The organism is Streptomyces sp. NPDC096079 (genome assembly GCF_040303145.1).
Taxonomy (GTDB): domain Bacteria; phylum Actinomycetota; class Actinomycetes; order Streptomycetales; family Streptomycetaceae; genus Streptomyces.
On sequence record NZ_JBEOST010000020.1, the window covers coordinates 1 to 56,546 of the forward strand.

Annotated in this window: 50 protein-coding genes and 1 pseudogene (1 of these 51 running past the window's edge); 22 read left to right on the plus strand and 29 right to left on the minus strand. The window is 72.8% G+C overall.

Translation table 11 applies throughout. From position 1 onward, the window contains the following. Positions 1-442 precede the first annotated feature (442 nt). Positions 443-1,252, plus strand: coding sequence for an IclR family transcriptional regulator (locus tag ABTY59_RS29910; protein ID WP_352022189.1), 810 nt, complete (start codon positions 443-445; stop codon positions 1,250-1,252). Positions 1,253-1,396: 144 nt separating this feature from the next. Here the strand turns inward: ABTY59_RS29910 and ABTY59_RS29915 are convergent, their stop codons facing one another. Both ABTY59_RS29915 and ABTY59_RS29920 read right to left on the minus strand, forming a co-directional pair. After that, on the minus strand, positions 1,397-2,077 hold the full coding sequence (locus ABTY59_RS29915) for an ABC transporter ATP-binding protein (protein WP_352022190.1): 681 nt from the start codon (positions 2,075-2,077) through the stop codon (positions 1,397-1,399). Further along, the gene (locus ABTY59_RS29920; RefSeq protein WP_352022191.1) at positions 2,074-3,150 is read right to left on the minus strand and encodes an ABC transporter permease; all 1,077 of its coding nucleotides are present in this window, start codon (positions 3,148-3,150) and stop codon (positions 2,074-2,076) included. The genes ABTY59_RS29915 and ABTY59_RS29920 overlap by 4 nt, the downstream gene beginning before the upstream one ends. Before the next feature lie 112 nt (positions 3,151-3,262). Here ABTY59_RS29920 and ABTY59_RS29925 point away from each other — a divergent pair, with 112 nt between their 5' ends. After that, entirely contained in the window at positions 3,263-4,435 is a 1,173-nt protein-coding gene (locus ABTY59_RS29925) for a sensor histidine kinase (RefSeq protein ID WP_352022192.1), read from the plus strand. Between the two features lie 3 nt (positions 4,436-4,438). Next, positions 4,439-5,065, plus strand: coding sequence for a response regulator (locus tag ABTY59_RS29930; protein ID WP_352022193.1), 627 nt, complete (start codon positions 4,439-4,441; stop codon positions 5,063-5,065). On the opposite strand, the gene ABTY59_RS29935 is transcribed toward ABTY59_RS29930, so the two are convergent. From ABTY59_RS29935 to ABTY59_RS29970, 8 genes are all read right to left on the minus strand, one after another. Next, positions 5,055-5,279 carry a hypothetical protein gene (locus ABTY59_RS29935; protein ID WP_352022194.1) on the minus strand — a complete coding sequence of 75 codons (225 nt, stop codon included), beginning with the start codon at positions 5,277-5,279 and terminating at the stop codon, positions 5,055-5,057. The two genes, ABTY59_RS29930 and ABTY59_RS29935, sit on opposite strands and share 11 nt — an antisense overlap. Before the next feature lie 123 nt (positions 5,280-5,402). After that, positions 5,403-5,846 carry an amphi-Trp domain-containing protein gene (locus ABTY59_RS29940; RefSeq protein ID WP_352022195.1) on the minus strand — a complete coding sequence of 148 codons (444 nt, stop codon included), beginning with the start codon at positions 5,844-5,846 and terminating at the stop codon, positions 5,403-5,405. Beyond that, positions 5,843-6,283 (minus strand): DUF7144 family membrane protein, encoded by a 441-nt coding sequence (locus ABTY59_RS29945; RefSeq protein WP_352022196.1) that lies wholly within the window; start codon positions 6,281-6,283, stop codon positions 5,843-5,845. The genes ABTY59_RS29940 and ABTY59_RS29945 overlap by 4 nt, the downstream gene beginning before the upstream one ends. Before the next feature lie 33 nt (positions 6,284-6,316). Next, positions 6,317-6,784 carry an SHOCT domain-containing protein gene (locus ABTY59_RS29950; RefSeq protein WP_352022197.1) on the minus strand — a complete coding sequence of 156 codons (468 nt, stop codon included), beginning with the start codon at positions 6,782-6,784 and terminating at the stop codon, positions 6,317-6,319. Positions 6,785-6,830: 46 nt separating this feature from the next. Next, positions 6,831-7,028, minus strand: a complete 198-nt coding sequence (locus ABTY59_RS29955) for a DUF8691 family protein (RefSeq protein WP_352022198.1) — start codon at positions 7,026-7,028, stop codon at positions 6,831-6,833. A 98-nt stretch (positions 7,029-7,126) separates the two neighbouring features. After that, positions 7,127-8,767 carry an MFS transporter gene (locus ABTY59_RS29960; RefSeq protein WP_352022199.1) on the minus strand — a complete coding sequence of 547 codons (1,641 nt, stop codon included), beginning with the start codon at positions 8,765-8,767 and terminating at the stop codon, positions 7,127-7,129. Between the two features lie 144 nt (positions 8,768-8,911). After that, entirely contained in the window at positions 8,912-11,578 is a 2,667-nt protein-coding gene (locus ABTY59_RS29965; protein WP_352022200.1) for a winged helix-turn-helix domain-containing protein, read from the minus strand. 190 nt (positions 11,579-11,768) lie between these two features. Further along, a complete protein-coding gene (locus ABTY59_RS29970; RefSeq protein WP_352022201.1) occupies positions 11,769-12,086 on the minus strand; it encodes a DUF5955 family protein in 318 nt (105 codons plus the stop codon). A gap of 195 nt (positions 12,087-12,281) precedes the next feature. Between ABTY59_RS29970 and ABTY59_RS29975 the strand changes: the two genes are divergently transcribed. From ABTY59_RS29975 to ABTY59_RS29985, 3 genes are all read left to right on the plus strand, one after another. Continuing rightward, positions 12,282-12,896 carry a nucleotidyltransferase family protein gene (locus ABTY59_RS29975; protein ID WP_352022202.1) on the plus strand — a complete coding sequence of 205 codons (615 nt, stop codon included), beginning with the start codon at positions 12,282-12,284 and terminating at the stop codon, positions 12,894-12,896. Between the two features lie 226 nt (positions 12,897-13,122). Further along, positions 13,123-14,745: a malate synthase A gene (gene aceB, locus ABTY59_RS29980; RefSeq protein WP_352022203.1), complete on the plus strand. Its 1,623-nt coding sequence runs from the start codon at positions 13,123-13,125 to the stop codon at positions 14,743-14,745. A gap of 274 nt (positions 14,746-15,019) precedes the next feature. Then, complete coding sequence (locus ABTY59_RS29985; protein WP_352022204.1) at positions 15,020-16,165, plus strand: GDSL-type esterase/lipase family protein; 1,146 nt, start codon at positions 15,020-15,022, stop codon at positions 16,163-16,165. A gap of 9 nt (positions 16,166-16,174) precedes the next feature. On the opposite strand, the gene ABTY59_RS29990 is transcribed toward ABTY59_RS29985, so the two are convergent. Both ABTY59_RS29990 and ABTY59_RS29995 read right to left on the minus strand, forming a co-directional pair. Further along, entirely contained in the window at positions 16,175-17,962 is a 1,788-nt protein-coding gene (locus ABTY59_RS29990; protein WP_352022205.1) for a hypothetical protein, read from the minus strand. Between the two features lie 125 nt (positions 17,963-18,087). After that, positions 18,088-19,032 carry a fibronectin type III domain-containing protein gene (locus ABTY59_RS29995; protein WP_352022206.1) on the minus strand — a complete coding sequence of 315 codons (945 nt, stop codon included), beginning with the start codon at positions 19,030-19,032 and terminating at the stop codon, positions 18,088-18,090. Positions 19,033-19,192: 160 nt separating this feature from the next. Here ABTY59_RS29995 and ABTY59_RS30000 point away from each other — a divergent pair, with 160 nt between their 5' ends. Then, positions 19,193-19,771 (plus strand): hypothetical protein, encoded by a 579-nt coding sequence (locus ABTY59_RS30000; RefSeq protein ID WP_352022207.1) that lies wholly within the window; start codon positions 19,193-19,195, stop codon positions 19,769-19,771. A 22-nt stretch (positions 19,772-19,793) separates the two neighbouring features. On the opposite strand, the gene ABTY59_RS30005 is transcribed toward ABTY59_RS30000, so the two are convergent. The 9 genes from ABTY59_RS30005 to ABTY59_RS30045 form a co-directional block, all read right to left on the minus strand. Next, positions 19,794-20,453: an aspartate/glutamate racemase family protein gene (locus ABTY59_RS30005; RefSeq protein ID WP_352022208.1), complete on the minus strand. Its 660-nt coding sequence runs from the start codon at positions 20,451-20,453 to the stop codon at positions 19,794-19,796. 59 nt (positions 20,454-20,512) lie between these two features. Continuing rightward, complete coding sequence (locus tag ABTY59_RS30010) at positions 20,513-21,961, minus strand: nucleobase:cation symporter-2 family protein (RefSeq protein ID WP_403539146.1); 1,449 nt, start codon at positions 21,959-21,961, stop codon at positions 20,513-20,515. Between the two features lie 295 nt (positions 21,962-22,256). Then, entirely contained in the window at positions 22,257-23,645 is a 1,389-nt protein-coding gene (locus tag ABTY59_RS30015; protein WP_352022209.1) for an 8-oxoguanine deaminase, read from the minus strand. A gap of 48 nt (positions 23,646-23,693) precedes the next feature. Continuing rightward, positions 23,694-25,112: a nucleobase:cation symporter-2 family protein gene (locus ABTY59_RS30020; protein WP_352022210.1), complete on the minus strand. Its 1,419-nt coding sequence runs from the start codon at positions 25,110-25,112 to the stop codon at positions 23,694-23,696. A 73-nt stretch (positions 25,113-25,185) separates the two neighbouring features. After that, positions 25,186-26,109 carry a factor-independent urate hydroxylase gene (gene pucL / locus ABTY59_RS30025; RefSeq protein ID WP_352022211.1) on the minus strand — a complete coding sequence of 308 codons (924 nt, stop codon included), beginning with the start codon at positions 26,107-26,109 and terminating at the stop codon, positions 25,186-25,188. Positions 26,110-26,114: 5 nt separating this feature from the next. Next, positions 26,115-26,504: a hydroxyisourate hydrolase gene (gene uraH / locus ABTY59_RS30030; RefSeq protein ID WP_116158141.1), complete on the minus strand. Its 390-nt coding sequence runs from the start codon at positions 26,502-26,504 to the stop codon at positions 26,115-26,117. After that, complete coding sequence (gene uraD, locus ABTY59_RS30035) at positions 26,501-27,025, minus strand: 2-oxo-4-hydroxy-4-carboxy-5-ureidoimidazoline decarboxylase (RefSeq protein WP_352022212.1); 525 nt, start codon at positions 27,023-27,025, stop codon at positions 26,501-26,503. Before uraD ends, uraH begins: the two co-directional genes overlap by 4 nt. Positions 27,026-27,180: 155 nt before the next feature. Beyond that, entirely contained in the window at positions 27,181-27,519 is a 339-nt protein-coding gene (locus tag ABTY59_RS30040; RefSeq protein ID WP_352022298.1) for a helix-turn-helix domain-containing protein, read from the minus strand. Between the two features lie 44 nt (positions 27,520-27,563). Beyond that, positions 27,564-27,818: a YkoF family thiamine-binding protein gene (locus tag ABTY59_RS30045; RefSeq protein WP_352022213.1), complete on the minus strand. Its 255-nt coding sequence runs from the start codon at positions 27,816-27,818 to the stop codon at positions 27,564-27,566. A gap of 137 nt (positions 27,819-27,955) precedes the next feature. On the opposite strand from ABTY59_RS30045, the gene ABTY59_RS30050 reads away from it, so the two are divergent. The 3 genes from ABTY59_RS30050 to ABTY59_RS30060 all read left to right on the plus strand — a co-directional run bounded on the left by ABTY59_RS30050 (position 27,956) and on the right by ABTY59_RS30060 (position 31,372). Further along, a complete protein-coding gene (locus tag ABTY59_RS30050) occupies positions 27,956-28,789 on the plus strand; it encodes a TIM barrel protein (protein ID WP_352022214.1) in 834 nt (277 codons plus the stop codon). A gap of 47 nt (positions 28,790-28,836) precedes the next feature. Then, entirely contained in the window at positions 28,837-29,727 is an 891-nt protein-coding gene (locus ABTY59_RS30055) for a 2-hydroxy-3-oxopropionate reductase (protein WP_352022215.1), read from the plus strand. Between the two features lie 187 nt (positions 29,728-29,914). After that, complete coding sequence (locus ABTY59_RS30060) at positions 29,915-31,372, plus strand: catalase (protein WP_352022216.1); 1,458 nt, start codon at positions 29,915-29,917, stop codon at positions 31,370-31,372. A gap of 342 nt (positions 31,373-31,714) precedes the next feature. On the opposite strand, the gene ABTY59_RS30065 is transcribed toward ABTY59_RS30060, so the two are convergent. Then, a complete protein-coding gene (locus tag ABTY59_RS30065) occupies positions 31,715-32,920 on the minus strand; it encodes an MFS transporter (RefSeq protein ID WP_352022217.1) in 1,206 nt (401 codons plus the stop codon). A 58-nt stretch (positions 32,921-32,978) separates the two neighbouring features. Here ABTY59_RS30065 and ABTY59_RS30070 point away from each other — a divergent pair, with 58 nt between their 5' ends. Next, positions 32,979-33,995 (plus strand): ArsR/SmtB family transcription factor, encoded by a 1,017-nt coding sequence (locus ABTY59_RS30070; RefSeq protein ID WP_352022218.1) that lies wholly within the window; start codon positions 32,979-32,981, stop codon positions 33,993-33,995. Between the two features lie 9 nt (positions 33,996-34,004). Here ABTY59_RS30070 and gcl read toward each other — a convergent pair whose 3' ends face one another. Beyond that, on the minus strand, positions 34,005-35,783 hold the full coding sequence (gene gcl, locus ABTY59_RS30075; protein WP_352022299.1) for a glyoxylate carboligase: 1,779 nt from the start codon (positions 35,781-35,783) through the stop codon (positions 34,005-34,007). 242 nt (positions 35,784-36,025) lie between these two features. On the opposite strand from gcl, the gene ABTY59_RS37695 reads away from it, so the two are divergent. The 3 genes from ABTY59_RS37695 to ABTY59_RS30090 all read left to right on the plus strand — a co-directional run bounded on the left by ABTY59_RS37695 (position 36,026) and on the right by ABTY59_RS30090 (position 38,830). Continuing rightward, positions 36,026-37,369, plus strand: a complete 1,344-nt coding sequence (locus ABTY59_RS37695) for a hypothetical protein (RefSeq protein WP_502995444.1) — start codon at positions 36,026-36,028, stop codon at positions 37,367-37,369. A 98-nt stretch (positions 37,370-37,467) separates the two neighbouring features. Beyond that, on the plus strand, positions 37,468-38,295 hold the full coding sequence (locus tag ABTY59_RS30085) for a TIGR04222 domain-containing membrane protein (RefSeq protein WP_352022219.1): 828 nt from the start codon (positions 37,468-37,470) through the stop codon (positions 38,293-38,295). A gap of 19 nt (positions 38,296-38,314) precedes the next feature. Then, positions 38,315-38,830, plus strand: coding sequence for a GNAT family N-acetyltransferase (locus ABTY59_RS30090; protein WP_352022220.1), 516 nt, complete (start codon positions 38,315-38,317; stop codon positions 38,828-38,830). Positions 38,831-38,991: 161 nt separating this feature from the next. Here the strand turns inward: ABTY59_RS30090 and ABTY59_RS30095 are convergent, their stop codons facing one another. Both ABTY59_RS30095 and ABTY59_RS30100 read right to left on the minus strand, forming a co-directional pair. Continuing rightward, positions 38,992-40,578, minus strand: a complete 1,587-nt coding sequence (locus ABTY59_RS30095) for an AMP-binding protein (protein WP_352022221.1) — start codon at positions 40,576-40,578, stop codon at positions 38,992-38,994. Continuing rightward, positions 40,575-42,260, minus strand: coding sequence for an AMP-binding protein (locus ABTY59_RS30100; RefSeq protein ID WP_352022222.1), 1,686 nt, complete (start codon positions 42,258-42,260; stop codon positions 40,575-40,577). Before ABTY59_RS30100 ends, ABTY59_RS30095 begins: the two co-directional genes overlap by 4 nt. A gap of 91 nt (positions 42,261-42,351) precedes the next feature. On the opposite strand from ABTY59_RS30100, the gene ABTY59_RS30105 reads away from it, so the two are divergent. Beyond that, positions 42,352-43,176 carry a helix-turn-helix transcriptional regulator gene (locus ABTY59_RS30105; RefSeq protein ID WP_352022223.1) on the plus strand — a complete coding sequence of 275 codons (825 nt, stop codon included), beginning with the start codon at positions 42,352-42,354 and terminating at the stop codon, positions 43,174-43,176. A 74-nt stretch (positions 43,177-43,250) separates the two neighbouring features. Here the strand turns inward: ABTY59_RS30105 and ABTY59_RS30110 are convergent, their stop codons facing one another. Further along, positions 43,251-44,363, minus strand: coding sequence for a winged helix DNA-binding domain-containing protein (locus tag ABTY59_RS30110; protein WP_352022224.1), 1,113 nt, complete (start codon positions 44,361-44,363; stop codon positions 43,251-43,253). Positions 44,364-44,485: 122 nt separating this feature from the next. Between ABTY59_RS30110 and ABTY59_RS30115 the strand changes: the two genes are divergently transcribed. After that, the gene (locus tag ABTY59_RS30115) at positions 44,486-45,592 is read left to right on the plus strand and encodes a magnesium and cobalt transport protein CorA (RefSeq protein ID WP_352022225.1); all 1,107 of its coding nucleotides are present in this window, start codon (positions 44,486-44,488) and stop codon (positions 45,590-45,592) included. Positions 45,593-45,604: 12 nt separating this feature from the next. Here the strand turns inward: ABTY59_RS30115 and ABTY59_RS30120 are convergent, their stop codons facing one another. Further along, positions 45,605-46,042, minus strand: a complete 438-nt coding sequence (locus tag ABTY59_RS30120) for an NUDIX hydrolase (protein WP_352022226.1) — start codon at positions 46,040-46,042, stop codon at positions 45,605-45,607. Beyond that, entirely contained in the window at positions 46,039-48,975 is a 2,937-nt protein-coding gene (locus ABTY59_RS30125; RefSeq protein WP_352022227.1) for an AfsR/SARP family transcriptional regulator, read from the minus strand. The genes ABTY59_RS30120 and ABTY59_RS30125 overlap by 4 nt, the downstream gene beginning before the upstream one ends. 193 nt (positions 48,976-49,168) lie before the next feature. Here ABTY59_RS30125 and ABTY59_RS30130 point away from each other — a divergent pair, with 193 nt between their 5' ends. The 5 genes and pseudogenes from ABTY59_RS30130 to ABTY59_RS30150 all read left to right on the plus strand — a co-directional run bounded on the left by ABTY59_RS30130 (position 49,169) and on the right by ABTY59_RS30150 (position 53,949). Beyond that, positions 49,169-50,152, plus strand: coding sequence for a GNAT family N-acetyltransferase (locus ABTY59_RS30130; protein ID WP_352022228.1), 984 nt, complete (start codon positions 49,169-49,171; stop codon positions 50,150-50,152). 154 nt (positions 50,153-50,306) lie between these two features. Further along, positions 50,307-51,080, plus strand: coding sequence for a VOC family protein (locus ABTY59_RS30135; protein ID WP_352022229.1), 774 nt, complete (start codon positions 50,307-50,309; stop codon positions 51,078-51,080). A gap of 123 nt (positions 51,081-51,203) precedes the next feature. Further along, positions 51,204-52,400, plus strand: a pseudogene (locus tag ABTY59_RS30140) (glycosyltransferase); the annotation flags it as partial. Between the two features lie 12 nt (positions 52,401-52,412). Continuing rightward, positions 52,413-53,159: an SAM-dependent methyltransferase gene (locus ABTY59_RS30145; protein WP_352022300.1), complete on the plus strand. Its 747-nt coding sequence runs from the start codon at positions 52,413-52,415 to the stop codon at positions 53,157-53,159. Between the two features lie 181 nt (positions 53,160-53,340). Next, positions 53,341-53,949: a response regulator transcription factor gene (locus ABTY59_RS30150; RefSeq protein ID WP_352022230.1), complete on the plus strand. Its 609-nt coding sequence runs from the start codon at positions 53,341-53,343 to the stop codon at positions 53,947-53,949. A gap of 7 nt (positions 53,950-53,956) precedes the next feature. Here ABTY59_RS30150 and ABTY59_RS30155 read toward each other — a convergent pair whose 3' ends face one another. Then, positions 53,957-55,789, minus strand: coding sequence for a sensor histidine kinase (locus ABTY59_RS30155; RefSeq protein ID WP_352022231.1), 1,833 nt, complete (start codon positions 55,787-55,789; stop codon positions 53,957-53,959). 114 nt (positions 55,790-55,903) lie between these two features. Between ABTY59_RS30155 and ABTY59_RS30160 the strand changes: the two genes are divergently transcribed. Then, positions 55,904-56,546 carry the 5' portion of a serine hydrolase domain-containing protein gene (locus ABTY59_RS30160; RefSeq protein ID WP_352022232.1) on the plus strand. Its footprint extends 1,331 nt past the window's final position, so only the first 643 of its 1,974 coding nucleotides appear in the window; its start codon is at positions 55,904-55,906; the stop codon falls past the right edge of the window.

The window sequence follows — 56,546 nt, forward strand, 5'->3', positions numbered from 1 at the left end:
CGGCAGCACCGCCACGATCGTCCCGCCCGCGACGGCGATCGACGCCGCACGCGTCCCCTCCGGGGTGATGACACGCGTCGAGCGCAGGACCAGGTTGACGTCCACCCGTACCCCAATCTTCTGGCGATCCGCAGAGGGAGCGAGAAATTCAACGAACTGTTGAAAAGGAGTGTTCACTTCCGGGCGACGGGTCGTCAAGGGCACACTTCCAGCATCGGGCGCTGGTGAACCCTCCTTAGAGGTTTCCACAAAGTGGAATGAAAATTCCGTACAGTAGAACGTATCTCTGCACATGCGGGCCAGACCCGGAGGACTCCGGGCCGCCGTCGACACCGGACAAACACCCCCTGACCGGCGCTGACGCCGGGACCGGGACCGTGTGCCCCGGCGGACGGCCCGGTAGGCTGCTGCCTTGCCCGCCTGCCCCGAAAGGACCGTTGACGTGCCGACGTCCAGCGCCAGCACCACCGACGCCGCCAAGCCCGCCGCCGCGAGCGGTGGCGTCCAGTCCCTCGAGCGCGCCTTCGACCTCCTGGAGCGGATGGCCGACGCCGGGGGCGAGGTCGGGCTGAGCGAGCTCTCCGCCAGCAGCGGACTCCCGCTCCCCACCATCCACCGCCTCATGCGCACCCTCGTGGCCTGCGGCTACGTGCGCCAGCAGCCCAACCGCCGGTACGCGCTCGGCCCCCGGCTCATCCGGCTCGGCGAGTCCGCCTCCCGGCTGCTCGGCACCTGGGCCCGCCCCTACCTGGCGCGGCTCGTCGAGGAGACCGGCGAGACCGCGAACATGGCACTGCTCGACGGCGACGAGATCGTGTACGTCGCGCAGGTGCCGTCCAAGCACTCGATGCGCATGTTCACCGAGGTCGGCCGCCGGGTCCTGCCGCACTCCACCGGCGTCGGCAAGGCGCTCCTCGCGCACACCCCGGCGGAGGAGGTGCGGGCCCTGCTCGCCCGCACCGGCATGCCCGCCGCCACCGAGAAGACGATCACCACCCCGGACGGCTTCCTCGACGCGCTCGTCGCGGTCCGCGAGACGGGGTACGCGGTCGACGACAACGAGCAGGAGATAGGAGTCCGCTGCCTCGCGGTCTCCGTCCCCGACTCCCCCACCGCGGCGGCCATCTCCATCTCGGGCCCGGCGGGCCGGGTCACCGAGGCGGCCACCGAGAAGATCGTCCCGATCCTCCAGGAGGTCGCCCGCGAGCTGTCGGCGGCCCTGGCGAACACCTCGGGCAACGGCCAGGGCTGAGGCCGGGCCCCGGGGCCTGTCGCGAGCCCTGCCCTTCGGGCGGACGACGGGACTTTCCGGACAGGCCCCAGCGGCGGGAACGGCCGGGCGCGCACCACCCGGAGTGGTGCGCGCCCGGCCGTTCCCGTACCCCGCCGTCGGCCCTCAGGCCCGTACCGCCTCCGTCAGGCGGCCGTCCTGGACCGTCACCGTGCGGTCCGTGCGGGCCAGATGCGTGCGGTCGTGGGTGACCAGGACCGTCGCCGTCCCCCGCGCCACCGTCAGGCCGGCCAGGAGGTCCATGACCGCCGCCCCCCGCTCGTGGTCCAGCGCGCTCGTCGGCTCGTCGACCAGGAGCACCGACGGCTCGTTCATCAGCGCCCGCGCGATGTTCACCCGCTGCCGCTGACCGCCCGACAGCTGGTGCGGCCGCCGGTGCGCCCGGTCCGCGAGGCCGACCGCGTCGAGCAGGTCCATGGCCCGGCCCCGGACGGCCTTGGGCGCGCGCCCGGACAGATGGGCCATCACCTGGAGCTGCTCCACGGCGCTCAGCGAGGGCAGCAGGTTCGGCTGCTGGAACACGATCCCGATGTGCTCCCGGCGCAGCTCCGCCTTGGCGGCGGCGGTGAGCGGGCCCGTCTCCGTACCGGCGACGACGACCCGCCCCTCGTCCGGTGTCACCAGGGTGGCGGCGACGGCGAGGAGGCTGGACTTCCCGGAGCCGGACGGGCCGACGACGGCGGTGAGCGTCCCGGCGGGGACGGTGAGGGAGACGGCGTCGAGGGCGGTGAGCCGGCCGTCGCCGTCGGGGTAGGTCAGGGTGACGGAGTCGAGGACGAGGCTCATCGGGCGCTCCCGAGGGCGGTGAGGGGGTCGACGGCGGTGATCCGCCGGATGGACAGGGCGGCGCCGAGGACACCGAGGACGACGATCACGGCGGCGGGCCCGAGGACGGTCAGCGGTTCCAGGACGAAGGGCACGTTCCCGCCGCTGACGAGGGCGCCGATGCCGACCGCGAGCGCCGTGCCGAGCAGGGTGCCGGCGGTGAGCATGAGGACGGCCTGCCCGAGCGCGTCCTTCAGGAGGTACGGGGTGGAGGCGCCGAGCGCCTTGAGGACGGCGACGTCACCGCTGCGCTGGATGGTCCAGACGGTGAAGAAGGCTCCTATGACGAGCGCGGAGATCGCGAAGAGGAAGCCGCGCATCAGCTGCAGCGAGCCGTTCTCGGCCTGGTAGGACCCTATGGCGGTGAGCGCGCCGTCGAGGGTGCGCGCCTCGGTGCCGGTCGCCCTGTCGCCGGCCGCCCAGTCGACGCCGTCGCCGCTCAGCGCGACGACGGTGGCCTGCTCCTGCGGGGTGGTGCCGCTGTGGCCGAGCTTCTGCCAGTCGTCGAGGGAGGTCCACACGACGGGGGTGTGGCTGTACGAGGCGTCGCCGGAGACGGCGGTGACGGTGACCTCCAGCGGGCCGAGGCGGACGCTGTCGCCGGGGCGCACGGCCAGTTCCTCCGCGGCCGACTCGGACAGGACGGCCCTGCCCGCGCCGACCGGCCCGGGGGCGAGGCCGACGTCCGGTTCCGAACCGAAGGCGGAGACGGCCGCGGTGCGCTCCCCGGCCGCCGCGTTGAGGGTGCGGATGCCGAGCGGATCGGCCTCCGTGACTCCGGGCCGCTCCGCCCAGCCGCGCCACTGCTCCTCCGTCACCGTCGAATTGGTGAAGGAGACCGACTGCCCGGACGGCGGCGCCGCGAAGGCCAGCCGGTCGGCGGGCAGACCGGTGATCGCGGAGATGTTCTCTCGCGCGAGTCCGGCGGTCAGCCCGGACAGCAGCCCCACGAGCAGGGTGATCAGCACGATCACCGTGCCCATGAGGGTGAAACGCCCCTTGGCGAATCTCAGGTCTCTCCATGCCACGAACATGCTGACCAGAGTGGTCGGCGAGGGGCCCCGCGGGCATCGCGCCACGGATGGCTCCGCAATCAAACTTTCGGTTGAGTCCGGATTGTCTCCCGCTGTCTACGCTGGTGGGACCATGGATCCCCGCTCCCTCACCCCCGCCCTGCGCGCCCTGCGCCTCTGTCTGCACCTCCTCATGGCGGGCCTGCTCGTCCTGGCGGCGGTAAGGGCGCACGCGGCCGCCGGGACGGTGATGGCGGTGGTGACGGGCGTGGTCTACGCGGCCGGCTCGTACCTGCCGTCCGTGCGGAACTCGCAGCGGGCCGCCGCCGTCTGGCTGGCGGTCCTCGGGGCCTCGTGGCTGGCGCTGCTCTGGCTGACGCCGGAGGCGCTCTGGCTGGCCTTCCCGCTGTACTTCCTCCAGCTGCACCTGCTGCCCACCCGCTGGTCGCTGCCGGCGGTGACGCTGACCGCCGGCGCGGCGATCCTGTCGTACGTGGGTCACGGCGCCGCGCTCAACCCGGGGGTGTTCATCGGGCCGCTGCTCGGCGCGGCGGTCGCGGTGGCCACGGTCCTCGGTTACCAGGCCCTGTACCGGGAGAGCGAGCGACGGCGCCGGCTCATCGAGGAGCTGATCGCGACACGGGCGGAGCTGGCGGCGGCCGAGCGGCACGCGGGGACGCTGGCCGAGCGGGAGCGGCTGGCCCGGGAGATCCACGACACGCTCGCGCAGGGCCTGTCCTCGATCCAGCTCCTGCTGCGGGCGGCCGAGCGGATCCTCCCCGCGGACTCCCCCGCCGCCGGTCACATCGGCCGGGCCCGCGAGGCGGCGCAGGACAACCTCGCGGAGGCACGGCGCTTCGTCCGGGAGCTGGCGCCGCCGGACCTGGAGCACGGCTCCCTCAGGGCGGCCCTGGAGCGGCTGTGCGAGCCCGGCGCCGGGGTGTCCCCGGGAGCGGGGCCGCGGGTGCGGTTCTCGGTGAGCGGCACGCCGGCCGAGCTGCCCACCCCGTACGAGGTGGCGCTGCTGCGGATCGCGCAGTCGGCGCTCGCGAACACGGTGCGGCACGCCTCGGCCTCGCGCGCGGAGATCACCTTGTCGTTCATGGACGCGTCGGTGACCCTGGACGTGGTCGACGACGGCCGCGGCTTCGACCCCGGCTCCGTGCGCCCTTCCTCGGACGGCGGTTTCGGCCTCCCGGCGATGCGCTCGCGGGCGGAGTCCCTGGGCGGCACGTTCACCGTCGAGTCGGCGCCCGGCCAGGGCACCGCCGTGGCCGTCTCCCTCCCCCTCCCCGCTGGAGCCTGAAGCATGACCATCCGACTCCTCCTCGCCGACGACCACCCGGTGGTCCGGGCGGGCCTGCGCGCGGTCCTCGACACCGAGCCGGACTTCGACGTGGTCGCCGAGGCCGCCACGGCCGAGCGGGCCGTGGAGCTCGCCGCCGCCGGGGACGTGGACGTGGTCCTGATGGACCTGCAATTCGGGCGCGGGATGCACGGCTCGGAGGCCACGGCCGCGATCACGGCCGCCCCGGGCGGCCCGAAGGTGCTGGTCCTGACGACGTACGACACGGACGCGGACATCCTGGCGGCGGTGGAGGCGGGCGCCTCGGGCTACCTCCTGAAGGACGCGCCGCCGGAGGAGCTGGCGGCGGCGGTCCGGACGGCGGCGGCCGGGCAGTCGGCGCTCGCGCCCGCGGTGGCGCACCGGCTGATGGACCGGATGCGCACGCCGGCCGAGGCCCTCACCAAGCGCGAGCTGGAGGTGCTCCAGCTGGTGGGCGAGGGCCTGTCGAACCAGCAGATCAGCAAGGCGCTGTTCCTGAGCCAGGCGACGGTGAAGTCCCACCTGGTGCACGTCTTCGCGAAGCTGGGCGTGGACTCGCGCACGGCGGCGGTGGCGGCGGCGACGGCCCGCCGGCTGATCAGGCGGTGAGGCCGTCGGGCCGCTCCTCGGCCGCCGAGGCGGCCCTGGCGCCCATCAGGTCCTGGAGGGTCCGCATGCACGGCAGGCAGTGCCGGTCCGTCGGCACGCCCTCCGTACCGCGGTCGACGGTCTGACCGCAGAGGCTGCTGACCGCCTCCTTGGCGATCACGTGCCAGACCAGAAGTCCGCTGGAGTGGTCGGGCGCGATGTGCATCTCGTACATGGCAGGTTCCCTTCTCCGGGGGTCCGGGTCCCACCCAACTCGTGCCCGGCGGCACCGGCACGGCGACCAGGTCAAGCGGGTGAAACGGAAGCATTCGGACCCCCGGGGGAACCCCCGCCCCCCTCACTTGGGCTTCGGGGCGGTCCGTCGGGACGCGGACGTCGCGGGCTTCCCGGCCCCGGGCCCCTTGACCTCCGCCTTCTTCGTCGCGGGCGTCTTGGCCGGGGGCTTCTTGGGCTCGGGCTTCTTGACGTCCGCCTTCTTTGGCTCGGGCTTCTTCGCCTCAGGCTTCTTGGCCTCCGGCTTCTTCGCCTCAGGGGCGGCGGGGGCCCGGGAGTCGCCGTCCATCCGCCACTTCAGCTCGATCTCCAGCTCGATCTCGCCGTCCTCGACCTCGAACTCCACCTCGGCGCGGAGCATGTCGGGGATCTTCAGGCTCAGCACACCGGGCCCGAACGCGAGCTCGGCGTCCTCGCCCGCCCTGAGCGCGGCGGCGAGCGTCTCGAGCTGCTCGGCGGCCTCGGTACGGGACAACGCGCTCTTCTGCTCGAACTTCAGGTCGCTCACAGCTGCCTCCCGCCGGCGGAGCCGCCCACGTCGTCGCCCCGGTCGACGCACAGCGCCCAGATGATGAACCCGGACATCGCGATCATGATGACGGACCACCAGGGGTAGTACGGCAGCGACAGGAAGTTGGCGATGATGACGAGCGCGGCGATGCCCACTCCGGTGTACCGCGCCCAGGCGGCCGCCGTGAACAGCCCGAAGCTGACGAGCAGGGCGACGATGCCGAGGCAGAGGTGGATCCAGCCCCAGCCGGTCAGGTCGAACCGGAAGACGTAGTTGGGCGTGGTGACGAAGACGTCGTCCTCGGCGATCGCCATGATCCCGCGGAAGATGCCGAGCAGACCCGCGAGGGCGAGCATGACGCCGGCGAACATCCGCAGGCCCCCGGCCCACGCGTGCTTCGCCGATGACGCGGGGGCGCTGTGCGTGCTGGTCATCTCAGTCTCCCCTTTCCTTTCCCGGGACCCGTCTCACGGACGGGGGGTGGTGGTGTCGGCGGGCGTGGACGGACGGTCGTCGCTCAGGACGATCTCCTTGGCCCGGCGGAACTCCTCCTCGGTGATGTCGCCCTTGGTGCGGAGGTCGGAGAGCCGGGCGAGTTCGTCGGCCCGGCTGGGAGCGGCGCCGGCGCCGGTGCCGGCGGTCTGGCGGACGTAGGCGTCGAACGCCTCCTGCTTCTTGACGGCGTGCTCGACCTCCCGGTGGCCCATCTCCTTGCCCCGGGCGATGACGTAGACCAGCACGCCGAGGAAGGGCAGCAGGATGACGAACGCCAGCCATCCGGCCTTGCCCCAGCCACCCATGCTGTGGTCCCGGAAGATGTCGGCGATGATCCGGAAGAGCAGGATGAACCACAGCACCCACAGGAAGAACCACAGCATGGTCCAGAAGGCGCTCAGCAGGGGGTAGTCGTAGGCGAGATACGTCTGTGTGTCCATGTTCCGCTCCGTTCCGGGTCCTTCTCGTTCCGGGCGTCCGCCGCTGTCACTCCGGCAGCCGTCGCAGTTCCACCACGTGGAGTCCGAGCGACTGGATGCGGGCCAGCAGGCCGTACAGATGGGCCTCGTCCACGAGCGGGCCGTACAGCACCGTCTGACCGGAGATCATCGCGTGCTCCAGCTCGGGGAAGGAGGCGATCAGCGTCTCCGACATGAGGCCGTCGACGCGGATCTCGTACTGCATGGCGTGCCCCTCTCGGGGTGGCTTTCACCTGGCCGTTCATGCCCTTGCTCCGATGGTGCGGTGCCGTGTGCCCGTCCGCCTCACCCGTCGCGGGTGAGTCACGGCCCGGTCGGCCCGGGCTCCCCCGGGGCGGAGCCCTCGGCGTCCCGGCCGCGCCCCGTGCGTCCCGTCCCGGCGGGGCCGGGCAGCCCGCGCGTCACCAGGAAACTGGCCACGGTGATGCCCCCGGTCGCGAGGACGGCGGCCTTGAGGCCGTCGAGCTGGGCCGAGGCGTACGAGTCGGTGACGGCCTCCACCTCGTGCGGTGGGAGCCCCGCGTCCTCCGCGGCCGAGCGGACCTGGTCGGTGGGGACGAAGTTGATCCCGGCCTCCAGGGCGACGCTCGTCTGCTGCCGGGCCGCCTCCGAGAGCCGCGGGTCCTGCTCGACCTGGTGCGTGAAGGCCTGGGCGAGCGCGCCGATCAGAAGCGAGCCGATGAGGGCCGTGCCCAGCGCGGATCCCAGGTTCTGGGCGGTGAACTGCAGGCCTCCGACCTCGCTGCGCTCCTCCTCCCCCGCGCTCGACTGGACGACGTTGCCGAGCTGCGAGGCGAGCAGTCCCGTGCCCAGGCCGAGGAGCGCCATGGCCCAGAAGAACTGGGCGTCGTCGAGGTCGTAGTCGAGGGTGGCGACGAGCCAGCCGATGGAGACGAGCAGCACCAGCAGGGCCAGTCGTACGATCCGCCGGGCGCCCGACTTCCGCCCGAGGCGCGCGCCGCCCATGGAGGCGATGAGCATCGTGACGGAGACGGGCAGGAGCCGCAGTCCCGTCTCGAAGGCGTCGAGGCCCTGCACCACCTGCAGGTACAGCGGGATGGTGAAGAACAGCCCGAGCAGGATGAGGTTCTGGCTGAGCAGGCTCATCAGGCCCGAGCTGAGGACCGGTCTGCGGAACAGGGCCAGGTGGACGAGGGGGTCGGCACCGCGCGCCTCGCGCCGTTCCTCCCAGACCCGGAAGAAGAACAGGACCAGGACGCCGGCCCCGATCACGAACAGCGTCGGGGCGAAGCCGAGGACGGTGAAGGGCGGGTTCCGCGGCTGCACCCATCCCCAGCTGCTGCTCTGCAGCACGCCGAGGACCCCGAGGCCCAGCCCGGCCGCCGAGAGCACGGCGCCGAAGACGTCCAGGCCGGGCCGCCGGCCCGCCGCGGGCCGCTTCGGGATCACCTTCTGGAACAGGAGCACGGCCAGCACGACCACGACCTCGCCGGCGAAGACGAGGCGCCAGGTGAGGTACGTCGTCACCCAGCCGCCGAGCAGCGGTCCGACCGCGATGCCCGCCCCGGCCAGGCCGCCGATGACGCCGTACGCGACGGATCGGTCGCGGCCCCGGTACGACTCGGCGACGAGGGCCGCCATCGACGGGAGCACCAGCGCGGCGCCGAGTCCCTCGATGACCGACCAGCCCAGGGCCAGGACCCACAGGGTGGGTGCGACGGAGGTGATGGCCGATCCGACCCCGTAGACCGCCATGCCGATCAGGAAGACGCGGCGACGGCCCAGGATGTCCCCGATCCTGCCTCCGATGATCATGAAGGCGGCCATGACCAGGGCGTACAGGGTGATGACCGCCTGGATCGCGGTCACCTCGGTGTCGAAGTCCTCGACCAGCTGACTGATCGAGACGTTCATGACGGAGGTGTCCAGCACCATCAGGAACTGGGCGGCACCCAGCACGATCAGCGCGTACCAATGTCTCACTGTCGTCACCTCACCCGGCCCTGACCTCCGGAGTCACCGGCGGCGTGGGGTGCGCGCACCCTCGTCGCCATCACACCCGAGACGGACGCCGGGCGCCTCACCCGCTGCGGGTGACGCCCGCGTCCCGGCCTCCGGGACGTCCGGTCACAGCATCCCCAGCTCGCGCGCACGGCGGACCGCGTCGTTGCGCCGGTGCACGGACAGCTTCCGGTAGACGCTCTTGAGGTGGGTCTTCACGGTGTTCACCGACACGCACAGATCGGCCGCGATGTCCTCGGTCGACATGGCCCTGGCGAGCCGCTCCAGGACGTCGTGCTCCCGCTCGCTCAGCTCCTCCGGCGGCGTGTCCGGTCCGGCGGCGCCCGGGTCCTGCCCGTCCGGCTCCCCGGGACCGGGTACGAGCCATCCGGACGCCAGCGCCCGCAGGGCGGGCTCCGCCAGGAACCCGTCGATCCAGGGCCCGGCGGTCCGGAAGGGGCGCCTGAGCTCGTCGCGGCGGGCCTCGGCGAGGGCGGTCGCGAGCTGTCTGCGGACGGTGGCGCGGTCCCCCTCCAGCGCCGCCGCCCGGGCCCGTACCAGCGCGGCCGGTACCGCCACCCCGGGTCCTTGCCGCCTGCGGGACGCGAGATCGTCGAGGAGCCGGAGGGCCGTGTCGGGATCCCCGGCGGCGAGCCGGGCCCGCGCCATGCCGACGGTGCACGGCGGCTGGCCGCCGGCGACCTGCCGGAGCGCCTCGACGGCCCCGTCCGGGCGCCCCTCGGCCAGGTGGGCCTCCGCCGTCACCAGAGCGGCGGTGCCCCGCGCCCAGGGCGAGTCGTCCGAGGCCGGAACGGGCCGTGCCGCGACGGCCAGGGCGTCCTGCGTCCGGCCCCGGGCCAGCAGCACGCCGGCGGCGACGGCGCGCCGGGCCGCCGCCGGCACCGGGTCCACCGGCCGCGGGCCGGGCGCCCCGGCCAGGAGGGCCTCGGCACGGTCCACGTCGTCCCGGCCGAGCGCGACCGCGGCCAGGACCAGCTGCCCGAGTCCGGAGCCCCACGGCTGGGTCAGGCCGTAGCGCTCGGCCTCGGCCGTCATGGCGAAGACCATGCGTTCCGCCTCGCCGGGCCGCCCTTCGAGGTGGTCGACGAGCGCCAGGTGTTCGAGTGCCTCCATCCGCGGGAGCACCGTCGACGCGGTACGGGGACCACGGGCCACGGCGGTGAGGGCGGCCCGGGCCTCGTCGAAGCGTCCGGCCCAGAGCGCGGTCGATCCCGTGTGGGTCAGCAGCAGGGCGTGGAGTTCCGGGTGTCCGTCCAGGAGCCGCGGGGACATCCGGGGCATCAGTTCCCTTGCGGAGCGGGCGGCCCGGTCGGCCAGGCGCGCCGAGCCGGCCAGCCGTCCGGCCAGCGCCTCCAGGAGGGCGCAGCTCAGCCGGGCGGCCGGGGAGTCGCCGCCTTCGGCCGCGAGCTGTTCCTCGGCTCGGCGCAGGTGCTCCAGGCCCCGGCCCAGCTCGGCCCGGGACAGCTCGCCGGCGGCGCGGACGAGGTGCGTGGCCGGGTCGGGCGCGTCCCCTTCCGGACCGGCGAACCAGTCGTCGGGCTCCACCGTGTCCAGGCCGGTGAGGAGCCGCCCGATCTCCATGTCCTCGACGAGGACGTGGGCGATGTAGGTCCAGTCCCGGGCGGCGGCGCCGTGGACCAGCGTCTCGGACAGGGTTCCCGAGCGCCGCAGCCAGTGCGCGGCGCGCCGGTGCAGCTGCTCTTCGAGGCCGGGGGCGCGCCGGCGCAGATGGGCGAGGAGGATCTCGCGGAAGAGGGGATGGAGCCGGTACCAGCCGTGCCCGAAGTCCACGACGAAGGCGTTGGCGCGGTGCAGGGCCGCCAGGATCGTCGCGGCGTCGTTCCGCCCGGTCAGCTCGTCCGCGAGCTCCGGACGGAAGCGGTCCAGCACGCTGATGCGCAGCAGCAGGTCCTGGGTCTCGGGGGTCTGCCGTTCCAGCACCTCGGCCAGCAGGAAGTCGGCGATGGTGCCCCGGCCCGCCTCGAACTCCTTCAGATAGAGCTCGGGGTCCGGGGTCGACCGCGCGGCCAGGGCGCTCAGCCGGAGTCCGGCCGCCCATCCGCCGGTGCGCTCGACCAGTGCCCCGGCCACCGGGGCGGCCAGCGAGAGGCCGTGCCGCTCCAGGAGTTCGACCGCCTCCTCGGTGGTGAAGGCCAGGTCGGCGTCGCGGACCTCGGTCATCTCACCCGCGAGACGGTAGCGGTGCAGCGGGAGGAGGGGTTCGGTACGGCTGACGAGGACGAGGCACAGCCCCGGCCGCGCGTGGCGGAGCACGAACTCCAGCTGACGTGCGACCTCGGGGTCGGTCATCCGCTCGAACTCGTCGATGACCACGACGACGGGCCGGTCGCGCCCGGAGAGTTCGCCGGCGAGCCGGCTCAGGAGCGTGTGGTGCGCGCGGGTCGCGTCGGAGGGGAAGCCGATGGCCGCGGGGACGGGCACACCGCCGGCGTCGAGGGCCTGGAGCAGCTGTGCCCAGAACATGCCGGGGCCCTCGACCGCCGCGTCGAGCGTGAGCCAGGCGACCGGCCGGCCGAGGTGCGCGGCCCAGTCGGCGACCAGGAGGGTCTTGCCGGCCCCCGCGGAGCCGTTGACCAGCGTGAGCGGGGTCCGCAGCGCCTGGTCGAGCTGTTCGACCAGCCGGTCGCGGCGCAGGAACGAACGGGGGCGTTCCGGCAGGGCGAAGCGCGTCCGCAGGAACGGGTCGCCGAGCGGGTCGGCGCCCGCGGGGGCCGGTGCGTCCCGCGGGCCCTCGCGATCCGTGGCCGTCATGTCCTCCACCGCCTTCCGGGCGGGCCCGCAGCGGCGATGCCCTTCCCTCAGGATGGAAGTCTTCTCCATGGATCGGCCACCGCACGGAGTCCTTCGGTACCCCTCCCGGGTACCGAAGGGGTACGGTCTCGCGGGACCTCCGGGCCGAGCCCGCGGCCGTCGGCCCGGGCGCCGCAGCCCGGTCGCCGGGCTACCGTTCGGGCTGCGGCGGCCCGAAGAGCTCGACGGCGCGCCGGACGCCCGCGAGGCCCTCGGCGAGCGCGCTCACGGAGCCGACGGAGCCCGCGACGAGCAGCAGGGAGCGGCGCAGCCGCCGCACCTCGGGGTCGCCGCTGAGCGCCATGGCGTCCAGGGCGGCGAGCTCGTCCTCGGCGATGCCACGGTCGGCGAACTCGACCCGGTGCGCGGCCAGTTCCCGCCGGAGCCGGGACACGGCGGACCGCAGTTCGGCCACCCTGGGGTCCACGCCCTCGCCGGTCACTCGCCTCTGCCCCACGCTTCGCAACATGGTTCTCCCCCCGCACAACACTGTGCGCAGAACTCCGTACGACGAATACTCCGGGCACTCCGAGCCGACCCCCCGGGCGGCGGGCGGGCGCCATGAGTGGGGGTCAGTTAACTCCTTCGCCACCCCGGCGCGCCACCCTTGGCGGCGGGAATTCAGGCGACCGTGTCATTCCGCCTGATGAGGTATGCAGATCCCATGACAGTTGCGGAAGATCGAACCCCCGTCGTCGCCGGCCTCCTGCTCGCCGCCGGGGGCGGGCGCAGGCTCGGGGGGCGGCCCAAGGCGCTGCTCGCGCACCGGGGGCGGCCGCTGGTCGAGCACGCCGTGGGGGTGTTGCGCGCGGCCGGCTGCGAGGTGGTGCACGTGGTGCTCGGCGCGTCGGCGGAGCTCGTACGGGAGTGGGCGGAGCTGCCCGGGTGCGTCCTGGTGGACAACCCGGAGTGGGCCCAGGGCATGGGGTCCTCGCTGCGGGCCGGGCTCGTCTCGCTGGCCGCCGATCCGCGCGGGGTGGACGCGGCGCTGGTCCTGCTGGTCGACCAGCCGGGGATCGGGGCGGAGGCGGTGGCCCGGGTCCGGGCGGCGTACGGCTCGCGGGACGCGCTGGCGGCCGCCTCGTACGACGGGGTGCGCGGCCATCCGGTGCTGTTCGGCGCCGGGCACTGGGCGGGCATCGCGGAGTCGGCGGTGGGCGACCGGGGGGCACGGGACTATCTGGCGGCGCACCGGGATGCGATCACCCCGGTGGACTGTTCGGATGTGGCCGAGCCCTACGACATCGACACGGAGGCGGATCTGTCCCACCTGGAGTGAACGGTCTGGCACCGAGCGCCATGTTCTGTCGATCCGGAGAATCTCGACATCAACAAACCATTGAACTTCCACCATGAGGAAACTAGTATCCACTGTTCAGAAGCGCCTGCTCGTTCAGAAGGCGCTCGCGGCCGTATCTCGGCGCCTGCGGCACTGCGTGCCGTCCCGCGACGCCCGGCGGCCGCCTGGCACCGCCCGTGAAGTCCGCTGAAGGAAGTGACAGTTCATGTCCGCACCAGCGCCGTCCCCCCTGGCCGTCGTCGATGCCGAGCCCCTCCCGCGTCAGGAGGAGGTGCTCACCGAGGCCGCCCTGGCCTTCGTCGCCGAACTGCACCGGCGGTTCACCCCGCGCCGGGACGAGCTCCTCGCCCGCCGAGCGGAGCGTCGCGCCGAGATCGCCCGTACGTCCACCCTGGACTTCCTTCCGGAGACCGCCGCGATCCGCGCCGACGACTCCTGGAAGGTCGCGCCGGCCCCGGCGGCCCTGAACGACCGCCGTGTCGAGATCACCGGCCCGACCGACCGCAAGATGACGATCAACGCGCTCAACTCCGGCGCGCGGGTCTGGCTCGCGGACTTCGAGGACGCCTCCGCGCCGACCTGGGAGAACGTCGTCCTCGGCCAGGTCAACCTGATCGACGCGTACACCCGGAACATCGACTTCACGGACCCGCGGTCGGGCAAGTCGTACGCGCTCAAGCCGGCCGACCAGCTCGCCACGGTCGTCATGCGGCCGCGCGGCTGGCACCTGGAGGAGCGTCACCTCACCTTCGACGGACGCCCGGTGCCCGGCGCGCTCGTCGACTTCGGCCTCTACTTCTTCCACAACGCCCAGCGTCTGATCGACCTCGGCAAGGGCCCGTACTTCTACCTCCCGAAGACCGAGTCGCACCTGGAGGCCCGCCTCTGGAACGACATCTTCGTCTTCGCCCAGGACTACGTCGGCATCCCGCAGGGCACCGTCCGCGCCACGGTCCTCATCGAGACCATCACGGCCGCGTACGAGATGGAGGAGATCCTCTACGAGCTCCGCGACCACGCCGCCGGCCTCAACGCGGGCCGCTGGGACTACCTCTTCTCCATCGTCAAGAACTTCCGTGACGGCGGCGCCGAGTTCGTCCTGCCGGACCGCAACGCGGTCACGATGACGGCCCCGTTCATGCGCGCCTACACCGAACTCCTCGTGCGCACCTGTCACAAGCGCGGCGCGCACGCGATCGGCGGCATGGCGGCGTTCATCCCGTCCCGCAAGGACGCCGAGGTCAACAAGGTCGCCTTCGAGAAGGTCAAGGCCGACAAGGACCGCGAGGCCGGCGACGGCTTCGACGGCTCCTGGGTCGCCCACCCCGACCTGGTCCCGATCGCGATGGCCTCCTTCGACGCGGTCCTCGGCGACAAGCCGAACCAGAAGGACCGCCTCCGCGAGGACGTCTCCGTCGCCCCCGGCGACCTCATCGCCATCGACTCGCTCGACGCGAAGCCGACGTACGACGGCCTGCGCAACGCGGTCCAGGTCGGCGTCCGCTACATCGAGGCCTGGCTGCGCGGCCTCGGCGCCGTCGCCATCTTCAACCTGATGGAGGACGCGGCCACCGCCGAGATCTCCCGCTCGCAGATCTGGCAGTGGATCAACGCCGGGGTCGTCTTCGAGAACGGCGAGACGGCCACCCCCGAGCTGGCCCGCAAGGTCGCCGCCGAGGAGCTGGCCGCGATCCGCGCCGAGATCGGCGAGGAGGCCTTCACCGCCGGCAAGTGGCAGCAGGCCCACGACCTGCTCCTGCACGTCTCGCTCGACGCGGACTACGCCGACTTCCTGACCCTTCCCGCGTACGAGCAGCTGGTCGGCTGACTCGACCCGTACGGCTGATTCGGCTGCCCGCACAGCTTCCGACAGCAACCTGAACAGGGCTCCGCCCCCGGTGTCGCACAGCACCGGGGGCGGAGCCCTGTTCCCGTCCCCGTGCCCCTGACGCCGGTCCCTGTGGCCGCACAGGTGACGTGACGGAACCGAGATATGCAGCTACCTAGCGGTAACAAGTCACGCCGTGCGAGATTCCGCCATGCCACCGGCCGGCGGCTGTCCCCCACGTCACTGCGTCACCGCATACCGCAGGAGCACAGCCATGCCTTCGACCCCCCACCGTGCGCTGCGCGCACTCCTGGCACTGTGTACCGCCGCCGGGCTCGCCTCCGTCGCCGCCCCCGCCGCCCACGCCGCACCCGGCACGGGCCCCACCGCCGTCGTCGCCATGGGCGACAGCTACATCTCCGGCGAGGCCGGCCGCTGGCTGGGCAACAGCCTCACCAACTCCGGCAGCCGCAACGGCACCGACCGCGCCTGGACGGGCAGTTCCTACGACCCCTCCCGGGTGTACGGCACCACCGCGGGCGGCTGCCACCGCTCGGACACCTCCGAGGTGCGCAGCGCCGGCCCGATCGCGAGCTCCCTGGTCAACCTGGCCTGCTCGGGGGCGACGACGAAGAACGTCTTCCGCGCCTCCCAGGGCGGCCAGGCCTACAAGGGCGAGGCCCCGCAGGCCGACCAGCTGGCGGCCGTCGCCGCCGCGAACGACGTCGACATGATCGTCCTGTCCATCGGCGGCAACGACCTCGGCTTCGCCGACATCATCACCACCTGCGCCACCGACTACATCGTCTGGTACTCGTACTGCCACGACGACCAGCAGGCCGAGGTCGACGCGCGGATCGACGGCGTGATGGCCGACGTCGGCCGGTCCGTCGACGAGATCCGGGCCGTCATGACCACCGCCGGATACGCCTCCTCCGACTACCGGATCGTCCTCCAGTCGTACCCCTCCCCCATCCCGCGCGCCGCCGAGAACCGGTACGCGGAGAGCGGCTGGGCCCGCACCAACACCGGCGGCTGCCCCTTCTGGAACGCCGACTCCGACTGGGCCCGCGACTCCCTCGTCCCTCAGCTCGCCGGGCGCCTCAAGGGCGTCGCCACGGCCAAGGGCGTGCAGTTCCTCGACCTGCGGGACGCGCTCCAGGGCCGTGAGGTCTGCGCGAAGGCGAGCAAGCAGGTGACGGCGAGCGTGCCCCCGTCGGCGACGTCGAGCGAGTGGGCGCGCTGGATCGACAGCCAGAGCACCCAGGGCCTGGTCCAGGAGTCCATGCACCCCAACGCCTACGGCCAGCAGGCCCTCGGCCGCTGCCTGGCCCTGATCGCCGCCCGCCCGACGGGCCACCAGAGCTGCCGGAACACGGCGGGGTCGGGGCCGTCGGGGATGTACCTCACGGCCGGCTGACGGCAATCGTCACGGGAGCGTGATGCCGAGCGGGCGCAGCACCCGCTCGGTCTCGTGCCGGTCCGCCGCGGCCATCGCGCGGACCAGCGCGGCGGACCCGCCGGGCCAGTCGGCGGCCGCCGCGTCGAAGGCGGCGCGCCGGGACTCCAGGGGCCCCTGCTTCGCCGGCAGCGCGTCGAGGACGCTCAGGGCCCGGGCCGAGGTCCGCACCTGGATCGGGTCGGCCGGCTCGTCCCGGTCCCGCAGGGCCGCCAGGGCGTACGCGCCGACGACCGGGTCGCGGAGCGCGCCGCGCAGGGCGTCGGGCGGGGCGCTCGCCGTGTCCAGGACGGCGAACAGCCCGCGGGTGGCGGCCGCCTCGGAGGTCCCGGCGTGGACGGTGCCCAGGGCGGCGAGCAGCCGGGACCATGCGTCGGCGGTGTCCCCGCGCGCGTGGAGCCAGTCGGCGAGCACGCGCGCGGCGACGGACGCGGACCAGCCCCCGGCGGCGGCGACCACGTCCGGCGCGGTCCACGCGGCGGCCTCGGCCGCGTCGGGCGCCGCGACCCCGCGGACGCCGAGCAGATAGCGGACGGCGCCCGCGCCGCGCGGGGTCAGTCCGAAGGCGTCGCCCGCGCGGAAGACGAGGCCGGTGGCGGCGAGGCGGTCGAGGGCGGCGGCGAGGTCGCGGGCCGGCGCTTCGAGCCGGACGCGGTCCGCCTCGTTCAGGTCCGCCGTCCCCAGGAGGCGTACGAGTTCGGGCAGGGGCGGGGTGGCGTACGGCTCGGATGCCGCGTCCGGGACGGCCACGGGCAGGTCCTCCAGGGCCGGGTCGACGGACCAGTCCTCGTACTCGGCGGCCTTGCGGGCGACGGAGTCGGCGGAGCAGCCGCGCTGGTAGATCGCGTAGAGCAGGTGCGGCGCCTCGCCGCCGTAGGGCTCGAACTCCTCCTCGGCGAGCTCCTCGACGGCGGCGATGAGCGTGTCGGCGTCCTCCTCGACGGGCCCCGCCTCGATCGCGGGCGGAGGGGGTACGGGGGCGGCGGGGTCCCCGTAGTAGTCGAGGTGCTCGTCGAGGAGCGCGTCGGCGAGGACGAGGTGGGGGAAGGCGTCGGGTCCCGGTGCGAACCGTGCGTACGGCCCGGCGAGCTGTTCGGCGAGCCCGGCGGCGGTCCAGCGGTCCAGGAGCGCGGCGGCGAGCTGTCCGATGCCGGTCGCGACGGCGTGGTCGGTGAGCAGCGGCCCGGAGGGCGGGGGCGCCTCGGTGTCCCGGACGTACGCGCGCGTGAGCGCCTCGGAGAGCAGGACGTCGGCGAGGGCCGTGCGCCCCATCAGATGGGCGCGGCGCACCCCGTCGGGGAGCGGCGCGCCGTCGAGGGCGGCGAGCCGGCGCCGTACGTCCTCGGGGTCGGCGAGGTCGGCACCGCAGGTCCGCAGGAGCGAGGCGTACCAGCGGTGCCAGGTCAGGTTGCCGGGGTCGTTCATGGCGCGCTCGAAGTCGGGCGCGGACTCGGCGAGGACGCCGGCGATCCGCTCGCTCCGGCCGCCGTCGAAGCGGGCGGCGAGCGCGCCGAGGACGGCCGGGTAGGCGGCGAGCTCTCCGGGCGGTGCGTAGACGAAGGTCGGCAGGTCCTCCACGAGGAGCTGGCGCACGAGCGCCGGCGTGGGTTCGGGCATCCCGGTCGCGCGGTCGGCGCCGCGGAGGGCGAGCAGTCCCAGGACCGCTTCGGCGGCCCGCGCGAACGCGGGGTCACGATGCTCGGGCGCTCCGTCGAGGAAGCCGTCGAGCCCGGTGTTGGTGAGAACGGTCCCGGCCACGCTTCCCAGGGTAGTTCCGGGAGCACGCTTCCGGCGTGCAGGGCCGGGGGTCCAGGAGTGTCGGCGCGGGCCGGGCGGGGCGGGTCGGGGCGGCGTCCGGGGGTTGCGGTGGGCCGGACGGGAGTTCAGCGGACGACCACCGTCCTCGGTGCCGAGAAGTCGCCCCAGGTGCCGTCCGGGAGCTGGGCGCGGAGGGTGACGGTGTAGCGGGTGCCCGGGGGGTCCTGGACCGGGAAGGTGTAGGTGGCGCGGCCGGGGGGCGGGGTGGTGCCCCAGATGATGGTGGTGGTGAAGCGGCCGTTGAGGTGGAGTTCGTGGTGGGTGACCGGGGCGCCGGTCCTCGGCGGGGTCCAGGTGAGGGTGATCTCGCCCTGGCCGGCCGTGGCGGTGAGGTCGCGGGGGGCGGTGTTCGGCGGGGCGCCGGGGGACGGGGCGGTGGTGAGGTCGGCCGGGGTGCTGTCCGGGGAGGAGTTCTCGGCCGCGTCGCGGGCGCGGACCGTGAAGGCGTAGGCGGTGCCGGGGCGCAGCCCGGTGAGGCGGGCGGTGGTGGCGGTGCCGGGGACGGTGTGGACGCGGGCGTCGGCCTGGTAGACGTCGTAGGCGGTGACCCGGGTGTCGTCGCGGGCCGGGGACCAGCGGAGGGTGGCGGCGCGGCTGCCGTCGGCGGTGACCCGGAGGCCGGTCGGCGCGGTGGGGGGCGTGCGGTCCTCCGCGGCTGCGGGGAGGGTGGTCGCGGTGACGGTGGCGCTGGGGGGCGAGACGTTGCCCGCGGCGTCGCGGGCGCGGACGGTGAAGCGGTGGCGGGTGGCGGGGGTGAGGCCGACGACGTCGGTCATGAGGGTGGTGGCGGGGACGGCCTTGACCTCGCGGCCCTCGCGGTAGACGGCGTAGCCGGTGACGGCGCGGTCGTCGGCGGCGGCGCTCCACATGACGTGGACGGTGCTCGCGCTGCCGGCGGTGGCGGTGACTCCGGTGGGGGTGGTGGGCGCCGCGGTGTCCTTCGGCGCGGGGTCAGCGGCGCCTTCGCAGGCGGTGAGGGTGAGCGCCGTCGCGAGTGCGAGTGCGGTCAACAGGCTTGCGGCGAGCGGGCGTTGCACGGGCCGGCCTCCGTCCGTCGAAAAGGTCCAGACCTATATCGCACAGGGGGTGCGGGGCCGACAAGGGGGGCGTTGTCAGTGGGGTGCGCTTCACTGGAATCGTCACGCTCCGTAGTCGACCCAGGGGGGAATCATGACGGACCGTACGACCTATGTGGCGCTGGCCGGGATGCGCCGGCGCGGCTGGACCGACGCGATGGTGCGGGACCTGCTCGGCACGCCGGACGTGCAGGGCCGCGATCCGCGCCGCTGGTCCCTCGCCCCGATGCGGCTCTACCTCCTGGCCCGGGTGGAGACGCTGGAGCGGACGCCCGAGTTCACCGAGGCGGCGGCGCTCTGCCGGACACGGGGCGCGGGCGCGGGCGTCCACGCCGAGCGGAGGCGGGCCGCCGTCCTGGCCGCCGTCCGCGCGGAACCGATCGAGGTGCCGCTGCTGCCCGGTCCGGAGCTGGAGCGGCGGGCCGTACGGCACCGGCATCTGCTGGGGGCGCGGAGTCCCGGACCGAACCCCGCCGGATCGCTGCTGCGCTGGCAGGTGAGCTATCTGCGGCACGCCCTCGCGCGGTACGAGTGGCTGCTCGACGGGCTGTACGGGGAGACCGGCCGGGGCGAGGCCGAGCGGCTGCTGAGGCGGCGGTTGTACGAGGCGATCGCCGCCGCGTACCCGCGGCTGGCCCCGGAGTGCCGGCGGCGGATCGAGGTGGAGCGGTGAGGCGCCCGCCGGGTGGGCGCGGTCAGCCCCTGGACCGGACCGCGAGCAGGCGGGTGACGGCGCGGCAGGCCGCGGGGATGGGGGCGACGACACGGACCGCGCAGCGGGCCTGGAGCCGTTCGGCGGCCTCGCCGAGCGGGCCGCCGCCGATGACGACGGCCTCGGCACCGTCCCGTTCGGCGCAGGCGCGGACGGCGCGCTCCAGCCGGTCGAGGAGGAGTTCCGGGTCGGCGGAGAGCCGCTCGGGGGCTCCCGCGGTGAGCCGGAGTCCGGTGTACCGGTCGGCGAGGCCGAGGGCGATCACCCGGGCGTGGATGGTGTCGGCGAGGAGCGGGGTGGTGGTGGCGATGCCGAACCGGGTCCCGTCGGCGGCCGCCTCCAGGAGCGCGGCCTCACCGATCCCGACGACCGGGACCGTGGACGCCGCGCGCAGGGCCGGGACGCCCGGGTCGCCGAAGGCGGCCACCAGGAGGGCGGCGCAGTCCCCCTCGGAGGCGGCGCGCAGGCCCGCCGCGAGGACCTCGGGCGCGGCGGCCCGCAGGGACTCGGGGTCGGTGAGCATGCGGGGGCCGCGGGCGACGGTCACCCCCCGGACGGGGAGGGCGGGGCCCAGGGAGCGGCGGGCGATGGCGGTCATCGTCGCGGTCGTGGCGGCGGAGGTGTTGGGGTTGATGAGCACCACGGCCCCGGGCCCCGCGGCGTGCGCGGGGACCGGGGCGGGCGGTGGGACGAGGAGCGGGCTCAGTGGACGTGCGCCGCCTTCGCCGAGGCGCTGCCGGAGATCTCCTTGCCGGGCTCCATGGGCGCGGTGACCTCGTCGGCGTCGCGGCCGCGACCCAGGTGGTTGAAGACCACGTTGAGCAGGACGGCGGCGACACAGCCGGTGGAGATGCCGGAGTCCAGGATGATCTGCGCGGTCTCCGGGAAGGCGTGGTAGAAGTCGGGCTTCGTGATCGGGATGATGCCGACGGCCAGCGAGACGGCCACGATCAGCACGTTGTTGTCCTTCTCCAGGCCGGCCTTGACCAGGGTCTGGATGCCGCTGGCGGCGACCGAGCCGAAGAGGACCACACCGGCGCCGCCGAGGACGGGCCGGGGCACGACCGAGATGAGCGAGGCGGCGACCGGCGAGAGGCCCATCAGGACCAGGAAGCCACCGCCCGCGGCCACGACGAAGCGGCTGCGGATCCTGGTCATGGCGACCAGCCCGATGTTCTGGGCGAAGGCGCTGCACATGAAGCCGTTGAAGAGCGGGCTGATCGCGGAGCCGAGGGTGTCGGCGCGCAGTCCGGCCGCGATGGTCTTCTCGTCGGCGGGCCGTTCGACGATCTCGCCGAGCGCCAGCATGTCGGCGGTCGACTCGGTCATGGAGACCAGCATGACCACGCACATGGAGATGATCGCGGCGAGGGCGAACTGCGGGGCGCCGAAGTGGAAGGGGGACGGGAAGCCGACGATGTCGGCCTCCTGCACCGGGCTGAAGTCGGTGACCCCGAAGGGTATGGCGATGAGCGTGCCGAGGACGAGGCCGACCAGGACGGCGACCTGCTTGAGGAAGCCGCGGGTGAAGCGGCGGAGCAGCAGGACCACGACGAGCGTGATGCCGGCGAGCGAGAGGTACGTGGTCGAACCGTAGTCCTTCGCCGCGGGGTTGGGCCCCTGGGCCCAGCCGAACGCGACCGGGAGGAGGGAGACGCCGATGAGGGTGATCACGGAGCCGGTGACGACCGGCGGGAAGAAGCGCACGAGCCGGGAGAAGAAGGGGGCCGCGGCGAAGCCGAGGAGTCCGGCGACGATGATCGCCCCGAAGATCACGGGGAGCGCGTCGGCCTTGTTCTCGGTGGTGTCGACGATCGCCAGCATCGGCGCGACACCGGCGAAGGTGACGCCGTTGACGAACGGCAGCTTGGCGCCGATCTTCCAGATGCCGAGGGTCTGCAGGAAGGTGGCGAGGCCGGCGGTGAAGAGGCTCGCGCCGGTGAGGAACGTGAGTTCGGTACCGGAGAGGCCGACGGCCGCTCCGACGATCAGGGGCGGGGCGACGACGCCCGCGTACATGGCGGCGACGTGCTGGAGGCCGCTGGTGAGCATCTTGAGTGGGGGCAGCGTCTCGTCGACCGGATGCTTCTCACGGTCGTCGGGGGCGGAGCCTGCGTCTGGTGCATTGCGAACCTGGGGCTTGGCGGCCACGGCGGTTCCTCCGGTCGGTTACACGTCGGCGGCGACGAGGGGTTCAGGGAGGTGGTGCGATGCGGTGCGAAGTGCAGGAGGTGCGGCTCGGTGCGGGGTGGAGCGAGGTGCGCGCGGAGGGGGTGCGACGCGGGGACGGGCGCCCGGTGTGGGGGTGCGGGCGCGCTTCACCGTCCCGGGTGGTGCCGTACGACTCTTGCGTACGGCACCACCCGGTCGGGCTGCCGCGGACCCCGCTCGGGTCCGCGGCGACCGACCGAGGGCCGTCCCCCTCGGTCGGACTCCATGGGGAGGGTCAGCTCTGGGCCGTGATCCGGGCCAGGCGCTGGGCCTCCGCGCGCGCGTCGCGCGCGATCTGCTCCTCGTCGGCGAACAGGAGTCGGTTGTTCTCGACGATCTGCTTGCCGTTGACGAAGGAGGCGGTGACCGGGGCCGCCGCGCCGAAGACGACGGCGGTGACCGGGTCGGCGATCGACGAGTGGCCGAGGCCGTCGATCTTCCAGAGGACGAAGTCGGCGAGCTTGCCGGCCTCGAGCGAGCCGATGTTGTCGGCGCGGCCGAGGACCTGCGCGCCGCCGTAGGTGCCGAGGCGCAGGGCCTGGCGGGCGTTGAGCGCGGCCTCGCGGTGGGCGCCGAGCCGGTTGATGAGGAGCGCGTTGCGCAGCTCGGTGTGGAGCTCGCCGGACTCGTTGGAGGCGGTGCCGTCGACGCCGAGGCCGACGGGGACGCCCGCCTTGAGCATGTCCGGTACGCGGGCGATGCCGGCGGCGAGACGCGCGTTGGAGGACGGGCAGTGCGCCACACCGGTCTTGGTGCGGGCGAAGGCCTCGATGTCGGAGTCGTTCATGTGGACGCAGTGCGCCATCCACACGTCCTCGCCGAGGAAGCCGGTGGACTCGAAGTAGTCCGTCGGGCCCATGCCGAAGAGCTCGTGACAGAACTTCTCCTCCTCGACGGTCTCCGAGCCGTGGGTGTGCATGCGCACGCCGAGGCGGCGGCCGAGCGCGGCGCCCTCGCGGAGCAGGTCCGTGGAGATGGAGAACGGCGAGCAGGGGGCGACGGCGACCTGGGTCATGGCGTCGAAGGAGGCGTCGTGGTACTTCCGCACCGTCTCCTCGGTCGCGGCGAGCGCGCCCTCGGTGGTCTCGACGGCGAAGTCCGGCGGCAGGCCGCCGTCCTTCTCGCTGCGGTCCATGGAGCCGCGGGCCAGGGTGAAGCGGACACCCATGTCGGCGGCCGCGCCGATGATGGCGCCGGAGAGGTCGCCGGAGCCCTGCGGGTACACGTAGTGGTGGTCCATGGCCGTGGTGACACCGCCGCGGGCCATCATCGCCAGGGAGCCCTGGGCGGCGACGCGGACCATCGACTCGTCGATGCGCGACCACGTCGGGTAGAGCGCGACCAGCCAGTTGAAGAGGTTGTGGTCGGTGGCCAGACCTCGGGTGATCCACTGGTAGAAGTGGTGGTGGGTGTTGATCAGGCCGGGCGTCACCAGGTGACCGGTGGCGTCGATCCTGCGGACCACGTTCTCCAGGCCCTCGGGCGCCTTGCCGGCGCCGAGGGACTCGATCTTGTTGTCGGCGACGACGAGGTAGCCGTTGGCGTACTCCGTGTCGTTCGCGTCGACGGTCGCGATCGCCGCGTTCTCGATGACGATGCGCTGGGCTGCCGAAGGTGCTGCCATGGCGGTGCTTCCTTCATTCCTCGGGGATGGTTCGGGCACGGCAGGACCCTAGGAGGATTTGAGTGCCGGAGCCGCGTGACGGCTCCGGGTGCCGAGATGGTGGAAGAACAGATTGAGCAGGACGGCGACGAGCGCGCCCGCGCTGATGCCGGAGCCGAGCACGGTCTGCGCCCAGGCGGGGAAGCCGGCGTAGAAGGTGGGCGCGGCGAGCGGGATGATGCCCGCTCCGAGCGCGACGGCCACCAGGATGATGTTGGAGCTGTCGTCGAGTCCGGCCTCGGAGAGGGTACGGATGCCGCTGACCGCGATCGAGCCGAAGAGGACGATGCCGGCGCCGCCGAGGACGGGCATCGGGACCATGGAGACGACCGCCCCGAGGACGGGGAAGGCGCCGAGGACGAGCAGGGCGCCGCCGGCGACGGCGACCACGTACCGGGAGCGGACCCGGGTCAGCGAGACGACGCCGACGTTCTGCGCGAAGGCGGAGGTCGGGAAGCCGCCGAACACGGGGCCGAGCAGGGTGGCGATGCCGTCGGTGCGCAGGCCCCGGGTGATGGTCTTCCCGTCGCTGCGGCGGTCGCAGATCTCGCCGAGGGCGAGCATGCCGGCGCTGGACTCGGTCATGAGGACCAGCATCACGATGCACAGGGAGAGGATCGCGGCGGGCTGGAACTCGGGGGCGCCGAAGGCGAAGGGCGCGGGCAGCGCCGCGACGGGCGCCTCGCGCAGCGCGCTGAAGTCCGCCATGCCGAAGGGGATCGCGGCGAGGGTGCCGATGAGCAGACCGAGCAGCAGGGCGATCTGCTTGACGAAGCCCTTGCCGAAGCGCTGGAAGAGCAGGATGACGACGAGGGTGAAGCCGGCGAGTGCCAGGTACTTCATGGCGCCGAAGTCGGCGGCCGTCTTGTCGCCCCCCTGGGCCCAGCCCACGGGCACGGGCATCAGGGTGACCCCGATGAGGGTGATCACGACGCCGGTGACGAGCGGCGGGAAGAAGCGCAGGAGCCTGCCGAAGAAGGGTCCGACGGCGAGGCAGAAGACTCCGGCGACCATGACCGCGCCGTAGATGGCGGGGAGTTGGTGGCCGGGGGCGCTGGTCTCGGCGATGGCGAGCATCGGGGCGATGCCGGCGGACGAGGCGGCGTTGACGAACGGGAGCCGGTTTCCGGCGAAGCGTCCGAGGCCGAGGGTCTGCAGGATGGTCGCGCAGCCGGCGATGAGCAGGCTGGCCGCGATGAGCCGGGTCATGCCGGCGGCGTCCAGGCCGACGGCCTGGCCGATGATCAGCGGAGGGGTGACGACGCCGGCGTACATCGCGGCGATGTGCTGGAGTGCCGCGGGGACGAGCCGCGAGGCGGGGAGCTTCTCGTCCACCGGGTGGCACTCGGCCGTTGCCGAGGCGGTGGTGGACGGAGGGGTGGAACACGGGCCTTCGGCGTTTGCCGGCCCCTTTGCAGGCTGAGCCATTGTTGTTCCCTCCGGTCCGGTCCACCGGCCCCGCCCGACTGCGGGCGGGCGGGGCCGGTGACGCGGATGCCGCTTAGAGGTTGGTCATGTCGACCGGGATCTGCGCCGTGGCTCCGTCGCGGAGGACGGTGGCCTCGATGAGGCCGTACATGCGGTCGGCGGCGTAGTAGACCTCGTTGTCGTTCTTCAGGCCGAAGGGCTCGAGGTCCACCAGGAAGTGGTGCTTGTTCGGGAGCGAGAAGCGGACTTCGTCGATCTCCGAGCGGTGGTTGATGATGCGCGTGGCCATCTGGTACAGCGTCTGCTGCAGGGAGTACGAGTAGGTCTCCGAGAAGGCCTCGAGCATGTGCTTCCTGGTCTGCTCGTAGGACCGCTCCCAGTTGGGCATGCGCTGGTCGTCGTCGGTCCAGTTGAACCGCCAGCGACCGGACACCTGGGTGGCCAGGATGCGGTCGTACGCCTCCTGGAGCGTCGTGTACTGGTCCTTGATGTAGCCCCAGAACTCCGAGTTGGTGGAGTTCATGACGACGAGGTCCTTGAGGCCGGAGATGACCTCCCACTTCTCGCCGTCGTAGGTGATCTGCGAGACGCGGGTCTCCTGGCCCTTGCGGGCGAAGGAGTGGTTGACCTCGTCGGAGCCGATGAACTTGGAGTTGGCGTCGGAGGAGGCGATGCGCTCCCACGAGTACTCCTCGATCCGGATGCGCGCCTTCTTGATCGGCTCCTGGCTCGTCACGAAGTGGCGGGCGAGGTGGATGCCGAACTGCTCGGCGGACTCGATGCCGTACTCCTTGGCGAACGCGAAGACGGTGTTCTTCGTCGTGTCGGTGGGGAGGCAGTGGGCGTTCGAGCCGGTGAGGTGGACGTCGTCGAGGTCGCCGGAGAGGGCGACGGAGACGTTCAGGTCCTTGATGTGGTGGGTGGCGCCGTCCCGCGTGATCTTGACGACGCGGTTCTCTGCTTTGCCGTACTGGTTCTGGCCGAGAATCGTGGGCATGTCTGCTAGCTCCCTCGGTAAACGGAGTAGCCGAACGGGTTGAGCAGCAGCGGTACGTGGTAGTGCTCGCCCGGCTTGACGGCGAACGTGATCGCCACCTCCGGGAAGAACGCACCGCTGTCCCTTACGCGGGGGGCGTCCTGCTGCGCCTCGGCTTGCTTCTTGGCGAAGTACGTCTCGGTCTCGAAGTCGAGACGCACGTGGGTGGTTTCTTCCGGCAGCGCCGGCAGGTCCTTGCAGCGCCCGTCCGCGTCGGTGGCGGAGCCGCCGAGCGTGACCCACTCCGCGTCGGAGCCGCTGCGGGCCGCGAGCGTGATGGCCACGCCTTCGGCCGGGCGGCCGATGCTGGTGTCCAGGATGTGCGTGGACACCGAGGCGGTGGTGTCGGTGCTCATGCGGAGCTCTCTTCCTCGGAGGTCTCTACGAGACGGGTCAGCCGGATGCGGTTGATCTTGCCCAGTTCGGTGCGGACGATCTCCCGCTCCTGGTCGGGCGAGTTCCCGATCCGGTCCCGGACCGCGTCGCGCATCTGCTCGCCGGTCCTGCCGGTGGCGCAGATGAGGAAGACATGACCGAACTTGTCCTGGTAGGCCAGGTTCAGTTCGAGCATCTCGGCCTTGAGCTCCGCGGAGGCGCCGGCCATCCCGCTCTGTTCGCGGGAGGAGGTCGGGTCCCCGGCCTTCGGACGACCGATCGGCGGGTGCCCCGCCATCGCCTCGGCCAGGTCCTCGGCGGTCAGCTCGGCCATGGCGGCGTCGCTGGCGAGGAAGAGGGCTTCGGCGGTGGTGTACGGGCGCTGGGCGAGAAGCTTGCTCCCCCACGCCGAACTGGAACACACCTCGTGGAGCGTGGCGACGGCCTCGCTGTCCGAGGAGGTGTTGAACCGGGTGAGGCCCGGTGTCGTACCTGAAGTCACGGGAAGCCTCCGTGGCTGTTTTTCGCTGTGCGTCGGACGGGCTGCGGATAGCTAACGCCCTCCGCAACACAACGTCAACACTTTGTTGAAAACTCGGCCACACAAAAGCCGTCGTCCCGACATCTGGACGACGGCTCCTGGCCAAACATGATCAACTACTCGCCCTGAGTGGCCTTTTCCCTGTTCAGGGCGGTCTCCCGGTTCAGGTAGTTGTACACCGTGAAACGGCTGACGCCGAGCGCGCCGGCCACCGTCTCCACGCCATGGCGGACCGAGAAGGCACCCCGTGCCTCCAGGATCCGGACCACCTCCTGCTTCGCCTTGCGGTCCAGTTCGGCCAGTGGCATCCCGTGCCGCCGCTCCATCGCCGCGAGGATGTGGTCCAGGGAGTCCGAGAGCTGCGGCAACCGCACGGCGAGCACATCCTCCCCCTCCCAGGACAGGACGACGTCGTCGCCCTCCGCCTGCGTGGGGACCAGCAGCTCGGCGCCCATGGCGTCCACCAGGGGCTTCACGGCCGCGACCAAAGGGTGCTCGCTCACTTCTCGTCCTCCCCGATCACATTGACCTGGAGCGAGACGCGGGTGGCGCCGGCCGCGAGCGACCTGCGCAGCAGGGCGTCGACGGCGGTGAGCACGGCGTCGGCGCCGCCCTCCGCCGTATTGCCGAAGGGGCCGACGTCGACCGCGTCCAGTTCGGCCGACTGGATGACCTCACGGGCCACGACCGCGTGCGCCGGCGCCTCGTCGAGGTCGAACGGCTCGGTCGTGAACTCCACTCTCAAACGCTCCATGGCCCCACGCTACGGCCCCACCCCGCCCTACGGGAGCCCCGGACCTGCGGGGACCTCTTGACAAGTGCGTGGCCCTCCTTGCAACATTCCGTCAGACAGAAACTTACTTCCGCAATACGGAAGGAGCGCCGCCCCTCATGGGATACACGGACCAGCGCTTCGATGTGAACCTGTCGATCCTCTTCACGGAACTCCCGCTCCTGGAGCGCCCCGCGGCCGCCGCCGCGGCGGGCTTCACCGCGGTCGAGCTGTGGTGGCCCTGGATCGACACCGCCACCCCCGAGCAGAGCGAGCTCGACGCCCTCAAGAAGGCCCTTGAGGACGCCGGCACCCAGCTGGTGGGCCTGAACTTCTACGCCGGGCAGCTCCCCGGCCCGGACCGCGGAGCCCTCTCCCTGCCCGGGGAAGAGTCGGACCGCTTCCGCGCCAACATCGAGGTGGCCGCCGACTTCGCCGCCTCGGTCGGCTGCAAGGCGCTCAACGCGCTGTACGGCAACCGCGTCGAGGGCGTGGACCCGCAGATCCAGGACACCCTCGCCCTGGAGAACCTGGTCCTGGCCGCCCGCGCGGCCGACCGCATCGGCGCGATCCTCCTCGTCGAGACCCTCAACAAGCCGGAGTCGCCGCTCTACCCGCTGGTGAGCGCCCCCTCCGCGATCGAGGTCGTCGACAAGGTCAACGCCGCCACGGGCCTCGGGAACGCCAAGTTCCTGCTCGACATCTACCACCTGGCCATGAACGGCGAGGACGTCAGCGCGGTCATCGCACAGTACGCCGACAAGACCGGCCACGTGCAGATCGCCGACAAGCCGGGCCGTGGCGCTCCGGGCACCGGCGAGCTCCCGCTGGAGCAGCTCCTCGACGAGCTGAAGAAGGCCGGTTACGACGGCTGGGTCGGCCTGGAGTACAAGGCCGCCGACGCCGCCGCATCCTTCGAATGGCTCCCGGCCGAGGCTCGCGCCGCCCGCTGACGCAGGCTCCCTCCCCGTACCACCTTGTTTTGAGAGGCACCCTCACCATGAGCACTCTTCCCAAGATCGCTTGGATCGGCCTCGGCATCATGGGCTCCCCCATGTCCGAGAACCTCCTCAAGGCCGGCTACTCGGTCACCGGCTTCACCCTGGAGCAGGACAAGCTGGAGCGCCTCGCCAAGGCCGGCGGCTCCGCGGCCGGCTCGATCGCCGAGGCCGTCAAGGACGCCGACGTCATCATCACGATGGTGCCCGCCTCCCCGCAGGTCGAGGCCATCTCCTACGGCCCCGAGGGCATCCTGGAGAACGCCAAGCAGGGCGCGCTGATCGTCGACATGTCGTCGATCACCCCGCAGACCTCGGTCGACCTGGCGAAGAACGCGGCCGAGAAGGGCATCCGCGTCATCGACGCCCCGGTGTCCGGCGGCGAGGCCGGCGCCATCGAGGCCGTCCTCTCGATCATGGTCGGCGGCGAGCAGGCCGACTTCGACGAGGCCCTCCCGATCCTGGAGGCCCTCGGCAAGACCATCGTGCTCTGCGGCCCGCACGGCTCGGGCCAGACGGTGAAGGCCGCCAACCAGCTGATCGTCGCGGTCAACATCCAGGCCTGCGCCGAGGCCGTCGTCTTCCTCGAGAAGTCCGGCGTGAACCTCCAGGCCGCCCTGGACGTCCTCAACGGCGGCCTGGCCGGCTCGACCGTGCTGACCCGCAAGAAGGACAACTTCCTGAACCGGGACTTCAAGCCCGGCTTCCGGATCGACCTGCACCACAAGGACATGGGCATCGTCACCGACGCCGCCCGCAACGTCGGTGCGGCCCTCCCGGTCGGCGCGGTCGTCGCCCAGCTCGTCGCCTCGCTGCGCGCGCAGGGTGACGGCGGCCTGGACCACTCGGCCCTGCTGCGCGCCGTCGAGCGCCTCTCCGGCCAGCAGGTCTGATCCCGCGCCCCTTCACCGGGGCCCCTGATTTCCGGTCGGCGGCGGCGCTGACAACCTGTCCTGTCGCGCCCAGGCGTCGCCGCCGACCGGAACACCACACTTCATTTTCAACAAACTGTTGACGTGCTGTTCGAGCCGAATTTACGCTCCTCGCACCGTCAGCAGAGCTCCCGTACGGAAGGTCACGATGTCGAAGCGCGTGCTTACGACCGAGTCCGGCGCCCCCGTCGCCGACAACCAGAACTCCGCCACCGCCGGCGTCGGTGGCCCTCTCCTCCTCCAGGACCAGCACCTGCTGGAGAAGCTCGCGCGCTTCAACCGTGAGCGGATCCCGGAGCGCGTGGTGCACGCCCGCGGTTCCGGCGCGTACGGCTACTTCGAGGTGACCGACGACGTCACCGCGTACACCAAGGCGGACTTCCTCGGCGAGGTCGGCAAGAAGACCGAGACCTTCCTCCGCTTCTCCACCGTGGCCGACTCGCTCGGCGGCGCGGACGCCGTGCGCGACCCCCGCGGTTTCGCCCTGAAGTTCTACACCGAAGAGGGCAACTACGACCTCGTCGGCAACAACACCCCGGTGTTCTTCATCAAGGACCCGATCAAGTTCCCCGACTTCATCCACTCGCAGAAGCGCGACCCCTTCACGGGCAAGCAGGAGCCGGACAACGTCTGGGACTTCTGGGCGCACGCCCCCGAGGCCACCCACCAGATCACCTGGCTCATGGGCGACCGCGGCATCCCCGCCTCGTACCGTCACATGAACGGCTACGGCTCGCACACCTACCAGTGGACCAACGAGGCCGGCGAGGCCTTCTTCGTCAAGTACCACTTCAAGACGAACCAGGGCATCCGCTCCCTCTCCGCCGAGCAGGCCGCCGAGCTCGTCGGCAAGGACGCCAACTCGCACCAGACCGATCTGCTCCAGGCCATCGAGCGCGGCGTGAGCCCCTCGTGGACCCTGTACGTCCAGATCATGCCGGCCGCCGAGGCCGCCGAGTACCGCTTCAACCCCTTCGACCTCACCAAGGTGTGGCCGCACAGCGACTACCCGCTGCAGCGCGTGGGCCGTCTGGTCCTCGACCGCAACCCGGACAACGTCTTCGCCGAGGTCGAGCAGGCCGCGTTCTCCCCGAACAACTTCGTGCCGGGCATCGGTCCCTCGCCGGACAAGATGCTCCAGGGCCGCCTCTTCGCCTACGCGGACGCCCACCGCTACCGCCTCGGTGTGAACCACACCCAGCTCCCGGTGAACGCCCCCAAGGCGACCGTGGCCGAGAACTACGGCCGCGACGGCGCCATGGCCACCCGCCAGGGCTCGCGCTACGACAAGAACTACGAGCCCAACTCGTACCAGGGCCCGGCCCAGACCGACGCCGCGCTCTCCGCGCCGCTCGCGATCCACGGCTGGACCGGCACGCACGAGGCTCCCGCGCACACCAAGGACGACGACTTCTTCCAGGCCGGTGAGCTCTACCGCCTGATGTCCGAGGACGAGAAGAAGCGCCTGATCGCCAACATCGCCGGCGGCCTGTCCCAGGTGTCCCGCGAGGACGTCATCGAGAAGAACCTCGCGCACTTCGCCGCCGCCGACGCCGACTACGGCAAGCGCGTCCGCGAGGCCGTCGAGGCCCTGCGCGAGGACTGACCCGCACAGCAGCACCCAGACTGCGTACGGCACCTGACGGGAGGTCAGCGCCGTACGCGGTCCGGAGCGCCGACCCGGATGAGGGGTGGTCGGCGAACCGGACAAGCGTGAGGACCGCGGCGGCACCGAGCCAGTGCGGTGGTAAGGACGCAGGGCCCCCTTCCTGACCTGAAGGAAGAGGATCACCAGGCGCCCGTCGGCACCGCCGCGGTCCCAACGCCCCCCTTCCGGGGAATCCCGCAACACCCGCAACACCCGCAACACCCGCAACACCCGCCACACCCCAAGACTCCGCCCGGCGACGCGAACGTCCTGTCGCGCCAGCCTCGTGCCGCCGGGCGGTCACCAACGGGAGAGCGCGGAACCAGGTTTACGGTCCCTGGTTCCGCGCTCTTCTTCTTTTTCCGCGCGGGCCAGCAGAAGCGTCACGGTGAGCGAGGCGAGGGCGAGCAGCGCCATGCCCGTGCGCGGCGACGCGTACTGGGCGAGGGTGCCGGCCAGCGCGGCGCTCACCCCCTGGAGGGCGAGCATCCCCGAGGAGTGCAGCCCGAGCGCGTGACCGCTCAGCTCCTCCGGCACCAGGGTCATCAGCCGCTCCTGGTGCAGCAGGCTCGCCCCGTACCCGACCGCCGACACGGTCACGAGGACGAGCACGAGGGGGAGGACGGGGTCGAGGACGAACAGCAGGAACGGGGCCGCGAGCAGCGCCTGGAGCGGGAAGCGGATCCGGCCGCGCAGCCGCGCCGGTACGAAGCGGCCGACGGCGGTGTCCCCCGCCAGCATCCCGAGCGCGCCGCAGGCGAAGAGCAGCCCGGCGCGCTCGGGGTCGTACGGCACGAAGAGCGACTCGCAGCCGACGACGAGACCGTTCGGCACCCAGAGCGCCAGATAGGCCCGCCGGCGGGCGGGCACGGCCCAGAGCCTGCCGTTGGTGCGCCAGGTCTCGGCGACCGACGGCCGCCCGGCCGCGCGCGGCGGACGCCCCCCGAGGCCGAGGCGGGCGGCCGCCGCGGCGGCGAGGTAGAGCCCGGCGCCCGCCAGTACCGCGCCGCGCGGCGAGAGCAGGGCGACGAGGAGCCCTCCGGTCGCGAAGCCGCAGATCTGGAAGACGCCGGCGGCCATGTTCATCACGGAGCGGCCGAGCAGGTACTCCTCGCGCGGCAGGATCTCGTCGAGGAGGCCGTGGCGCACCCCGCCGCCCAGCGAGGCCGCGAGCCCCTCGGCGAGCAGGACCACGAAGACCGCCCAGGTCGGCAGGGCCGGGATCGCCAGGACGGCGGTGCCGAGGGCGAAGAAGAGGGCGATGCCGGAGAGCGCGGCGCGCGGCGGCAGCCGGTCGGCGGCGGAGAGCAGGGTGGTCGCGCCGAGGAGCTGGGCGAGGGAGGGGCCGAAGAGGGCCAGCGCGGAGAGGAACGGGGAGCCGGTCGCGCGGAAGACGAGCGTGGAGAGACCGAGCCCGGCGACGGTCTGGGCGGCGGTGTGGGCGGAGCCGGTGACGAAGAGCGGGGTGAACTCGGGGGTGCGGAAGAGAGCGCGGTAGCGGGGCATGGAGCGGATTCTCGGAGAGCGCCCGGGCCACCGGTAATGTTTCGCGGGGAGGCGAAACGTGGGCTGGTGGCGGATCGGCACGGACACCTTGGCGGGGAGCGGGTTCGTGCTCTCGCCGCTCGCCGAGACGGTCGCCTCGCTCAAGACCCTCCACGCGGGCCGGGCGGCGCACCCGGGCGAGCGCGCCTGGCTCGGCCGGCACCTGCGCGCCTACCGTGAGCGGCTCGCGGCCGAGCCGCTCGACGCGCTGCTCGTACGGGCGGCGATCGGGCCCACCTGGAACGCGGACTTCCTCACCCCCACCCCGCTGGGCGACCGCGAGCGGAGCTTCGACGAGGAGGTCGAGGCCGTGCGGGCGACCCGGCCGGCCGACGCCGTCGACCAGTTGGCCGTCGCGATCGGCGGCCCGGTGCCGGAGCCGCTGCGCTCCGCGCGCGACCTGCCGGAGCGACTCGCGGGCGTCCTGGGCTGGGTGTGGCGGGAGACGGTGCGGCCGGAGTGGGCGCGGCGGCGGCGGATCCTGGAGGCCGATGTGGTGGCGCGGACGGCGCTGCTGAGCCGGGGCGGCTGGGCGTCGGCGCTCGACGAGCTGTGTCCGGGGAAGATGCGCTGGCTCGGCGACGGGCGGCTCCAGGTCAACACCCGTGACTACCCGCCGCGTTCGCTGGAGCGCGGGCGGCTGCTGTTCGTGCCGGTGACGCCGGCGACCGGCTGGGTGTCCTGGGAGGGGACGGAGCGGTACGCGATCGTCTACGCCTGCTCGGGGGTCCTCGCGGACGCGGCCGGACCGACGGTGCCCGAGGCCCTGGGGGCCCTGCTCGGGACGGCCCGCGCCGGGGTGCTCGTACGGCTCGGATCGCCTTTGTCCACCAGCCAGTTGGTGGCCCTCACGGGGCAGGGGCTCGGCTCGGTGGGGCGGCACCTGAGGGTGCTGCTCGACGCCGGGCTCGTCCGGCGCGGGAGGGCGGGGCGCTCGGTGCTCTACGAGTGGACGGAGGCGGGCGCGGTCCTCGTGGCGGCACAGGGAGACCCCCGCCCCGGTGCTCCTCGGGGCGGGGGTCGGTCCCTCTGCTGAGGGATTCGATCAGACCTGGAGGGCCTTGATCGCCGTCGGCGCGTGGCCGGGCTCGGTGGCCAGGTCCTCGAACTCGGTGACGTCGCTCATGTCGACCGTCTTGCTCATGGCGATGTTGGTGATGCGCTCCAGGATGGCCTCGACGACGACCGGGACCTGGTGCTCGACGGCCAGCTTCTTGGCCTCCTCCAGCGCCTCGCCGAGCTTGTCCGGGTCGGTGACGCGGATGGCCTTGACGCCGAGGCCCTCGGCGACCTTGACGTGGTCGACGCCGTAGACGCCGATCTCCGGGGTGTTGATGTTCTCGAACTCGAGGTTGACCTCGAAGTTGATGCCCAGGTTGCCCTGCGCCTGACGGATCAGACCGAGGTAGGCGTTGTTCACGAGGACGTGGACGTAGGGGACCTTGTGCTGGGCGGCGACCGCCAGCTCCTCGATCATGAACTGGAAGTCGTAGTCGCCGGAGAGGGCGACGACCGGGGTCTCCGGGTCCGCGGTGGCGGCACCGATGGCGGCCGGGATGGTCCAGCCGAGCGGGCCGGCCTGGCCGCAGTTGATCCAGTGGCGCGGCTTGTAGACGTGCAGGAACTGCGCCGCGGCGATCTGGGAGAGGCCGATGGTGGTGACGTAGCGGGTCTCCGGGCCGAAGGCCTTGTTCATCTCCTCGTAGACGCGCTGCGGCTTGATCGGGATGTTGTCGAAGTTCGTGCGGCGCTGGAGGGTGGCCTTGCGCTCCTGCGCGGAGGCGGCCCAGGCGGAGAAGTCGGGGAGCTTGCCCGCGGCCTTCCACTCCTTGGCGATCTCGACGAAGAGCTCCAGGGCGGCCTTGGCGTCGGAGGCGATGCCGAAGTCCGGGGCGAAGATCCTGCCGATCTGGGTGGGCTCGATGTCGACGTGGACGAACTTCCGGCCCTTGGTGTAGGCGTCCATGTTGTAACCGGTGTGACGGTTGGCCCAGCGGTTGCCGACGCCCAGGACGAAGTCCGACTCCAGGAAGGTCGCGTTGCCGTAGCGGTGCGCGGTCTGGACTCCGACCATGCCGGCGGCGAGCTCGTGGTCGTCCGGGATGGTGCCCCAGCCCATGAGGGTGGAGATGACCGGGATGTTCGTCAGCTCGGCGAACTCGACGAGCAGGTCGGTGGCGTCGGCGTTGATGATGCCGCCGCCGGCGACGATCAGCGGGCGCTCGGACTCCAGGAGGAAGGACAGCGCCTTCTCCGCCTGGGCGCGGGTCGCGGACGGCTTGTAGACCGGCAGCGGCTCGTACGTCTCCGGGTCGAACTCGATCTCGGTCAGCTGGACGTCCATCGGGAGGTCGATGAGGACCGGGCCGGGACGGCCGGAGCGCATCAGGTGGAAGGCCTGCTGGAAGACGCCGGGGACCTGCGCGGCCTCCAGGACGGTCGTCGCGGCCTTCGTCACCGGCTTGGCGATGCTGGCGATGTCGACGGCCTGGAAGTCCTCCTTGTGGAGCTTCGAGGTCGGCGCCTGGCCGGTGATGCAGAGGATCGGGATCGAGTCGGCGATCGCCGAGTACAGGCCGGTGATCATGTCGGTGCCGGCCGGGCCGGAGGTACCGATGCAGACGCCGATGTTGCCGGCCTTGGCACGGGTGTAGCCCTCGGCCATGTGGGACGCGCCCTCGACGTGGCGGGCCAGCGTGTGGCCGATGCCGCCCACGTTCTTGAGCTCGCGGTAGAAGGGGTTGATCGCCGCGCCGGGGACGCCGAACGCCTGGGTGACGCCTTCGCGCTTGAGGATCTCAACGGCCGCTGCGGCGGCGGTCATACGAGGCATGGGAGTGCTCCTGCTTCGGCCGGGCGGATCCAGGCGGGTGGCTCGTCTCGGGAGACCCGACCGCCTGTTTCCGTAATGCGGAAATACTGTTCTGCTATACGGAAGCAATGTAGGTCGGGCTGCGGAGAACCGTCAAGAGAAGTCCGCCCGCCGGGATCACGGAAGTGGCCGAACACCCTCCCTCCGGGCAGCGGATGGGGGGACGATGGGGCGGAACGACAGGGGGTTGGGCTGTGGGCGAGTCGGTACCGGTGCGCTGTCCGGAGTGCCTGCGCACGCAGGCGTACGCGCCACCCGCCTTCCCCTGCGCCTGCGGCCGCCCTGTCGCCCCGGCGGTGGCCGCCGACGGGCTCGTGGAGCCGATCACGCACCGGAACTGGGCCGACACGTGGGTCACCGTCCGCTGCGGGGCCTGCGGCCACGCGACCGACTGGCCCCACCCGGAGCTGGGCTGCCCGTGCGGGACGGTCCTGCGGATACCGGTACGGAGGGCGGACGAAGGCGGTACGGGACCGGAACCGGCGACCGGACGGGACGAGGCGGACGGGGGCGCCGTCCCCGACGGCCCGGCGGGGACGGGGGGCGCGATGGCCGGAACCCTCGGAAGCCGCCCCGAAGGGCCGGAGGCGGTGGGCGGCGACGTGACCCGTACGGGCGGAGGGTCCGAGGCGGGGCGGGAGCCCGGGGCGCCGACGCCCTTCCCGGTCGTCTCGTCGCCGCCTCCCACGACGCCCGCCCCTCCCCCGTCCCGGGAGACGCCCGGGACGCCTCCGGAGCAGGGGCCGGACGCCGGGACACGCCCGGAGCCGAGGCCGGACGCCGGGACACGCCCGGAGCCGAGGCCGGACGCCGGGACACGCCCGGAGCAGGGGCCGGGAATCCGGCTGCCGTCCGAGGCGCAGCCCGACGGCTCCTCACCGCCTCCCGCCGCCCCGGGGTCCCCCTGGTTCGGACCGGGCCCCGGGGCCCGGGGCGGTGCGGCCGGGACCCCCGGGCCAGGGGCGGACGGCGGCGGGGACGGGCCCGGCCGGCTCGGGGCGGACCCGACCGCGGACCCCGGCACCGGTGCGATCGGCGGCGGGGCCGGGGCGGGGGCCGGGTCCGGTGGGGCCGAGTCCGGCGGGCCCCGTACCTTCGCCGAGCGGTATCCCCCGCACATCCCGCTCCCCGTCACGGCCCCGCGCCCGGAGCCGCGGCGCGGGGCCTTCCGGCCGGTGACCATCCGGACCTCGCGGGACGCGGTCGCCGCGGCGGCCGGATATCTGCGCTGGCTCGGCTACCGTGACGTCGTCCAGCCCGAGGAGCGCCCGGCGTCCGGCGTGGATCTGAGGGCGCCCGGCCTGATCGCCCAGGTCGATCCGAGCACCCGGCCGGCCGGACTGCGGGCCGTCGAGTGCCTCTGGCTGAACGGGCTGACCTCCGCCGCGGTCAGCGTGTTCTTCTCGCTCGCGGGCTACACCCCGGAGGCCCGTTCACGCGCCGCCGAGATCGGTCTCCCGCTCTTCGTCCTCGACCTCACGGGCACCCCTCAGCCCGTCAACCGCGCGGCGGAGGAGCTCGCGGCGGGCGGCACCTGAGCGCGGCGGCCGCACACAACTCCTCGGCATCCGAAATCGGCCATTCACGCGTGACGATCACGCTCCCCCGGGCACAACACCCTCGGGGGGTGGGCGCGATGCCGACGGGGACGTGGTGGTTCATCGGAGCGGCCTGGGGCGAGCTGCTGCTGGCCGCTCTCCTGCTGACCGCGCGCGGAACCCGCAGCCGGGAGGGCGGCACGGCGAGCGCGGGCACGGTGCCCGCGCCGCAGGCCCTCGCCCTGCTGCGCGGCGGGCGGCGGGCGGCGGTCACCGTCGCCCTGGTGGCGCTGCACCAGCGCGGAGCGGTCGCCGCGGGCCGCAAACATACGATTCGGGCCAACGGCGGACCGGGACGCACGCGTGACCCCGTACAGCTCGGCGTGCACGGGGCGCTGCACCGGGCCCTGGCGTTGCGGGCCCTCGCCGTGCGCCCCGAGGTGCGGCGGGCCGTGGACGCCCTGCGCGCCGGGCTGCGCGGGGCGGGGCTGCTGCGACCGCTCGGGCGGCGGCGGACGGCCCGGGTGCTGCTGGGGTGCGTACCGCTGACGGCGCTGGCGGGAGCGCTCGTGACGGGGACGAGGGGCGCGGGCCTCGCCGCGGCGCTCGCGGCGGGTCTTCCGCCGGTCCTGGTGGCGGTGGCGCTGCTGCGGCTGCCGGACACGACCGGGGCGGCGCGGCGGCTGCTCGCCGGCCTGCGGGAGCGGCACCCGCTGCCGGCGCACCGGCGGGAGGTGACGGACGGACGGCTCGTCCAGCTGTACGTGGCGTTGTACGGCGATCCCGCCCTGGCCCTGTTCCTGCCGCGCTTCTCCCGCGACGGCGGCCTCCTGGACCGGCCCTCGGAGCACGGGGGCCCACGCGACGACGACCGGAACCGGCCGTCGGCGGACGGCGGTCCGGGTGCGGGCGGACCGCCGTGCTGAGGCCGCGCCATACTGGCGTATGCGCATCAGAGCGGCCGCTCCGGCCGAACTCCCGCTGCTCCAGGACATCGAACGGGCGGCGGGCGAGCCGTTCCGCACCCTCGGCATGGCGGCGATCGCCGACGACGACCCGCTGCCCCTCGACGTCCTGGAGTCGTACCGCAGCGCGGGCAGGGCCTGGGTGGCGGTGGACTCCGCGGACCGGCCCGTCGCCTATCTGCTCACCGACACCGTCGACGGCGCCGCCCACATCGAGCAGGTCTCGGTGCACCCGGACGCCGCCCGCAGGGGCGTCGGCCGGGCGCTGATCGAGCATCTGGCGGCAGCCGCCGGTGAGCAGGGCCTGGCGGCGCTGACGCTGACGACCTTCACCGAGGTGCCGTGGAACGCCCCGTACTACACGCGGCTCGGCTTCCGCCCGCTCGGCGACTCCGATCCCGCGCTCACGGAGGGGCTGCGGGCCATCAGCCGCGCCGAGGCGGCCCACGGCCTGTCGGTCTGGCCCCGCGTCTGCATGCGCCGGGAGCTGATCTAGGGGGTGTTTCGAAAATCCTGTGCGGTGCCCGCGGTGTCCGGTGCGTGCCCTCGGCGTGCCGGACGAAGGCCCTCGTAGCGGAGCTGCTCGGGTCTTCGGCCGGTGCGGCGAGGGGGCGTGCCGGGCGCCGCGGGTGCTGTGCGGGACTTCCGAGACACCCCCTAGGACCCGTACGTCTGCCGCAGCTCCACCTTCCGCACCTTGCCGCTCACCGTCATCGGGAACTCGGTGAGGATCTCCACCCTGCGCGGGATCTTGTAGTGGGCGAGCCGGTCCCGGCAGAAGGCCGTGATCTCGTCCAGGGTGGGCGGGGCGGCGGGGTCGCGGGGGATCACGCAGGCCAGGATCTCCTCGCCGTACCGCTCGTCGGGGACGCCGACGACCTGGACGTCCGCGATCTTGGGGTGCCCGTAGAGGAACTCCTCGATCTCGCGCGGGTACACGTTCTCCCCGCCCCGGATGATCATGTCCTTGATGCGGCCGACGATCTGCACGTAGCCGTCGTCCCGGATGACCGCGAGGTCCCCGGTGTGCATCCAGCGGCCGCTGTCGATCGCCTCGGCGGTCCTCTCCGGCTCGTCCCAGTAGCCGAGCATGACGCTGTAGCCGCGGGTGCACAGCTCTCCGGCCGTGCCGCGCTCCACCGTGAGCCCGGTCGCCGGGTCGACGACCTTGACCTCGACGTGCGGCATGACGCGGCCCACCGTGCCGGTGCGGCGCTCCAGGTCGTCGTCGCGGCGGGTCTGGGTGGAGACGGGAGAGGTCTCGGTCATGCCGTAACAGATCGACACCTCCGCCATGTTCATCTCGGCGACGACCCGCTTCATCACCTCCACCGGGCAGGGCGAGCCCGCCATGATCCCGGTGCGGAGCGTGGAGAGGTCGTACGCGGCGAAGTCGGGGAGGTCGAGCTCGGCGATGAACATCGTCGGCACCCCGTACAGCGAGGTGCAGCGCTCCTCCTGGACCGCGCGGAGGGTCGCGGCCGGGTCGAAGGAGGCGGCCGGGATGACCAGGCAGGCGCCGTGCGAGGTGGCCGCGAGATTGCCCATGACCATGCCGAAGCAGTGGTAGAAGGGCACCGGGACGCAGATGCGGTCCCGCTCGCTGTAGGCGATCATCTCGCCCACGAAGTAACCGTTGTTGAGGATGTTGTGGTGGGAGAGCGTGGCGCCCTTCGGGAAGCCCGTCGTCCCCGAGGTGTACTGGATGTTGACGGGCTCGTCGCAGGAGAGCGGCTCCGGGCGGAGGTCGCCGGGCGTCCGGGTGAGCAGCTCGTCCCAGGTCGCGTCGCCGAAATAGACGGCCTCGCGCAACTCCGGGCAATCGTTGCGGACTTGCTCGACCATGGCGCGGTAGTCGCTCGTCTTGTGGGCGAGGGAGGCGAAGAGCAGCGAGATCCCGGCCTGCTTGAGGACGTACGCCAACTCATGGGCGCGGTAGGCGGGGTTGATGTTCACCATGATCGCGCCGATGCGGGCGGTCGCGTACTGGACGAGGACCCACTCGGCGCAGTTCACCGCCCAGATGCCGACCCGGTCGCCCTTGCGGACCCCGCTGCCGAGCAGGGAGCCGGCCAGCCGGTCGACGTCCGCGCCGAACTCCGCGTACGTCCAGCGGCGTCCGGTCGGGACGTCGACGAGGGCCTCCCGATCGGGCCAGGCGGCGACGGCCCGGTCGAGGTTGCCGGCGACGGTGTCGCCGAGGAGTTCCGTCGTGGAGGTTCCGTGGGAGTAGGACAGGTTCATGCGAGGTCACCTTCCGCGTACTCCGTGCCGCCGCCCTCCGCCGTCAGCCGGCGCAGCTCGACGCGCCGGATCTTGCCGGAGACGGTCTTGGGCAGGTCGGCGAACTCGATGCGCCGGACGCGCTTGTACGGGGCGAGGACCGCGCGCGAGTGCGCGAAGAGGGCCTTCGCGGTCTCCTCGCCCGGCTCCCAGCCCGCCGCGAGGACGACGTACGCCTTGGGGACGGCGAGCCGCAGCGGGTCGGGCGCGGGGACGACGGCCGCCTCGGCGACGGCCTCGTGCTCCAGGAGGGCGCTCTCCAGCTCGAAGGGGCTGATCTTGTAGTCGGAGGCCTTGAAGACGTCGTCGGCCCGCCCGATGTACGTGATGTAGCCGTCCGCGTCCCGGGAGCCGATGTCGCCCGTGCGGTAGTAGCCGCCCTCCATCGCCTCCGCCGTGCGCTCCGGGTCGCCGTGGTAGCCGGTCATCAGGCCCACCGGGTTGACGGCGAGGTCGAGGCAGATCTCGCCCTCCTCGACGTCCGCACGGCCGCTCACCGGGTCGACGAGGGTGACCCGGAAGCCGGGGCTCGGGCGGCCCATGGAGCCCTCCTTGAGCCGCTGGCCGGGGCTGTTGGACACCTGGACGGCCGTTTCCGTCTGGCCGAAGCCGTCCCGGATGGTGACGCCCCAGGCGCGCCGCACGGACTCGATGACCTCGGGGTTGAGGGGTTCCCCTGCGGCGACGACCTCCCGCGGCGGGGTCTTCAGCTGGCTCAGGTCGGCCTGGATCAGCATCCGCCACACGGTCGGCGGCGCGCAGAAGCTGGTGACGCCGTTGCGCTCCATCTCGTCCATGAGCCGGGCGGGGTCGAAGCGGGTGTAGTTGTGGATGAAGACGGTCGCCTCCGCGTTCCACGGCGCGAACAGGTTGGACCAGGCGTGCTTCGCCCAGCCCGGCGAGGAGATGTTGAGGTGGACGTCGCCGGGCTTGAGCCCGATCCAGTACATCGTCGAGAGGTGGCCCACGGGGTACGAGACGTGGGTGTGCTCGACCAGCTTGGGGCGGGCGGTCGTGCCGGAGGTGAAGTACAGCATCAGGGTGTCGTCGGCGAGGGTGACGCCGTCGGGCTCGAACACGTCCGAGTGCCCGTCGGCGTGCTCGTACCCCAGCCAGTCGACGCCGTCGCCGCCGACCGCGATCCGGGTGTACCGCCCGGGGACGTCGTCGAACTTGGCGGTGTCCTCGGCCCGCACGATCACGTGCCGGGCGCGGCCCCGGTCGACGCGGTCGCGGAGGTCGGCGGGGCCGAGGAGCGGGGTGGCGGGGATGAGGACGGCGCGCAGCTTCATCGCGGCGAGCACGGTCTCCCACAGCTCGACCTGGTTGCCGAGCATCAGGACGATCCGGTCGCCGGCGCGCACGCCCTGGGCCCTGAGCCAGTTCGCGACCCTGTTCGAGCGGGCGGACATCTCGGCGAAGCTCACCCGCGTCTCGGAGCCGTCCTCCTCGACGATGTGCAGCGCGGTCCTGTCGTTGTCCCGCGCGATGACGTCGAACCATTCGAGCGCCCAGTTGAAACGGTCGGGCCGGGGCCAGGCGAAGCCCTCGTAGGCCGTCTCGTAGTCCTCGCGATGCTGCAGCAGGAAGTCCCGGGCGGCCCGGAACCTCTCCGTCGCGCCGGTCGCGCTCGTGGGCGTCATGTGTCCTCCTCATTGCGGGACCTGTCCCGGACATCGTGTAATCGGTGACCCAGGTCTCACTACCCCCGTTCGGGGGTGAAGGAGTGGTTCCGTGCCCGAGATGACGGAAGCGGTCGAGTTGCGGGCGGCCCTGTCGCGGCTGAGGCGCGCCAGCGGGCTGCCCGTCGTGTTCGGCGGGCTGCTCCAGGAGGGGACGGCCGGCCGCACGGTGCGGATCGCGGAGCTGAGCGGGGCCGTGACGCCGGCGCTGCGCGGCCTGACCATCTCGGCCGGCTCGGGCCTCGGCGGGAAGTGCCTCGCGCTGTCGCGGCCGTGCGCGGTGACGGACTACGCGGCGTCGCGGTCCATCACCCACGAGTACGACGTCCCGGTCTCGGCGGAGGGGCTGCGCGCGGTGATCGCCGTCCCCGTCGTCGTGCGGCGGAAGGTGCGCGGTGTGCTCTACGGGGCGGTGCGCGAGTCCCTGCCGATCGGCGAGCGGGTCTTCGACGCGGCGATGGCGGCGGCCCGTGACGTGGAGCAGGCCCTGGCCGTACGGGACGAGGTGCGGCGACTGCTCGCGCCGCCGGCGCCGGGCCCGTCCTGGGAGGAGGTCCGGCAGGCGTACGGGGAGCTGCGCGAACTCGCCCCGCAGGTCGTCGACCCGGCGCTCCGGGAGCGGCTCCTGGCCGTCTGCGGGCGTCTGGCGTCCGCCGCGGGCACCGCCCCGGCGGCCGCCGGCGTGCCGCTGACCCCGCGCGAGGTGGACGTCCTGGCGGCGGTCGCCTCGGGCGCGACGAACGCGACGGCGGCGGAGCGGCTCGGGCTCCGCCCCGAGACGGTGAAGGGCTATCTGCGCTCGGCGATGCGCAAACTGGGCGCCCACACCCGCCTGGAGGCGGTGGTGACGGCCCGACGCACGGGGGCGCTGCCGTAGGGGGGCTGCCGTAGGGGGCTCGTGCAACGCACGCCCCCCTCCCCCGCCACGGTCCTCCGTCCCCTCCCCGCCCGTCAGCTCTCCGCGTGGACGATGTCGTACGGAGTGCCGGGAGGCGTCAGGAGCCGGAGGGTCCGTTCCGCCTCGGCGGCGAGGGCGGCGCGTGCCGCGCGCGTCACGTGTGCGAAGGGTTCGATGGTGAGCGTGGTCCGGTCCTTCGCCTCGTCGAGGTGCCAGATGCCGGCGAGGAAGCCGTCGACGAGGAAGGTGCGGTGCGCCTGGTTGCCGGTCCAGGTGCGGGTGCGGTGTTCGGCGGGGACGACGCGGGTGCGGTCGGCGTGCGAGAGCAGCAGGTTGTCGAACTCGGGGAGGAAGCGGACCGGGGCGGGGACGTCCTCGTCGGGGCGGGGCGCGTCGGGGAGGTCGAAGAGCTCGGTGCCCTGCTCGTCGCGGAAGACGAGCAGCTCGGGGCGGAGCCGCTCGAAGGCGGGACGCAGCCGGGTCAGGCCGCACCAGGTCTGCATGTCCTTGACGGAGGCGGGGCCGAAGGCGGCGAGGTAGCGCCGTACGGTCTCGTCGAGGTCGGCGGCCTCGTCCTCGGGACCGTCGAACCAGGTACGGACGGTGGTGAGCGCGACCCGCCCGCTGCGCCGCCACAGGCCGCGCGGGGTGACCTGCACCAGCAGCAGCAGACAGCGGGCGGCGATGGTGAGCGCCAGTGGGTCGGCGTCCGGCCACTCCCGGAGGAGGTGCTCCCGCAGCTCCTTGGGGGTGCGGGGCTGCTCCTCGACGTAGGCGGTGGCGAGGTCGGCGAGCCGGTCGAGGTCGACGCCGTCGAGCCCCTTGTGGAACATCCTCAGCTCCCGGTCGATCGCTCCGGCCTGCACGAGGCGGCGCAGGCCGACCGCGTCGCGGGCGGTGTGGGTGTGGACGGTGGACCGCAGCGAGACGATCCGGGCCACCCGCCGGGACTCCATCAGGGCGGACAGGTCCTCGGGCCGGAACCCGTCGAGGCGGGCGGCCAGCGCGTAGTACGGGGGCTTGGTGTTCTGGGCCTGGAGGCCGACAAGATGGGCGACGGCCTCCTCGACGCCGAGCGGCGCGGGGCGCAGGAGCAGCTGGCGGTCGAGGGTGGCGCGGTTGAGGGCGCGGGTGCCGAGCACGGGGTGGGGCGTCTTGAGGGCCATGTCCGGCACGCTATCGGGGCTTGCGGACAGATGCGGTCCTGAAGTCCACGTCGACGAGATCCGAACGCTGCGGAATCACCCCATATATCCTGCTCTAGGCCCGCTGATCGAGGAGGTGCACGATGTCCGACCGTCGCCCCCGCGCGGCCTGGCGCCGCCCGGCCGCGCAGTCGCCCGCGACGTCGTCCGAACGGCCACGCCCGGTGGAACCGAGCGTGGTGCAGTCGACGCTCTACCGCGACGGCCGCCGGGTCTCCTCCCCGCTCACGCTCGCGGACACCTTCCGCCAGCTGCGCGAACACCCCGACGGCATGGCGTGGATCGGCCTGCAGCGCCCGACCGCGGAGGAGCTCCATTCCCTGGCCGCCGAGTTCGACCTGCACGAACTGGCCGTCGAGGACGCCATGGAGGCCCACCAGCGCCCCAAGCTGGAACGGTACGGCGACACCCTCTTCGTCGTCCTGCGCGCCGCCCGCTACCTGGACGCCCCCGAGGAGGTCGACTTCGGCGAGCTGCACGTCTTCGTGGGACCGGACTTCCTCATCACCGTCCGCCACGGAGCCGCCCCGGACCTCTCGGCCGTCCGCCGCCGCATGGAGCAGAACCCGGACCTGCTGGCCCTGGGACCCGAGGCGGTGCTGTACGCGATCCTCGACGCGGTGGTCGACGGGTACGCCCCGGTGGTGGCGGGCGTCCAGAACGACATCGACGAGATCGAGACGGAGGTCTTCGGCGGCGACCCGTCGGTCTCCCGCCGCATCTACGAACTCTCCCGCGAAATGGTCGAGTTCCAGCGCGCCACCCGCCCCCTGGTGGGCATGCTCCACGCGCTGATGGCCGGCTTCGCGAAGTACGGCACGGACGAGGAACTCCAGCGCTACCTCCGCGACGTCGCCGACCACGTCACGCACACCAGCGAACGCGTCGACGGCTTCCGCCAGGCGCTGACGGACATCCTGACGGTCAACGCGACCCTGGTCACCCAACAACAGAACGCCGAGATGCGAGCCCTGGCGGAAGCGGGCTTCGAACAGAACGAGGAGATCAAGAAGATCTCGTCGTGGGCGGCCATCCTGTTCGCCCCCACGCTGGTGGGAACGATCTACGGGATGAACTTCGACCACATGCCGGAGCTGCACTGGGCGGGCGGGTACCCGTTCGCGGTGGTGCTGATGGCGGTGGTGTGCACGAGCCTGTACGTGGTCTTCAAGAAGAAGGACTGGCTGTAGCGGAACGCCGGCTCAGAGCGACGTCTCGACTCCGAGGCTTCCGGCGCCGATGGCTCCCCTCAGCACGAGGGCGATCTCCTCGGGCTTGAGGTCGATGCCGTCGAGCCCCTCCAGGGTCAGCGGGACCTCCTCCAGCGCGTACGCGCCGCGGCCTTCGGCACTGAACTCGGGGCCGGTACGGTCGTCGAAGGACCAGGTCGCGATCCGGGCGAGGTAGAAGAGCTGGCGCTCGTCGTCGGTCTCGATCGTGTGGAGGGGGCGGACGATGTCCGCCTTCCCCGCGATCTCCTCGTGGATCTCCCGGTGGAGGGCGGCCTCCCGGGACTCGTCGCCGGGCTCGACACCGCCGCCGGGCAGGACCCAGTACTCGGGGATGCCGGGCCTGGTGCGGCGGATGACCAGCATCGTGTCGTCGGCGGTGACGAGGACGGCACGGACTCGTTCGATCATTTCGGTTCCTCTCCTTGCTTGTTGACCTGCGGTTCGGGGTCGGTCGCTGTCGGCGGCAGCTCGGTGAGGAAGGTACGGAGCTCCTCCGCCTCGGGGACGCCGAGGGCCGTATAGAGGTCGAGGGCCTGTCGGGCGTGGTCGTGGGCGAGGTCGATGCGGCCGAGGTCGCGGTGGACGTGCGCGAGGCCGTTGTGGGCGCGGGCCTGTTCGGGGAGGTAACTGCACTCCCGGGCGAGAGCCAGCGCGGAGTCGAACTCGGTCGCGGCCCGGTCGGGGTCGCCCAGGGAGCGGGAGGCTTCCGCGAGGGCGTTGAGCGACTCGGCCTCGTCACCGGGGAAGTCGAATCGGCGGCTCAGGTCGAGGGCTTCGTCGTGGTGGCGCCGGGCCTCCTCGTAGCGGCCCTGCCGCTGGTACAGCAGTCCGATGTTGTTCAGCACGACCGTCTCGCCGATGCGGGACCCCGTCTCGCGGTACACGTGCAGCGCTCGCCGGTGGTGCTCGTGGGCTTCCTCGTACCGTCCCCGGCGTTCGTGGACGATGCCGAGGTCGGTCAGGCACCTCGCCTCGCCGCCGCGGTCGCCCAGGTCGTTGAAGAGCGCGAGGGCCTGCACGCAGTGGTCGTGGGCATGGTCGTACGCGCGCAGCCGCGTGGAGACGGTGCCGAGGGCGGCCAGGGCGCTGGCCTCGACGCCCCGGTCGCCGGTCCCGCGCGCGAGGTCCAGGGCGTTCCGGAAGTGCTCGGCCGCTCGCTCGTAGGCGCCGTGCCACCAGAAGTACACCTGGCCGCGGTCGATCAGCGTACGGGCTTCGGCGGCTGCGTCGCCGCTCAGGCGGACGGCTCGCAGTGCCAGGCCGTTGAGGGTCAGCGCGTCGGCCTGGTGGCCGTGGCCCAGCAGGTAGCGGTGCAGGGTGGCGGCGAGGGGGACGGTGTGGGAGTGCCAGTCGTGCTCGGCCGCGTACTGGCCGGTCGTCATGAGGTTCGCCCGTTCGCGGTCCAGCCAGGTGATCGCCTCGGCCTCGTCCTGCGGGGGCCACGAGGGGGTGTCCGGTGCGGGGATGCGTGGCCTGCGGTTCTTGCCCTCGGGGTAGAGGTGATCGACGGCCACGGCGGCGGTGTGGAGACAGTGGTGGAAGAGGCGGCCGAGGGCCTCGCTCCGGGCCTCGGAGGGTTCCTGGGCGGCGGCGGTGGCGCGGGCGTGCTCGCGCAGCAGGTCGTGGAAGGTGTAGCGGCCGAGCTGGTGCTGGGCCAGGACGTGCGCGTCCAGGAGGTCTTCGAGAAGGGTCTCGGCCTCGTCGAGCGGAAGGTCGGCCAGGGCCGCGGCCGCCTCCGGGTCGATGTCACGGCCTGGTTGCAGCCCCAGCAGCCGGAACATGCGCTGCTGGTCCGCGGTCAACTGCTCGTAGGACAGCGTGAACGCCGCCGCCACCCCCCGTGCGGAGGTGGTCAGTTCGGCGAGGCGACGGCGCTGGTCGCGGAGCCGGTCGGCCAGGTGGGCGACGGTCCACCGGGGGCGATGGTGCAGGCGGGCGGCGGCGATGCGGACGGCGAGGGGCAGGAATCCGCACAGCTGGAGGACGTCGAGGACGGCCAGGGGTTCGGCGGTCGCCCGTTCTCCCACGATCGCCGCGAAGAGCTCGACGGCGTCGGCGGCGGGCAGCACGTCCATGGACAGGGCGTGCGCCCCGTCCAGGTCCGTCAGCCGCCGCCGGCTCGTGATGAGGAGGAGAGCGCGGGCGGAAGAGCCCGGCAGCAACGGACGTACCTGGTCGATGCCGAGGGCGTTGTCGAGGACGGCCAGCACCCGGCGGCCGGAGAGCTCGGATCGCCACAGCGCGGCGCGATCGGCGAGCGACGCCGGGATCTGCTGTGCGGGCACACCGAGTTGCCCGAGGAGGAGCTCCAGCGCGGCGCCGGATTCGAGCGGCACCTGACCGGCGGTGTGGGCCTGGAGGTCCACGAAGAGCTGCCCGTCGGGAAACCGTGCGGCGAGGCGATGGCCCGCGTGGACCGCGAGCGTCGTCTTGCCGACTCCCGCCATCCCGTCGATCGCCGAGATCGTCACGACTCCGCCGTTGTTCCCCGCCCACGTGCGCGTCAGTCCGTCGAGCTCGTCCTCGCGTCCGGTGAAGTCCGGGACGTCGAACGGCAGGAAGTTGCTCGCCTGCGGTTTCGCCGGCGCGGCGGCCGGCAGCCGTAGACCGGGAGCGTCCCGCAGGATGTCCTGTTCGAGTGTGCTGAAGGCGTGACCGGGGTCGAGTCCCTGCTCCTCCGCCAGGTTCGACCGGAAGGTTCTCGCCACGTCCAGCGCGTCGGTCTGGCGTCCGGCGCGGTGCAGGGCGAGCATCAGGCGGCAGCACAGCCGCTCCCGCAGCGGGTGGGCCGCCAGGTGGGCGGAGAGCTCGTCGATGAGGTCCTCGTGGCGACCCAGGGACAATTCGAGCTCGGCCAGGCGCTCGACGGCGGTGAGCCGTTGTCCGTCCAGGCGCCCTCGGGCGCCCTGCACGTAGTGGGCGGTGATGCCGGACAGCGGCTCTCCCCGCCACAGCGCCAGCGCGGCGCGTATCCGGTCCGCGGTGTCCACCGGCTCGTCGGAGGCGTCCGGCGCGATGGCGGTCAGGCGGGTGAACTCGTCCAGGTCGAGTTGCCCCGGGCCGGGAGTGATCACGTATCCGGCCGGCCGCGTGACCAGCATCCGGTCGTTTCCCGAAGCGCGGAGCATCCGGCGGATCGCGGCGATCGTGGTCTGGATCTGCGCGCGGGCGGAGTCGGGTGGCAGTGGCCCCCACATCGCGTCGACCAGGCGGTCCGTGCTGACCGCCACCCCGGCGTGCAGCAGCAGGTAGGCGAGCACCGAGCGATGGCGAGGTGCCAGACCAGGCGCTTCGGAGCCGGGAGCCACGGCCTCGACCGGGCCGAGGATCGTGAACCGCATTCCGTCACTCCGGGGTCACCAGCACGTGCATCGAAGAAGCATCGGGAATGTATCAAGATCCACCCGCAAGGTAGTCGGCATGCCCCTCCAGGCCCCCTGTCGCGGAGCCTCGCCGACGAGGGCGCACACCTCGCCCCCATCCGGAAGCGCCGGATCGATCACGAAAGTCACTCCTTTGCCGACACCCCCGCACGTGCACCCGCTCCAGACGGTTTCGCCCTCCGAGGTCGCCGCGTGGCATCGGATCGTCGCCGCCTCCACGGCCCACGACCTGCCGGGCGTACCGCCGCCCGGCCCGGAGCAGATCCACTCCCAGCTCACCGGGCCCGCCCTCGGCAGCCGCCGGCTGACCTGGCTGGCCACCGGTGCGGACGGCGCACCCGCCGGCGTCGCCGCCCTGCGGCTGTTCACCTCCCCGGGCCAGGAGCACCTGGCCGAACTGGAACTCCACGTCGACCCCGCCCACCGCCGCCTGGGCTCCGGTGCCCGCCTGCTGTCGGCCGTCGTGGCGGCCAGCCGCGCCGAGAACCGGCGCAGCCTGATCACCACGGCCGCGGCCGACGGTCCGGGCCAGGCGTTCGCCGAACGCCACGGCTTCCGGCGGGCGCTCACCCTGGACCACCTCGTCCTGCGCCTCGACGGAACCGTCGCGTCCGACCTTCTGCGGACAGCCGGTGCCGAGCACCCCGGTTACCGGCTGACCGGCTGGACCGGAACCGTCCCCGACGACCTCGCCGACGCCTTCGCCGCGGCCAAGAACGCGATGAACGACATGCCCATGGGAGACCTGGACTACGGCAGCGTGGCCTGGGACGCCGACCGGGTCCGCGCCATGGGCCGGGTGGTCGCCGACCGCGGGGACGCCCTGCTGACCGTCGCCGCCGTCCACGACGACGGCACCATGGCCGGCTACACCGAGGTCGTGCTGCCGCTGGGCGTGGGGCCCCGCGCCCAGCAGTACGACACGGCGGTCGTGCCCGCGCACCGCGGCCACGGCCTCGGGCTGTGGGTCAAGGCCGCCATGGTGCGGCGGCTGCGCGCCGAGCACCCCGGCGTCGTCGAGATCGAGACGGACAACGCCGACGAGAACGTCCACATGCTGGCCGTCAACCACCGGCTGGGGTTCCGCTCGTACCGCCGCACGCACGAGTTCCAGCTCGACGTGCCCGCGTCCTGACCCCCGTACGCCCCTTCCCCCCATCCCCTCCGTGGCGAAGAAGCAGCCCGTACGCCCACCAGGAGCAGGACGGCCTGGACATCGGGCTGTGCGGCGGCGGCAAGCCGGCGGCCGTACTGCGTGACCCTCACCCACACTTCGCGAAGGTGCAGTCATGAACGTCTCCAGATCCGCCCTCTCCCTGACCGTCGCCGACGTGGACGCCTCCCGCGCGTTCCTGTGCACCCACCTCGGATACGCGGTGACCACGGCTGACGACGGCTTCGTGTCCCTGACGCATGAGCACGCCGCCGTCGACGTCATCCTGCTCCACGAAGGTGCGGAAGTCCTCGCGCCCGAGCAGTGCGCCCAGCGGGCGGCCGGCCTGATCCTGGCGCTCACCGTCACCGACCTCGCGGCAGAGGAGGCCCGGCTGCGCGCAGCGGGCGCCCCCATCACGATGCCACTGCGCGAGGAGCCGTGGAGAGAGCGACTGCTTCAGATGACCGACCCGAACGGTGTCGTCGTCCAGCTCGTCGAATGGCCGGCCGCCGCCGGTCCGGCCGACCCCGACGAGAGCGCCGCCATGATCGTGATCACGCCCCGCGCGGACCACGTCACCGTCTCCCCGAACGCGACCATGGCGGGCCTGGCGGCCGCCAGCCGTGGCAGCACCGCACTCAGCACCTGGACCGTCACGATGAACGCCGGCGCCACCGGCCCCGAGCACTCCGTCGACCGCGAACAGGTGTGGACGGTCACCGCGGAAGCCCTGGAGGTGACCTGCGACGGCCGGAGCGAGAAGGTCACCGCCGGCCAGACCCTGATCCTGCCGCCGTACCTCCTCCGCCGGGTCCACGCCCCGGAACGGGCCCAGGCCCATGTCTCGATGCCCGCCGACGGAGTCGTCTCCGTCCCCGGCACCGACGGCACCCGTGCACTGCCCTAGCCACCACCGCCCCCTGCACGAAGCCCGGCCCCACGAGGGACACGGCGCGAGACTCGGAAGACCCGGATCCCGCCGCACCACCGCCGACCGAGGTCGGCACCACAGAGACGAGAAACACGAAAAATGCGTGTGTTGTTGATGGCCTACGGATCGCGCGGCGACATCGCTCCCCTGGCGGGTCTGGCGCTCCAGCTGCGGAAGCTCGGCGCGGAGGTACGCGTGTGCGCGCCGCCGGACGAGGAGTTCGCGGAACTGCTGGCCGGTGTCGGTGCCGAGCTGGTGCCCTTCGGGCGGGACGTGCGCGCGCTGCGTACGGGAGCGCCTCCGTCGGACGCGGGCGCGTTCGCCGCCGAGCTGGTCGCCGCGCACTTCGACACGGTCGGCAAGGCGGCCGAGGGCTGCGACGTGCTGGTCGCGAGCGGTCTGATGCCGGCCGGTGCCCGCTCGGTGGCCGAGAAGCTGGGCATCCGCTACGTGTACGCGGGCTTCCATCCGTTCGAGATGCCGTCCGCGCACTACCGTCCCTCGCCACGGCCCGGCCCGCCGGCTCCGCCCGACATGACCGACAACCAGGCCCTGTGGGACCTGGACGCCCGGAAGGTCGACGCCCTGTACCTGAAGCCCCTCAACACCCACCGCGCGGCGCTGGGTCTGGCACCGGTCGACAGCGTGCGCGACCACGTCTTCGGCGAGCGGCCGTGGCTGGCGGTGGACCCGGTCCTCGGGCCGTGGGAGCGGCTGACGAACCTCGACGTCGTGCAGACCGGCGCGTGGATCCTGCCCGACGAACGCCCGCTGCCCGCCGATCTGGAGGCGTTCCTGGAGGCCGGCACGCCACCGGTGTACGTCGGCTTCGGGAGCATGCCCATGGGCTCGGCCGCCGACATGGCCAGGACGACGGTCGAGGCGGCCCGCGCGCAGGGCCGGCGGGTCCTCGTCTCCCGTGGCTGGGCCGGTCTGGGGCTCGTCGACGACGCGGACGACTGCTTCGCCGTCGGCGACGTCAACCACCAGGCCCTGTTCCGCCGCGTCGCCGCGGTCGTCCACCACGGCGGCGCGGGCACCACGACCACCGCCGCCCGGGCCGGCGCTCCCCAGGTGGTGGTCCCCCAGTTCGTGGACCAGCCGCACTGGGCCGCCCGGGTGGCCGACCTGGGCATCGGGGCGGCGCACGACGGCCCGACCCCGACCTTCGACTCGCTGTCGGCCGCGCTGAGGACGGCGCTGGCCCCCGAGACGGAGGCACGGGCGAAGGCCGTCGCCGGCACGGTCCGCACCGACGGCACGGCGGTGGCCGCGAAGCTGCTGCTCGACACGGCGGATCCCGCGCCGATGAGCCGCGAGCAGATCTCCGCCCTCGCGCATGCCCGCCACCCGATCAAGTCCCCGCTCGGCGACGACTCGGTCGGCCTGCTCCTCGAACACGGCCTCCCGCGAGGCGACGAGCGCGTGCTCGACCTCGGGTGCGGCACCGCGGAATGGCTGCTGCGCGCCCTGGCGTCGCGCCCCCGCCTGCGCGCCGAGGGCGTCGACGTCTCCGAGGTCGCCCTGACCCGGGCCCGCGGTACGGCGCACGGGCTCGGGATCGGCGAGCGGCTGGTCCTCCACCACCGGGAGGCGGCGGACTTCGCCTCCGCGCGACGGTTCGACCTGGTGATCAGCGTCGGCGCCACCCATGCCTTCGGCGGCCTCCTCCCCACCCTCGCGGCGGCCCGCGAGCACCTGGCCCCCGGCGGCCGTGTCCTGATCGGTGAGTCGTTCTGGGACCGCGCCCCGTCGCCGGAGGCCGTCGAGATGTTCGGCGAGCTCGACGACCTGGCGACCACGGTGGACCGCGTCGTCGCCGACGGATGGACCCCCGTGCACGGCCACGTCAGCACCCGCGCCGAGCTGGACGCCTACGAGTGGTCCTGCTGGGGCTCGCTGGCCTCATGGGCTCTGGACCACCCCGCCGATCCGGCCGCCGCGCAGGTGCGGGAGGCTGCCGCCGAAGCCCGCTCGCAGTGGCTGCACGGGTACCGGGACAGCTTCGGCTTCCTCAGCCTGGTCCTGCGCCGCACCGCGGAACTCGACGTCTGAACGCCCCCTCCGGTCTGCCCGTCGACGGCAAGGGAAAGCAGGACGTCGCCGCGCTGCTCGCCGCCGCGGACGGCAGCGGCAGAGGCAGCGCGGGAGACCCGCCGCGGACGCGCCTCCGGCGGAACGGGCCCCGGACCGGGGCCCCCGGCAGCCGTTACGATCTTCCTGGGGGGAGTAACCAATGATCCGGATTCTGCTGGCCGAGGACATGCACCTCATCCGCGGGGCGCTGGTCGCCCTGCTGGGTCTCGAGGACGACATGGAGGTCGTCGCCGAAGTGGCCCGCGGGGACGCCGTCGTCCCCGCCGCGCTCGCCCACCGGCCCAGCGTCGCCGTCCTCGACCTGGAGATGCCCGGCGCGGACGGGCTCTCCGCCGCCCGCGACCTCTCCGTCGCGCTTCCCGAGTGCCGGATCATGATCCTCGCCGCGCTGGGCCGTCCGGAGGCACTGCGGTCCGCGCTCGCCGCACGTGTCGGCGGGTTCATGCTCAAGGACGCGCCGCCGGACCAGCTCGCCGCCGCGATCCGCCGCGTGGCCGCCGGGGAGCACGTCATCGACCCGAGGCTCGCCGCCGCGGCCCTCACCGCCAAGGAGAGCCCGCTCACGACCCGCGAGACCGATGTGCTGCGGCTGGCCGCCACCGGCGCCGAGCTCGACCGCATCGCCCGTGAACTGCACCTCACCCAGGGCACCGTACGGAACTACCTCGGCGCGGCGGTCACCAAGCTCGCGGCCCGCAATCGGCTCGACGCGGTGCGGATCGCACGGGAGGAGGGCTGGCTGGGATGACGCGAAGTCAACCTCCGTTCCACGACAGCGCCGAGACGGGCTCGGTGGCCAGCCTGACGGTCAGGACGTAGCCGCGTCCGTCCGGGGCCGGGCCGGCCTCCAGCTGCCCACCGAGCGCCGCCGCGCGCTCACGCAGGTTCCTCAGCCCGTTGCCGCCGACGCCGGCCACCGCGGTGCTTGCCTCCGCCGGCTGCTCACGGCCGTCGTCCGCCACCCGCAACAGCCGCCGGCCGAGCTCCACTTCGCACCCTCGTGCTCCCGGGGCGTGCCGCAGCACGTTCGTCACCGCCTCCCGCAGCACCGTGGCGAACAGCCCCTCCGACACCGCGTCGACGTTCGCCACCTCGCCCCGCACCCGCAGCTCGATGCCGGTGGCGGCGAGCACCTGCCGGGCGGAGTGCACCTCCTCGGCAAGGGTGAGCTCCGTGCCGTCCCCCGGGATCGCCCGGAGGTCCGCGAGCGCTCGGGCCGCCAGCGCCGCCGCATCGGCGAGATGGCCGTCGGCCCGCACCGGGTCCGGGTCGCGGTCCGCCAGCTCGCCCTTCAGCGCGATCGCCGACAGGCCGTGGCCGAGCAGATCGTGGACGTCCCTGGCGATGCGCCGCCGCTCCTGGGCCACCGCCAGCGAGGCGAGGGCTCCGCGGGCCTCCCGCACCTGGTGGACGAGGCCGGTGAGCAGGGCCAGGCCGTAGAAGACCAGAGCGATCACCACGACGTCCAGGACCAGGACCGCGGTGCCCCGGGCTCCGGGGCCGTCGGTCCGTACGAGCGCCACGACCGCCACCAGGCCCGTCAGCGCCGCTGCCGCGGGCCAGGCGACGCGCCCCGGGAGAACGATCAGCACCGAGGCCGCCGCGAAGGCCACCAACTGGGGGTACGGGCCGTCCGGAGCCGTCAGTACGCCCAGGGCCAGGGCGAGTTGGGTGCCCAGCGTCCATGACGCGAAGCGGGGACGTACACCCGGCGGACGCGGCAGGGAGTGGTACGCCTGCAGACCGACGACCGCCGCCAGCGCGGCGGTGTACGCGGCGAATCGCCCGCCCGTCACCCCGTCGTCGAGCAGGAAGGCCACGCCCACGATCAGGTACTCGAGGTGGGTGGCGACGACGATGGGCCACGCCAGCCGGGGTGTCAGGGCGCCCGGGGGGACGTCCGCGCCGTCGGCGGAGTGCACGGACGGGGCGGCTCGTACCCGATCCGTCGCCGTCCGCGCCACCGTCACCAGCTGCCGCGCTCCGCGCGTTCCCTGTGCGGCGAGCCGGACGATCTCCGCCAGTGCCGTTCCCAGCACCGCGTCGAGGTCCCGCCCGGCGCGCTCCCGCTCGGCCGCGACCCGGGCATGCGCCAGTGCGCCGCGGGTGGCGCGGAGTTCGGTGTACAGGTCGGTGAGCCGGGTGAGTGCGTAGATGATCAGGCCGTGGGCGAGGGCGTTGCCGATGCCGTTGAGTACGGAGTGGACACCGCCGTCGCCGGGCGCGAGCAGCCCGCCGCCGAGCACCACGAGCGCGAACAGGGCCCAGCGGACGGGCCGTTCGACGACGAGCAGCACGGAGGCGCCGAGGAATCCGGGCAGGCCGGACCAGGGCGCGAGCAGGATCTGCGCGGCGAGGGTCCACGCCCCGCGCAGCCGCCGCGTCGAGGGCAGGCAGGTGACGATCTGGAGCAGCAGCATCGGCACGGCGGCCGGGCGCGGCAGGAGGACACCGGGCTCGAAGGAGAATCCGAGGATGACGACGACGAGGACCACGGAGACGACCGCGGGCGTCGGACCGGACTCGGCTCCGTCGGCGGTGCGATCGACGGAGCCGTCGGCGGTGCGATCGGCCTGGCGGGCGTTCATGGGGTCACGGTAGACGTACACCTGGGCGCCGCACCCGGCCCACCCATGTGAAACACACACAGGTCGATGCGGCTCGCACTGGAGCGGCCCGTGCCGGGACGAGATCGTCGACGTATGCGTACGACGCCGATACGGGCCCTCGCCACGATGGCTGCCACGATCATGATGACGGTCACCTCCGCCGCGCTGGTCTCCGTGCCCACAGCCGCTCACGCGGCCGTTCCGACCGGCCCCGCCGCCCTCTCCGACGCCCGTGACGCCCGCACCCCCGGGACTCTCGGCTCCCTCGTCGACACGGCCGTCGCCGGCTACCTCGCGGACGACCGCATCCCCGGCGCGGCCGTCACGGTGGTCTCCGGCGGGCGGACCGTCCTGACCAAGGGCTACGGCGTCGCCGACATCGGCACCAGGGCGCCGGTGGACCCCCACGACACGGTCTTCTTCCTCGGCTCGCTCGCCAAGCTGTTCACCGCACAGGCCGCCTCCCAGCTCGTCGCCGAGGGCAGGATCGACCCGAACGCCGACGTCAACGACCGCCTCCGCGCTGTCACCGTCCCCGACACCTACCCCGGACGCCCCGTCACCCTGAACCAACTCCTCACCCACACCGGCGGCTTCGACAGCGACCTCGTCGGCCGCAGCAGGGCCCGTGCGCAGGACGTCGAACCCCTCGCCGAAAGCCTCGTGACGCGCCGTCCGCCCCGGGTCCGCGCCCCCGGCGCGATCGCCTCGTACGACAACTACGGCTACGCGCTCG

Coding starts and splice junctions, on each gene's coding strand:
- ABTY59_RS29930 (WP_352022193.1), top strand. CDS start 4,439: ATGACCATCCGACTCCTCCTCGCCGACGACCACCCGGTGGTCCGGGCG.
- ABTY59_RS29955 (WP_352022198.1), bottom strand. CDS start 7,028: ATGCAGTACGAGATCCGCGTCGACGGCCTCATGTCGGAGACGCTGATC.
- ABTY59_RS30085 (WP_352022219.1), top strand. CDS start 37,468: ATGCCGACGGGGACGTGGTGGTTCATCGGAGCGGCCTGGGGCGAGCTG.
- ABTY59_RS30065 (WP_352022217.1), bottom strand. CDS start 32,920: ATGCCCCGCTACCGCGCTCTCTTCCGCACCCCCGAGTTCACCCCGCTC.
- ABTY59_RS30150 (WP_352022230.1), top strand. CDS start 53,341: ATGATCCGGATTCTGCTGGCCGAGGACATGCACCTCATCCGCGGGGCG.
- ABTY59_RS30000 (WP_352022207.1), top strand. CDS start 19,193: ATGACGGACCGTACGACCTATGTGGCGCTGGCCGGGATGCGCCGGCGC.
- ABTY59_RS29975 (WP_352022202.1), top strand. CDS start 12,282: ATGACAGTTGCGGAAGATCGAACCCCCGTCGTCGCCGGCCTCCTGCTC.
- ABTY59_RS29945 (WP_352022196.1), bottom strand. CDS start 6,283: ATGACCAGCACGCACAGCGCCCCCGCGTCATCGGCGAAGCACGCGTGG.
- gcl (WP_352022299.1), bottom strand. CDS start 35,783: ATGACCGCCGCCGCAGCGGCCGTTGAGATCCTCAAGCGCGAAGGCGTC.
- pucL (WP_352022211.1), bottom strand. CDS start 26,109: ATGCCCACGATTCTCGGCCAGAACCAGTACGGCAAAGCAGAGAACCGC.
- aceB (WP_352022203.1), top strand. CDS start 13,123: ATGTCCGCACCAGCGCCGTCCCCCCTGGCCGTCGTCGATGCCGAGCCC.
- ABTY59_RS30050 (WP_352022214.1), top strand. CDS start 27,956: ATGGGATACACGGACCAGCGCTTCGATGTGAACCTGTCGATCCTCTTC.
- ABTY59_RS30135 (WP_352022229.1), top strand. CDS start 50,307: ATGAACGTCTCCAGATCCGCCCTCTCCCTGACCGTCGCCGACGTGGAC.
- ABTY59_RS30095 (WP_352022221.1), bottom strand. CDS start 40,578: ATGAACCTGTCCTACTCCCACGGAACCTCCACGACGGAACTCCTCGGC.
- ABTY59_RS30060 (WP_352022216.1), top strand. CDS start 29,915: ATGTCGAAGCGCGTGCTTACGACCGAGTCCGGCGCCCCCGTCGCCGAC.
- ABTY59_RS29970 (WP_352022201.1), bottom strand. CDS start 12,086: ATGTTGCGAAGCGTGGGGCAGAGGCGAGTGACCGGCGAGGGCGTGGAC.
- ABTY59_RS30020 (WP_352022210.1), bottom strand. CDS start 25,112: ATGGCTCAGCCTGCAAAGGGGCCGGCAAACGCCGAAGGCCCGTGTTCC.
- ABTY59_RS30055 (WP_352022215.1), top strand. CDS start 28,837: ATGAGCACTCTTCCCAAGATCGCTTGGATCGGCCTCGGCATCATGGGC.
- ABTY59_RS29920 (WP_352022191.1), bottom strand. CDS start 3,150: ATGTTCGTGGCATGGAGAGACCTGAGATTCGCCAAGGGGCGTTTCACC.
- ABTY59_RS29985 (WP_352022204.1), top strand. CDS start 15,020: ATGCCTTCGACCCCCCACCGTGCGCTGCGCGCACTCCTGGCACTGTGT.
- ABTY59_RS30155 (WP_352022231.1), bottom strand. CDS start 55,789: ATGAACGCCCGCCAGGCCGATCGCACCGCCGACGGCTCCGTCGATCGC.
- ABTY59_RS30100 (WP_352022222.1), bottom strand. CDS start 42,260: ATGACGCCCACGAGCGCGACCGGCGCGACGGAGAGGTTCCGGGCCGCC.
- ABTY59_RS30120 (WP_352022226.1), bottom strand. CDS start 46,042: ATGATCGAACGAGTCCGTGCCGTCCTCGTCACCGCCGACGACACGATG.
- ABTY59_RS29950 (WP_352022197.1), bottom strand. CDS start 6,784: ATGGACACACAGACGTATCTCGCCTACGACTACCCCCTGCTGAGCGCC.
- uraH (WP_116158141.1), bottom strand. CDS start 26,504: ATGAGCACCGACACCACCGCCTCGGTGTCCACGCACATCCTGGACACC.
- ABTY59_RS29925 (WP_352022192.1), top strand. CDS start 3,263: ATGGATCCCCGCTCCCTCACCCCCGCCCTGCGCGCCCTGCGCCTCTGT.
- ABTY59_RS30110 (WP_352022224.1), bottom strand. CDS start 44,363: ATGGCCCTCAAGACGCCCCACCCCGTGCTCGGCACCCGCGCCCTCAAC.
- ABTY59_RS30145 (WP_352022300.1), top strand. CDS start 52,413: ATGAGCCGCGAGCAGATCTCCGCCCTCGCGCATGCCCGCCACCCGATC.
- ABTY59_RS30125 (WP_352022227.1), bottom strand. CDS start 48,975: ATGCGGTTCACGATCCTCGGCCCGGTCGAGGCCGTGGCTCCCGGCTCC.
- ABTY59_RS29915 (WP_352022190.1), bottom strand. CDS start 2,077: ATGAGCCTCGTCCTCGACTCCGTCACCCTGACCTACCCCGACGGCGAC.
- ABTY59_RS30090 (WP_352022220.1), top strand. CDS start 38,315: ATGCGCATCAGAGCGGCCGCTCCGGCCGAACTCCCGCTGCTCCAGGAC.
- ABTY59_RS30115 (WP_352022225.1), top strand. CDS start 44,486: ATGTCCGACCGTCGCCCCCGCGCGGCCTGGCGCCGCCCGGCCGCGCAG.
- ABTY59_RS30040 (WP_352022298.1), bottom strand. CDS start 27,519: ATGGGCGCCGAGCTGCTGGTCCCCACGCAGGCGGAGGGCGACGACGTC.
- ABTY59_RS30015 (WP_352022209.1), bottom strand. CDS start 23,645: ATGGCAGCACCTTCGGCAGCCCAGCGCATCGTCATCGAGAACGCGGCG.
- ABTY59_RS30045 (WP_352022213.1), bottom strand. CDS start 27,818: ATGGAGCGTTTGAGAGTGGAGTTCACGACCGAGCCGTTCGACCTCGAC.
- ABTY59_RS29935 (WP_352022194.1), bottom strand. CDS start 5,279: ATGTACGAGATGCACATCGCGCCCGACCACTCCAGCGGACTTCTGGTC.
- ABTY59_RS29965 (WP_352022200.1), bottom strand. CDS start 11,578: ATGACGGCCACGGATCGCGAGGGCCCGCGGGACGCACCGGCCCCCGCG.